Source organism: Polaribacter sp. 11A2H, from assembly GCF_011379025.1.
Classification (GTDB): domain Bacteria; phylum Bacteroidota; class Bacteroidia; order Flavobacteriales; family Flavobacteriaceae; genus Polaribacter.
Window position 1 is genome coordinate 346,030 of the sequence record NZ_WTLD01000001.1, and the last position, 57,671, is coordinate 403,700.

The 57,671-nt window shown below is 30.4% G+C and carries 47 protein-coding genes (2 of these 47 only partly in view); 26 read left to right on the plus strand and 21 right to left on the minus strand.

The genetic code is table 11. The features are described from left to right. Positions 1 to 772, plus strand: the 3' portion of a protein-coding gene (locus tag GQS58_RS01575; protein WP_166382181.1) for a DUF349 domain-containing protein. It extends 1,118 nt beyond the left edge of the window; the window shows 772 of its 1,890 coding nt (coding positions 1,119–1,890); its start codon lies beyond the left edge, outside the window; it ends in the stop codon at positions 770 to 772. Positions 773 to 1,283: 511 nt separating this feature from the next. Here the strand turns inward: GQS58_RS01575 and GQS58_RS01580 are convergent. Together GQS58_RS01580 and GQS58_RS01585 are read right to left on the minus strand one after the other, a co-directional pair. After that, positions 1,284 to 2,057: a zinc ribbon domain-containing protein gene (locus GQS58_RS01580; RefSeq protein ID WP_166382183.1), complete on the minus strand. Its 774-nt coding sequence runs from the start codon at positions 2,055 to 2,057 to the stop codon at positions 1,284 to 1,286. Between the two features lie 2 nt (positions 2,058 to 2,059). Then, positions 2,060 to 3,154, minus strand: a complete 1,095-nt coding sequence (locus GQS58_RS01585) for a Nif3-like dinuclear metal center hexameric protein (protein WP_166382185.1) — start codon at positions 3,152 to 3,154, stop codon at positions 2,060 to 2,062. Positions 3,155 to 3,377: 223 nt separating this feature from the next. Between GQS58_RS01585 and lpxK the strand changes: the two genes are divergently transcribed. Continuing rightward, positions 3,378 to 4,391 (plus strand): tetraacyldisaccharide 4'-kinase, encoded by a 1,014-nt coding sequence (gene lpxK / locus GQS58_RS01590; RefSeq protein ID WP_166382187.1) that lies wholly within the window; start codon positions 3,378 to 3,380, stop codon positions 4,389 to 4,391. A gap of 301 nt (positions 4,392 to 4,692) precedes the next feature. Here lpxK and GQS58_RS01595 read toward each other — a convergent pair whose 3' ends face one another. The 9 genes from GQS58_RS01595 to GQS58_RS01635 all read right to left on the minus strand — a co-directional run bounded on the left by GQS58_RS01595 (position 4,693) and on the right by GQS58_RS01635 (position 15,977). Next, positions 4,693 to 5,409 carry a YebC/PmpR family DNA-binding transcriptional regulator gene (locus tag GQS58_RS01595; protein WP_166382189.1) on the minus strand — a complete coding sequence of 239 codons (717 nt, stop codon included), beginning with the start codon at positions 5,407 to 5,409 and terminating at the stop codon, positions 4,693 to 4,695. A 507-nt stretch (positions 5,410 to 5,916) separates the two neighbouring features. Next, a complete protein-coding gene (locus tag GQS58_RS01600) occupies positions 5,917 to 7,101 on the minus strand; it encodes an acetate/propionate family kinase (protein WP_166382191.1) in 1,185 nt (394 codons plus the stop codon). Between the two features lies 1 nt (position 7,102). Continuing rightward, positions 7,103 to 9,196: a phosphate acetyltransferase gene (gene pta / locus GQS58_RS01605; RefSeq protein WP_166382193.1), complete on the minus strand. Its 2,094-nt coding sequence runs from the start codon at positions 9,194 to 9,196 to the stop codon at positions 7,103 to 7,105. A gap of 63 nt (positions 9,197 to 9,259) precedes the next feature. Then, complete coding sequence (locus tag GQS58_RS01610; protein ID WP_166382195.1) at positions 9,260 to 10,234, minus strand: acyltransferase family protein; 975 nt, start codon at positions 10,232 to 10,234, stop codon at positions 9,260 to 9,262. Between the two features lie 108 nt (positions 10,235 to 10,342). After that, complete coding sequence (locus tag GQS58_RS01615) at positions 10,343 to 11,542, minus strand: OmpA family protein (protein WP_166382197.1); 1,200 nt, start codon at positions 11,540 to 11,542, stop codon at positions 10,343 to 10,345. 50 nt (positions 11,543 to 11,592) lie between these two features. Further along, positions 11,593 to 13,221: an acyl-CoA carboxylase subunit beta gene (locus GQS58_RS01620; RefSeq protein WP_166382199.1), complete on the minus strand. Its 1,629-nt coding sequence runs from the start codon at positions 13,219 to 13,221 to the stop codon at positions 11,593 to 11,595. Between the two features lie 199 nt (positions 13,222 to 13,420). Continuing rightward, the gene (locus tag GQS58_RS01625; protein WP_166382201.1) at positions 13,421 to 14,266 is read right to left on the minus strand and encodes an ABC transporter permease; all 846 of its coding nucleotides are present in this window, start codon (positions 14,264 to 14,266) and stop codon (positions 13,421 to 13,423) included. A gap of 134 nt (positions 14,267 to 14,400) precedes the next feature. Next, a complete protein-coding gene (locus GQS58_RS01630) occupies positions 14,401 to 15,297 on the minus strand; it encodes an ABC transporter ATP-binding protein (protein WP_166382204.1) in 897 nt (298 codons plus the stop codon). 176 nt (positions 15,298 to 15,473) lie between these two features. After that, positions 15,474 to 15,977, minus strand: coding sequence for a plasmid pRiA4b ORF-3 family protein (locus GQS58_RS01635; RefSeq protein WP_166382206.1), 504 nt, complete (start codon positions 15,975 to 15,977; stop codon positions 15,474 to 15,476). Positions 15,978 to 16,048: 71 nt separating this feature from the next. Here GQS58_RS01635 and GQS58_RS01640 point away from each other — a divergent pair, with 71 nt between their 5' ends. Together GQS58_RS01640 and GQS58_RS01645 are read left to right on the plus strand one after the other, a co-directional pair. Continuing rightward, entirely contained in the window at positions 16,049 to 16,465 is a 417-nt protein-coding gene (locus GQS58_RS01640; protein ID WP_166382208.1) for a PaaI family thioesterase, read from the plus strand. 13 nt (positions 16,466 to 16,478) lie between these two features. Beyond that, on the plus strand, positions 16,479 to 17,528 hold the full coding sequence (locus tag GQS58_RS01645; protein ID WP_205860356.1) for a chorismate-binding protein: 1,050 nt from the start codon (positions 16,479 to 16,481) through the stop codon (positions 17,526 to 17,528). Positions 17,529 to 17,719: 191 nt separating this feature from the next. Here the strand turns inward: GQS58_RS01645 and GQS58_RS01650 are convergent, their stop codons facing one another. Continuing rightward, complete coding sequence (locus tag GQS58_RS01650; RefSeq protein ID WP_166382210.1) at positions 17,720 to 18,097, minus strand: PUR family DNA/RNA-binding protein; 378 nt, start codon at positions 18,095 to 18,097, stop codon at positions 17,720 to 17,722. Positions 18,098 to 18,178: 81 nt separating this feature from the next. Further along, positions 18,179 to 19,933 carry an ABC transporter ATP-binding protein gene (locus GQS58_RS01655; RefSeq protein ID WP_166382212.1) on the minus strand — a complete coding sequence of 585 codons (1,755 nt, stop codon included), beginning with the start codon at positions 19,931 to 19,933 and terminating at the stop codon, positions 18,179 to 18,181. Positions 19,934 to 20,128: 195 nt separating this feature from the next. Between GQS58_RS01655 and nusB the strand changes: the two genes are divergently transcribed. The 9 genes from nusB to GQS58_RS17330 all read left to right on the plus strand — a co-directional run bounded on the left by nusB (position 20,129) and on the right by GQS58_RS17330 (position 27,115). Continuing rightward, the gene (gene nusB, locus GQS58_RS01660) at positions 20,129 to 21,067 is read left to right on the plus strand and encodes a transcription antitermination factor NusB (protein WP_166382214.1); all 939 of its coding nucleotides are present in this window, start codon (positions 20,129 to 20,131) and stop codon (positions 21,065 to 21,067) included. Positions 21,068 to 21,118: 51 nt separating this feature from the next. Further along, a complete protein-coding gene (locus GQS58_RS01665) occupies positions 21,119 to 21,583 on the plus strand; it encodes a DUF1573 domain-containing protein (protein WP_166382216.1) in 465 nt (154 codons plus the stop codon). 5 nt (positions 21,584 to 21,588) lie between these two features. Then, positions 21,589 to 21,909: a preprotein translocase subunit YajC gene (gene yajC / locus GQS58_RS01670; protein ID WP_166382218.1), complete on the plus strand. Its 321-nt coding sequence runs from the start codon at positions 21,589 to 21,591 to the stop codon at positions 21,907 to 21,909. Between the two features lie 105 nt (positions 21,910 to 22,014). After that, on the plus strand, positions 22,015 to 22,953 hold the full coding sequence (locus GQS58_RS01675; RefSeq protein WP_166382219.1) for a CdaR family protein: 939 nt from the start codon (positions 22,015 to 22,017) through the stop codon (positions 22,951 to 22,953). 1 nt (position 22,954) lies between these two features. Continuing rightward, positions 22,955 to 23,551, plus strand: a complete 597-nt coding sequence (coaE, locus tag GQS58_RS01680) for a dephospho-CoA kinase (RefSeq protein ID WP_166382220.1) — start codon at positions 22,955 to 22,957, stop codon at positions 23,549 to 23,551. 103 nt (positions 23,552 to 23,654) lie between these two features. After that, entirely contained in the window at positions 23,655 to 25,223 is a 1,569-nt protein-coding gene (locus GQS58_RS01685) for a sensor histidine kinase (RefSeq protein ID WP_166382221.1), read from the plus strand. A gap of 10 nt (positions 25,224 to 25,233) precedes the next feature. After that, complete coding sequence (locus GQS58_RS01690; protein ID WP_166382222.1) at positions 25,234 to 25,935, plus strand: response regulator transcription factor; 702 nt, start codon at positions 25,234 to 25,236, stop codon at positions 25,933 to 25,935. A gap of 71 nt (positions 25,936 to 26,006) precedes the next feature. After that, positions 26,007 to 26,627: an L-threonylcarbamoyladenylate synthase gene (locus GQS58_RS01695; RefSeq protein WP_166382524.1), complete on the plus strand. Its 621-nt coding sequence runs from the start codon at positions 26,007 to 26,009 to the stop codon at positions 26,625 to 26,627. Between the two features lie 248 nt (positions 26,628 to 26,875). Beyond that, complete coding sequence (locus GQS58_RS17330; protein WP_317168358.1) at positions 26,876 to 27,115, plus strand: hypothetical protein; 240 nt, start codon at positions 26,876 to 26,878, stop codon at positions 27,113 to 27,115. On the opposite strand, the gene GQS58_RS01705 is transcribed toward GQS58_RS17330, so the two are convergent. Next, positions 27,107 to 28,105, minus strand: a complete 999-nt coding sequence (locus tag GQS58_RS01705; RefSeq protein WP_166382223.1) for a glycosyltransferase family 2 protein — start codon at positions 28,103 to 28,105, stop codon at positions 27,107 to 27,109. The two genes, GQS58_RS17330 and GQS58_RS01705, sit on opposite strands and share 9 nt — an antisense overlap. Positions 28,106 to 28,258: 153 nt before the next feature. Then, the gene (locus GQS58_RS01710) at positions 28,259 to 28,702 is read right to left on the minus strand and encodes a type I restriction enzyme HsdR N-terminal domain-containing protein (protein ID WP_166382224.1); all 444 of its coding nucleotides are present in this window, start codon (positions 28,700 to 28,702) and stop codon (positions 28,259 to 28,261) included. Between the two features lie 17 nt (positions 28,703 to 28,719). On the opposite strand from GQS58_RS01710, the gene holA reads away from it, so the two are divergent. Next, positions 28,720 to 29,721: a DNA polymerase III subunit delta gene (holA, locus tag GQS58_RS01715; protein ID WP_165730646.1), complete on the plus strand. Its 1,002-nt coding sequence runs from the start codon at positions 28,720 to 28,722 to the stop codon at positions 29,719 to 29,721. 1 nt (position 29,722) lies between these two features. After that, positions 29,723 to 30,175, plus strand: coding sequence for a DUF1569 domain-containing protein (locus GQS58_RS01720; protein WP_166382225.1), 453 nt, complete (start codon positions 29,723 to 29,725; stop codon positions 30,173 to 30,175). Between the two features lie 178 nt (positions 30,176 to 30,353). Here GQS58_RS01720 and GQS58_RS01725 read toward each other — a convergent pair whose 3' ends face one another. From GQS58_RS01725 to GQS58_RS01740, 4 genes are all read right to left on the minus strand, one after another. Next, on the minus strand, positions 30,354 to 33,119 hold the full coding sequence (locus GQS58_RS01725) for an alpha-amylase family glycosyl hydrolase (protein WP_166382226.1): 2,766 nt from the start codon (positions 33,117 to 33,119) through the stop codon (positions 30,354 to 30,356). A 67-nt stretch (positions 33,120 to 33,186) separates the two neighbouring features. After that, positions 33,187 to 34,503: a SusE domain-containing protein gene (locus GQS58_RS01730; RefSeq protein ID WP_166382227.1), complete on the minus strand. Its 1,317-nt coding sequence runs from the start codon at positions 34,501 to 34,503 to the stop codon at positions 33,187 to 33,189. Positions 34,504 to 34,514: 11 nt separating this feature from the next. After that, positions 34,515 to 36,089, minus strand: a complete 1,575-nt coding sequence (locus GQS58_RS01735; protein ID WP_166382228.1) for a RagB/SusD family nutrient uptake outer membrane protein — start codon at positions 36,087 to 36,089, stop codon at positions 34,515 to 34,517. Between the two features lie 11 nt (positions 36,090 to 36,100). Beyond that, a complete protein-coding gene (locus GQS58_RS01740) occupies positions 36,101 to 39,013 on the minus strand; it encodes a SusC/RagA family TonB-linked outer membrane protein (RefSeq protein ID WP_166382229.1) in 2,913 nt (970 codons plus the stop codon). Positions 39,014 to 39,213: 200 nt separating this feature from the next. On the opposite strand from GQS58_RS01740, the gene GQS58_RS01745 reads away from it, so the two are divergent. The 9 genes from GQS58_RS01745 to GQS58_RS01785 all read left to right on the plus strand — a co-directional run bounded on the left by GQS58_RS01745 (position 39,214) and on the right by GQS58_RS01785 (position 54,147). Further along, positions 39,214 to 40,236: a LacI family DNA-binding transcriptional regulator gene (locus tag GQS58_RS01745; protein ID WP_166382230.1), complete on the plus strand. Its 1,023-nt coding sequence runs from the start codon at positions 39,214 to 39,216 to the stop codon at positions 40,234 to 40,236. Positions 40,237 to 40,382: 146 nt separating this feature from the next. Continuing rightward, positions 40,383 to 41,753, plus strand: a complete 1,371-nt coding sequence (locus GQS58_RS01750) for an MFS transporter (RefSeq protein ID WP_166382231.1) — start codon at positions 40,383 to 40,385, stop codon at positions 41,751 to 41,753. A 73-nt stretch (positions 41,754 to 41,826) separates the two neighbouring features. After that, positions 41,827 to 42,480: a beta-phosphoglucomutase gene (gene pgmB / locus GQS58_RS01755; protein WP_166382232.1), complete on the plus strand. Its 654-nt coding sequence runs from the start codon at positions 41,827 to 41,829 to the stop codon at positions 42,478 to 42,480. A 137-nt stretch (positions 42,481 to 42,617) separates the two neighbouring features. Further along, positions 42,618 to 44,912 (plus strand): glycoside hydrolase family 65 protein, encoded by a 2,295-nt coding sequence (locus GQS58_RS01760; RefSeq protein ID WP_166382233.1) that lies wholly within the window; start codon positions 42,618 to 42,620, stop codon positions 44,910 to 44,912. A 51-nt stretch (positions 44,913 to 44,963) separates the two neighbouring features. Further along, the gene (locus tag GQS58_RS01765; RefSeq protein ID WP_166382234.1) at positions 44,964 to 46,916 is read left to right on the plus strand and encodes a glycoside hydrolase family 13 protein; all 1,953 of its coding nucleotides are present in this window, start codon (positions 44,964 to 44,966) and stop codon (positions 46,914 to 46,916) included. 40 nt (positions 46,917 to 46,956) lie between these two features. Beyond that, positions 46,957 to 49,377 carry a TIM-barrel domain-containing protein gene (locus GQS58_RS01770; RefSeq protein WP_166382235.1) on the plus strand — a complete coding sequence of 807 codons (2,421 nt, stop codon included), beginning with the start codon at positions 46,957 to 46,959 and terminating at the stop codon, positions 49,375 to 49,377. Between the two features lie 10 nt (positions 49,378 to 49,387). Beyond that, entirely contained in the window at positions 49,388 to 51,265 is a 1,878-nt protein-coding gene (locus tag GQS58_RS01775) for an alpha-amylase family glycosyl hydrolase (protein ID WP_166382236.1), read from the plus strand. Between the two features lie 77 nt (positions 51,266 to 51,342). Further along, a complete protein-coding gene (locus tag GQS58_RS01780; RefSeq protein ID WP_166382237.1) occupies positions 51,343 to 52,995 on the plus strand; it encodes an alpha-amylase family glycosyl hydrolase in 1,653 nt (550 codons plus the stop codon). Between the two features lie 615 nt (positions 52,996 to 53,610). Further along, positions 53,611 to 54,147 carry a tetratricopeptide repeat protein gene (locus GQS58_RS01785; protein WP_166382238.1) on the plus strand — a complete coding sequence of 179 codons (537 nt, stop codon included), beginning with the start codon at positions 53,611 to 53,613 and terminating at the stop codon, positions 54,145 to 54,147. 135 nt (positions 54,148 to 54,282) lie between these two features. On the opposite strand, the gene GQS58_RS01790 is transcribed toward GQS58_RS01785, so the two are convergent. Together GQS58_RS01790 and GQS58_RS01795 are read right to left on the minus strand one after the other, a co-directional pair. After that, on the minus strand, positions 54,283 to 54,933 hold the full coding sequence (locus tag GQS58_RS01790; RefSeq protein WP_166382239.1) for a peptidoglycan-binding domain-containing protein: 651 nt from the start codon (positions 54,931 to 54,933) through the stop codon (positions 54,283 to 54,285). A gap of 52 nt (positions 54,934 to 54,985) precedes the next feature. Continuing rightward, positions 54,986 to 56,014 (minus strand): LacI family DNA-binding transcriptional regulator, encoded by a 1,029-nt coding sequence (locus GQS58_RS01795; RefSeq protein WP_166382526.1) that lies wholly within the window; start codon positions 56,012 to 56,014, stop codon positions 54,986 to 54,988. A gap of 154 nt (positions 56,015 to 56,168) precedes the next feature. Here GQS58_RS01795 and GQS58_RS01800 point away from each other — a divergent pair, with 154 nt between their 5' ends. Both GQS58_RS01800 and GQS58_RS01805 read left to right on the plus strand, forming a co-directional pair. Next, a complete protein-coding gene (locus GQS58_RS01800; RefSeq protein WP_166382240.1) occupies positions 56,169 to 57,215 on the plus strand; it encodes a sugar kinase in 1,047 nt (348 codons plus the stop codon). 98 nt (positions 57,216 to 57,313) lie between these two features. After that, positions 57,314 to 57,671, plus strand: the start of a protein-coding gene (locus GQS58_RS01805) for a 6-phosphofructokinase (RefSeq protein ID WP_166382241.1). Its footprint extends 860 nt past the window's final position; only the first 358 of its 1,218 coding nucleotides appear in the window; its start codon is at positions 57,314 to 57,316; its stop codon lies beyond the right edge, outside the window.

The window sequence follows — 57,671 nt, forward strand, 5'->3', positions numbered from 1 at the left end:
AAAGTTTAAAGCGGCTACAAAGAAATTTAACAGTGCTAAAAATGTTTTTTACAAGCATGAAAAAAACGATCAGCAAGAGAATTTAAAGAAGAAAATGGAGCTAATTGAGCTTGCAGAGTCTCTAAAAGAAAGTGATGAATGGGAATCTTCTACACATACTTTAAAGAAGATACAGGCAGATTGGAAAAAAATAGGTCATGTACCACGTAAATTTTCTGATGATATTTGGAAACGTTTTAAAGCTGCTTGTAACCATTATTTTGACAGATATCACGATCAGAAAAACTCTTTAAATAAAGAGCAACAAGAAGTTGTAGATGCTAAAAAAGAATTTTTAGAAACGGTTAAAGAATTAAAGGAACCTACTAAAGAAGGTATTTTTGAAATTATAAATAACTGGAGAAATTTAGGTGCATTACCAAGAAATGCAAGACATATAGATGGTAAATTTAACAAATTAATAGATAGAGCTTTAGGTAGTTTAGATCTAGATAAAAATGAAGTTGCAATGTTAAAGTTTACACATGTTGTAGATAGCCTTGCGGCAGATAATGATGTTAGAAAGTTAGATTCTGAACAAATGTTTGTTAGAAAGAAAATTGATGAAGTTGTTAAAGAAATTCAGCAATTAGAAAACAATTTAGGTTTCTTTTCTAATGCAAAAGATGATAATCCTTTGGTTTTAAATGTGAAAAACAGAGTAGAGGAGTTTAAAGTAGATTTAGCTCTTTGGAAAGAAAAGTTAAGTTACATAAAGAAACTAGATTACTAGTTTACTTGTAAAGTATATGAAATTTAAAACTCGTAGCAATTTGCTTCGAGTTTTTTTTTTGTTATTATTACAAAAAAAGTAGTTTTAAAATACTTTTTTAATTTTTGACTATTTAATTATAAAAACGATACGTCTGTCTGAGCATTTTGCCTTTGCTGAGTAAAAGCTTTGTTCAAGACTGTGTTTTTGTTCCTGAATGCTTTTCGATAAGGCTGCCTGTGGAAGGTAACCTTACTATGACATTTAGATTTTCAATTGTTTTAGCAAAATATTAAATATCTTGTAGTGTTAAAAAATAATATGAATAAAGCGAGCTAGGTTAATAAGGTAAAACCTTGTCATGCTGAACTTGTTTCAGTATCTCAACTTATAGACGTTCGGTTTCGTTAAAATCTGAAATAAATTCAGATTGACAAAAAAACACCTTTTTAAGTAGCCACTTTTCTATATAAAACAAAAAACTCGAAGCTTTTTAAAGCTTCGAGTTTTTTATAAATTATGTGTAGAAAGATTAAGAAAAGAATTTCTCCATTTTTAATTTTTCTTCTTCAGCCAAAGCAGCATCTACTAAAATACGACCACTATGCTCATCGATAGTAATTTTCTTTCTATTTGCTATTTCTAATTGAACCTGAGGTGGAATTGTAAAGTAAGAACCTCCAGAAGCACCACGTTCTATTGCAACAACTGCTAAACCATTTTTTACTTTAGTTCTAATTCTTGTATAAGCTGCAAATAAATGAGCATCTAAAGTTTGAGAAAACTCTTCAGATTTTTGAGCTAATAACTCTTCTTCTTTTTCAGTTTCTTTTAAGATTGCATCTAATTCAGCTTTTTTATGACCTAAATGTTTTTCTTGTTTTGCTAACTTTTCGTTAGTAGCAGCAATAACTTCGTTTTTCTGAGCTATTTTTGCTTTGTATTCAATAATTCTTTTTTCAGCTAATTGAATTTCTAAATCTTGATATTCAATTTCTTTAGATAAAGAATCGAATTCTCTGTTATTTCTAACTTTCTTTTGCTGCTCATCATACTTTTTCATTAACCCATTAGACTCTTCTATCGCTAATTTTTTGTTGTTAATGTCAGTTTCTAAGTTTGCTGCGTCTTGGTTTAAGTTCGCAATTCGCGTGTTTAATCCGGCAACTTCATCTTCTAAATCTTCAACTTCTAAAGGTAGTTCACCTCTAACGTTTCTAATTTCGTCAATTCTAGAGTCGATTAATTGTAAATCGTATAAAGCTCTTAACTTTTCTTCAACCGAAATTTCTTTCTTCTTTGCCATGTTTATATATAATATATAGGATTTGTACTTTCTTCTGATAAAATGACTGCAAAATTACTAAATTTTTTCGTAAGATAGTCTACCAAAAGGTTTTTTGTAAACTGTTCACTCTCATAATGTCCAATATCTGCCAAAAGGATACTATTTTCGGCTGTAAAAAACTCATGATATTTAAAATCTGCGCTTACATACGCATCTGCACCTGCTTTTATTGCGTTAGAAATGGCAAAACTACCAGATCCGCCTAAAACAGCTACTTTTTTTATTTTTTTATTGATTAAATTAGAATGGCGCACACAATCGGTTTTCATTGTGGCTTTTAAATATAAAAGAAAGTCGGTTTCATCCATCTCCGATGAAAGTTCGCCAATCATTCCCATTCCAATATTTTGATGTATATTTTCTGTAGTGATAATTTCGTATGCTATTTCTTCGTAAGGGTGATTTGCTTTTAAAGCTTTTAAAATAGCAGCTTCATTTTTACTTTCGAAAATGATAGAAATTAAGGTTTCTTTTTCAGTGGTATTTTTTCCTTTTTCACCAACAACCGGATTCGATTTTTCGTTACCTCTAAAAGTTCCTTCTCCTAAAATATTAAAAGAACAATTATCATAATTACCTATATTTCCAGCTCCTACCGAAAATAGAGAATTTCTTAATGATTCTGCATCTTTAGTAGGAACATACGTGGTTAGTTTTTTGATAATTCCTTTCTTCGGAATTAAAACTTTAGGATTTTCTAAACCTAAAACTTCACACATTTTAGCTGAAACACCATTATTAGAATTGTCTAAAGCCGTATGCGTAGCATAAATAGCAATATCATTTTTTATCGCCTTTAAAACCACACGTTCTACATAAGAATTTCCGTTTAGTTTTTTTAAACCTCCAAAAATTATAGGATGAAAACTTATAATTAAATTACAGTTTTTAGCAATTGCTTCATCTACGGTTTTTTCTAAGGTATCAAGAGTTACTAGTACGCCAGAAACGGTTGTATTATAGTTACCCACTAATAAACCAACATTGTCAAAATCTTCAGCATAATTTAAAGGTGCTAATTCTTCTAAGTAGTTGGTAATGTCTTTTATGATCATAAATAAATATTGTGTCAAAAATCAAAGTTAACATTTTCCTTGTAAGAATCTATATAAATTACCTGCTTTTTAGGTGTGATCTCCTATAAATTTATGCAAGGAATTAATTTATTTTATAAAAAATATCGCAATTAAAATAATAGATGAATTTTACACAAGAAATATACGTGAAATTCGTGATTTTTTCTTTTTTAATGCGTGTAACCTGCTTATTTTTGAATTAATGAAACTTCTAAGATTTTTACTATTTCCATTTGCCATTATTTATGATGTGGTCACTAGCATTCGTAACTTTTTTTTTGAAGTAGGTTTTTTTAAACAGACTTCTTTTAAGGTTCCGGTAATTGTTGTTGGTAACTTAAGTGTTGGCGGAACTGGGAAAACGCCACAAATAGAGTATTTAATTCGCTTATTAAAAGACCATTTTAAGACCTCGGTTTTAAGTAGAGGATACAAGCGCAAGACTACGGGTTTTGTATTGTTAAATAATACGCATTCTGCGGAAGATGTTGGAGACGAACCTTTGCAGTATTTTAAGAAGTTTAAAAATATTAATGTTGCTGTTGATGCAAATAGAGTAGCAGGAATTTCTAAATTGATTACAGACAATGCACCCGAAGTTATTTTACTAGATGATGCTTATCAACATAGAAAAGTAAAAGGTAATTTTTACATTTTATTGACAAAGTATGATGATTTATTTACGGATGATTTTTTATTGCCGACAGGAAATTTAAGAGAAAGTAGGAGAGGAGCAAAGCGATCAGATGTTATTTTGGTAACCAAATGCCCTGTAAATTTAACGGAGTCTTCAAAAAATAAGATTGAAGAGAAGTTAAAGAAGTTCCATAAAAAGGTGTTTTTTACAACGATTTCTTATGATAATAAAACAGCTGGATCTGAGTCTATTTTGATTGATGATTTAAAAAATTACGAAGTTTTATTAATTACTGGAATTGCGAATCCAACACCACTTTTATCATTTTTAAAGGAGAAAAACGTGAGTTTTAAACATTTAAAATTCGCAGATCATCATCATTTTACAGAGAATGAAATAGATACAATTAAGAAGGAATACAACGATTTAAAGACTTCTAAAAAGCTTATTTTAACTACAGAAAAAGATTATGTGCGTTTAGAAAACAGCCTAGAAAAGCTTTCTTTTCTCGGAATACAAACTTCTTTTTTAGAGAGTGGCGAAGAATTTAATAGAATGATTAAAAATCATATACAATAAAACCAGCGTTGTTAGGACGCTGGTTTCTTTTTTGATTTTTGTTAGCAGTATATCTTTAAATATACCCCCATTTATTAGACACAATTCTTTTTGATAAGTCACATGGTGTTACTTTTTTTTTGAATTTATAAAATATAAAGACCTCAGATAGTTTTATTATCTGAGGTCTTTATATATGTATTATAAATATTTTAAAATCTAAAATCCTTTTGCGTTAGGGATAGCAGTAGAAAGCCCACAGCCCGCAAGGGCGAGGACTTGTAACGAATAGCCCGACCCTTGTGGTAACGCCCAAATAATATTACATTTCCATTGAGTGAAATACATTTTGTACATCATCATCTTCTTCTAATTTCTCCAACAATTTTTCAACATCGGCTTGTTGCTCTTCGTTTAATTTTGTGGTTGTAGTTGGAATTCTTTCAAACCCAGACGATAAAATTTCTGTATTATTTTCTTCAAAGTAAGTTTGAATAGCTCCAAATTGCTCAAAAGGTGCGTAAATGATAACTCCTTCTTCGTCATCAAATACTTCTTCAACTTCAAAATCGATTAATTCTAACTCTAATTCTTCTAAGTCGATTGTAATATCTTCTTTTTTAATAGTAAAAGTACATACGTGATCAAACATAAAAATAACAGAACCAGAAGTTCCTAAATGTCCATCGCATTTAGTAAAAGCAGATCTAACATTGGCTACTGTTCTGTTGTTGTTGTCTGTAGCAGTTTCTAAAACAAGTGCTATTCCATGCGGTGCATAACCTTCAAATAAAACTTCTTTATAGTCTGCAGTATCTTTATCGGTTGCTTTTTTTATGGCACGTTCTACATTGTCTTTAGGCATGTTTGCAGCTTTTGCATTTTGCATAACTGCTCTTAATCTAGAATTTGAATCTGGGTTTGGACCACCTTCTTTAATAGCCATAACAATATCTTTACCAATTCTAGTAAAGGTTTTTGCCATTGCAGACCAACGTTTCATTTTTCTTCCTTTTCTAAGCTCGAATGCTCTACCCATTTCTAATTATTTTTTTGTAAAAATTATAAATACAAATGTAAAAATTAGCAAGTTGATTCACAATTTTTTAACCAAGGATTTTTTAGAAATATAGCTATTTGTAGGTATTGTAGTTAATTTAGTTTTTTTGTAATTTTATGAAAACTCTAAATATTGAAAATAAAAAATAATACTTTATTTATTATTACTTTTTACAATGTCTTTTTTTGCATAAGATAAACGAACATCTAATTGGTCTTAATTTTTAATAGACTTAATTAGTGGCATAGCTAAAAGTAGTGCATGTTTATCATGGCTATAAAAATTTAATAAGATAAGTATTGTTTTATTGTGTTGGTAGTGAATTGTTTAGTGGTTATGGTAAATGACGATTCTAATCATGAATTTTATAAGTAACGAATACATACTATAATTCTGATGGTATAACTTTTGACGATTAGAAGAGCAAAAATATTTAGATTTCTAACGAATATTTATGTCAAGTTTTACATCAAGATTTTAGTATGGTTATTTTAAAAGTTTGTAAGTCTCTTTTGCTATTTCTAGTTCTTCATTAGTAGGAATCACTAAAATTTTAACCTTACCTGTTTCTTTCTGAATTTCTCTAATTTCGTTAGAGCGAATGTCATTTTTTTGTTCATCTAATTCAATACCAAAAAACTCTAAATCTTTGCAAGACATTTGTCTCATTAAAATTGAGTTTTCTCCAATACCGGCTGTAAAGATAATAGCATCTAATCCATTTAAAGCAGCAGTATAAGCACCTATAAATTTTCTAATTCTGTAACTAGCTAGATTTAAAGCAATTTTGCATTCTTCATTTCCATTACCTGCTTTTTCTTCAATTTCTCTTAAATCAGAATAACCTGTTAAACCTTTCATTCCAGATTCTTTTTGTAAAAGATCATTCACTTCATCTGCAGATTTATTAAATTTCTTCATTAAAAAGAAAATAACAGATTGATCGATATCACCAGCACGAGTTCCCATAACTAAACCGTTTGTTGGCGAAAATCCCATAGAAGTATCTATACATTTACCGTCTTTAATTGCAGCCATACTGCAACCATTACCTAAGTGAATGGTAATTATTTTTGATGATTTTTTACCTAAATATTCTATCGCTTTTTCTGAAACATATTTATGACTAGAGCCATGAAAACCGTAAGCTCTTACTTTATTTTCTTTTAAATAAATAGTAGGAATTGCATATTGGTATGCTTCCTTAGGCATTGTTTGATGAAAAGCAGTATCAAAAACGGCAGTTTGTTTTGCAGATGTAAAAATAGTTTCTGCAACCTCTATGCCCATTAAATGTGCAGGATTGTGTAATGGAGCTAAATCAAATAAATCTTTAATATTAAATTTTACTTTTTCTGTAATAAGAACAGTTCCGTTATATCTGCTTCCTCCATGCACAACTCTATGACCAATTGCTTTTATTTCATCAACCGAAGTTATAACACCTAAGTCTGGATCTAATAAAGCTTTTGCTATCTTTTTTAAACCAATTTCATGGTTTAATATTGGTGCAACTTCAGAGTGTTTTTTATCCTCTTTTTTATGAGTAAAAATGGCATCTTCCATACCTATTCTCTCTACTAAACCAATACATTTTACGGTTTGTGAAGGCATTTCTATTAATTGATATTTTAAAGATGAAGAACCTGCATTTATAACTAAAATATTCATATTATCCTTGGTGTGCTTGTATTGCTGTTAATAAAACGGTGTTAAAAATATCTTCTACAGTACAACCTCTACTTAAATCGTTTACGGGTTTGTTTAAGCCTTGTAACATTGGTCCAATTGCCAAAGCTCCTGTTTCTCTTTGTATAGCTTTGTAAGTATTGTTTCCTGTATTTAAATCTGGGAAAATTAATACAGATGCTTGTCCTGCTACTTCAGATTCAGGCATCTTTGTTTTTGCCACAGACATATCTACAGCTGCATCATATTGTATTGGACCTTCAATTTTTAATTCTGGGTGTAAGCGTCTCACTATTTCTGTAGCTTTTCTTACTTTTTCTACTTCTTCTCCTTTTCCAGAGCTTCCAGAAGAATAAGACAACATGGCAATTTTTGCTTCTATACCAAAAGCTTCTGCAGATTGAGCAGAAGAGATTGCAATTTCTGCTAATTGTTCTGCATTAGGGTTTGGGTTTACAGCACAATCTCCCATTACAGAAACTCGGTCTGATAAACACATAAAAAATACAGAAGAAACTACAGATACCCCTGGTTTTGTTTTAATTAACTGTAAAGATGGTTTTATGGTGTGCATGGTTGTATGCACAGCACCAGACACCATTCCGTCTGCCAAACCATTCATAATCATTAAGGTTCCGTAATAAGAAACATCGTTTACTAAATCTTCGGCCATGGTTTCTGTCATGCCTTTATGTTTACGAGCTTCATATAATGTTTTTATAAAAGCATTATTATGAATTGAGTCTTCTGGGTTTAGAATGTTTATTTTATCTAGATCTATTTGCAATCCTATTTGATCACATTTATACTGAATTACATTTCTATCACCTAGTAATGTTAAATCTACAATGTCTAATAATTGCAAACGAGCAGCTGCAGTAATAATTCTTTCATCATCACCCTCTGGTAAAACAATATGTTTTTTATAAGCTCTTGCTTTTTGCAGAAGATTGTATTGAAACATACTAGGTGTTAATTTTACGGAATGGTAAGAGGTAAGTGTATTTGTTAACCCTTCTGCGTTTACATACGTATCAAAAGTGTCTAGAGATAGTAATATTTTTTTGTTGTGGCTTGCGTAAATTTTAGATTTTACAGCTCCAATTTTATTAGAAATACCAAAAGTACCTCCTTCTACAGAAATAATAGGCACGGTAGATTGTACCCCTTCAATTAGCTTGGTAATTGATTCTTCTGGTAATAAAGATCCTGTTAAAACAATACCTGCAATTTTAGGATAATTAGTAGAAGCATTTGCTTGTAGAGCTCCCAATATAATATCTGCTCTGTCACCAGGAGTAACTACTAAAGCATTTTCTCTAATTCTTGTTAAATAGTTACGCAGTTGCATAGCACCAGTACTATAACTACCAATAGCATTGTCTAAAAATTGTTCTCCAAATAAAACTTTGCCTTCTAAAGCTTGTAAAACTTCTCTAACTGTTGGAAATGCTAAAAAATCTACCTTAGGAATTACGTTTATTTGTAAATTTTCTGGAAAACTTTTTTCTAATTCTTGTTGAATATAATCTACTTCATCAACTTCTATTTTATTAGCAATAATACCAATAACATCTACCTCTTTTTTGATAAAGGATTTATAGGTAAGTTGCATGGTGTTAACAAAATCTTTCTTTTTCTTGCCATTACCAGAACCCACTATTAATGCAGGAATACCTAAATTTTTGGCAATCATTAAATTTACATCTAATTCTGTAAAACCACCTTCACCAGAAAAGTCTGTACCTTCTACCAGCACATAATCATATTTAGCTTCTAGCTTTTTATATTTTTTAATTACTTTATGAATAACATCATCTGTTTTACCTTCACTTAATAGTTCTACAACTTCATTGTGTTTATAAGCATAACAGTCATCATAATCGATATCTAAATTAAAAAAGTTGATAGCAGTATTGGTGTGATCATCAAATTTACTGTCTTTTACTTCGTTGATAATAGGTCTAAAATATCCTACTTTAGATGATTTGGTTAACATCATTCTTAAAAGACCTAATGATACCAAAGATTTACCACTGTCAGATTCAATTGCGGCAATATATATAGCTTTACTCATTGTTTTTATTAATTGTTACGCAAAAATATAGTTTAGAAATATTATTATTTATGATAATAATCATTAATTAAATTTCTTAATTTTTAATAATAAATAGAGGTCTTTTCTTGAGCCTAAAAAAAGAGCTCTTGTAATAGTAAAACTCTTAAAAATAAAATAAAATAAGCATGAAATACCTGTTATTATAAATAAGGTTATAAAAGTATTTATATTCAAATCATTATTTTTTAGATAAATATATATAGGTTGATGCAAGAACATAATTATAATTGATCTTTCTCCAATGTATTTTAATGGATAAGACATGAAATTTATTTTTTGTATTCTTTTTGAGAATTCAATGATAAAAAAAATAAGACCTAAAGACAGTATAAAACTAATAAAAGGTATTCCGTAATTAGTTGATTTCATATCATAGATAACATTATTTTGAAAGTATGCAGAGATTAATGCTGCAATAAATAAAATAGAAAGAATTATTTTATTTATCGAATAGTTTAATTGTTTAAATAGATATCCTACATAAAAAAAAGGAATGGCAGCAGCAGCAACATTCGCATTCCAAGGAAGTCTAAAAGAAGGGTAAAACTCAGAGTTTATGTAGCTACTTATTAAAAATAAAAACACAATAAGTGCAATTTTTTTTTTAGAGTTTATTTTGTGAATAATTAAATTAAAAAGTTGTTGGGTTAAGAATAGGCAGGTTATAAACCAAAAGGCTATTAAACCGTTATTAAGAAGTTGGCCTCCATAAAGTGCTTTTAAAATATATTTTAAGATATTTTTACCTGCTGGATATGGATATTCTATAGGATATAGAATAAATAAAAAGACAAAATAAGGAAGAAGTAATGATATTGTTTTTTTTAGGAAAAAATCTTTTTTGTTTTGCTTTTTAAATAAGAATCCAGAGATAAAGAAGAAAAGTGGCATGTGAACCAAAAAGATTAAATCTGTAGTATAACCGCTGCTAATATGTCCTAGAACAACAAAGGTTATACCAATTCCCTTCAAAATATTAACCCATGTATATTTCATTTATTATTTTTAAAACTCACATATTAAAATTAATTAATATGTGAGCTATTAAGATGTTTCTCTATTTTAAAAAACGATTACTAATTTATTTTTTTGAAGGTCTTTTCTTTATTTCTTTACAAAAGCAACACGTCTGTTGTTTGCTTTCTCTTCAGGAGTACTATTACTATTTAAAGCTTCTGCTTTTCCTTTACCAATAACGGTTAATCTTTCTGTCTTTATTCCTTGCTCTACAATAGCTTGTTTTACTGCATTTGCTCTTTCTTTAGATAATTTTAAATTAATAGCATCTGCGCCTTCATTATCAGTATAACCAACAATATCAAAATTCCAATCAGAATTATCTTTTAAAATTGATACTATTTTGTTAATAATTCCTAAAGAAGGTTTCTTAATTTTAGCTTTTCCGCTGTCGAAGATAATTCCGTTAGTTACGTATTTTCCTTCGGTAATAATTCTCTTATACATTTCTCCACCTCCATGAGCAATTCTAACATTTTTTAAAGCAATATAGGGATGCGCTTTCTTACTTCTAGTAAGGCAAATTAGTTCTAAACCAAAAACGGTTGGTTTTACATCAAAATTTGGTAAGTTAGAAATTCTTTTAGAGTCGTAATACATTTTGTACTTTCCCTTATAATAAGATATTGAAATATGATGCCATTCATTTTGAGCGCCAATTGCAATGTTTTCAATTTTAAATTCGCTATTAGATGCCCAACCAAGTAATTTATCTGAATTTACATTAAACCTAACTTGTACGTCTTCGTACTGAAACTTAGGTGTAAAATGTATGTTTTGACTCATCCACCAAATTTTTTCTTGTCTAAAATTAGGTATTAAAAGATCATATTCTATGGTAAATTCATCACCTAGATAATCTGTACTTTTCATTAACGGAGTAATTGTGTTTCCGTCTTTAGACATTAAAATTATTACTTTTTCTCCATTTAATCTAGCTACTTCAGCGCTTCCTTTTATCAAGTCCCAACGAGCAGGGAATTCGCCAATTTCTTCTGTTTTTAAATCATCATAAAAGATAACATCTTCTCCAGGTACAAAACGAAAGTTTCTCCATAAATTAGGGGTATCATTATTTGCTATTTCATGTTCTTCATCATCATTTTCTATGCTCTGATTATCTGCAGTGGTTTCTCCGTTAATCGTTTTATCAATTTTGTCTTCTGCACCTTTTACAAGTGCATCTTCAGCTTTCTTTTTAAGTCTTTTCCATAATTGAGCTTCACTATTTTCTGTAAAAGCAAAAATCATTAGTAGTGTTAAAAATAAGTTTGTAGTTTTCTTCATAATCAATTTATAGTTGTTTTTTTTTAAATCAGTCAAAATTACACAAAAAACTACACTTGTAGAATTCCCATATTAAATTGTTTTGTAATAGGAGCGTGGTTTGCGGCTTCAATTCCCATAGAAATCCAATCTCTAGTTCTTAACGGATTAATTACAGCGTCTGTCCAGATTCTGGCAGCGGCATAATAAGGTGAAATTTGCTTGTCATAACGCGATTTTATTTTATCGAATAGCTCAGCTTCTTTTTCTGGTGTTATTTCTTCTCCACGTTTTTTAAGTGATGCCGTTTCTATTTGTAATAATACTTTAGCGGCAGAGTTACCACTCATAACAGCTAATTCTGCACTTGGCCACGCAACAATTAACCTTGGGTCGTATGCTTTACCACACATGGCATAATTACCTGCTCCGTAAGAATTACCAATAACAATTGTAAATTTTGGGACTACAGAATTACTTACTGCATTTACCATTTTGGCACCATCTTTTATAATTCCGCCATGTTCAGATTTAGAGCCCACCATAAAACCGGTAACGTCTTGTAAGAAAACCAACGGTATTTTTTTCTGATTACAGTTAGCTATAAAACGGGTAGCTTTATCTGCGGAATCGTTATAGATAACGCCTCCAAATTGCATTTCTCCTTTTTGTGTTTTTACTAATTTACGTTGATTGGCAACAATACCTACTGCCCAACCATCAATACGTGCATAACCGGTTAAAATGGTTTTTCCGTAGCCTTCTTTGTATTGTTCAAATTCAGAATTGTCTACCAAACGCTTAATGATTTCTAACATATCATATTGCGCGTTTCTTTCCTTCGGAAGGATTCCGAAAATATCATCTTCATTTTCTTTTGGCGGAAAAGCTTCAGTTTTACTAAAACCTGCTTTGTCATAATCACCAATTTTATCAATAATAAATTTTATTTTATCAAGCGCATCTTTATCGTCTTTAGCCTTGTAATCTGTAACTCCAGAAATTTCACAATGTGTAGTTGCACCGCCCAAAGTTTCATTGTCTATAGATTCGCCAATAGCAGCTTTAACAAGATAACTTCCAGCAAGAAAAATACTTGCAGTTTTATCTACTATTAAAGCTTCATCACTCATAATTGGTAAGTAAGCACCACCTGCAACACAACTTCCCATAACGGCAGAAATTTGTGTAATTCCCATACTGCTCATAATAGCGTTATTTCTAAAAATACGACCAAAATGTTCTTTGTCTGGAAAAATTTCATCTTGCAAAGGCAGATAAACACCTGCAGAATCTACTAAGTAAATAATTGGCAATCTATTTTCTATGGATATTTCTTGAGCACGTAAATTCTTTTTTCCTGTAATAGGGAACCAAGCACCTGCTTTTACAGTAGCATCGTTTGCAACAACAATACATTGTTTTCCTTTTACGTATCCCATTTTTACAACTACACCTCCAGAAGGGCACCCTCCATGTTCTGCATACATATCTTCACCAGCAAAAGCTCCAATTTCTATAGATTTAGAATTGCTATCTAAAAGATAATCAACTCTTTCTCTTGCCGTCATTTTGCCCTTTTCATGCAGTTTGTCAATTCTTTTTTGACCACCACCTAATTTTACTTTGGCAAATCTTCTTTTTAGATCTGATGCTAACAATTTATTATAATCTTCGTTTTTATTGAAGTTTAAATCCATAGAATTTTATTTCTTAATTTGTGCTAATTTAAGAAATATTCTTATGATTAAAAATGATAAAAAAAAAGGTTGTTTAAAAAGTATTAAATCATGTTATAGAACACTTGTTTCAGCAGAATAACTAACTGTAATGACAGTGTTATAAATTTATTTATCTGATAATGTTATTTTTAGTATTACCAAATATGTTTAAAAAGTATTATAAGTCTCTCTTTTTTAACAAAGCATAAGAAAGATAAATAAATATGAACGACCAGAAACAAACAATTAATATTGAAGAAAAATGGACATCGTAGCTTTTTGTGAAATTTTCTCCTATTTGGCTGGCTACAGACCTTACAGCACCTAACCTAGAAAATGGCTCTTTTATTAAGTTAGATATAGACTCTAAAGGTAAAAATTGCATAATAGCATCTACAGATTCGGTTGTTTTATCTGCACCTCTAAAAGTCCAAAATAGATAGCCTTTAAACATACTTTCTATGATAAGCCAAACTACCATGGCACCAACAGCAAAGGCAGATCGTTTTACTAAAATTCCAAAAAATAACCCCATAGAAAAGAAACCAATTAATTTTATAAAGAAAGCTAATAAGTAGATTAAATCTGTTGTAATTATTGAAAATTCATTGTAGTCTGAATAGACCAATCCTAAAATTAAAGAAACTACAAATACAAAAATGGTTGAAATTAAAGCAAATACAACTACGGTATAAAATTTAGAGAGTATAAATTCTTTTTTACTTAAACCATCAATTAAATTTTGCTTTAAGGTTTTATAACTATATTCATTAGCCATCATAGAAACAATAACTAAGAGCAAGAAAAACTTTAAAATAGAAGCCATATAGGTGTTAAAATGCCAGATGTATGGAAAATTAAAAATACCCATATCTGCTAAATGGAATTTAATTGGTCCAATATCAAATTTTATGGCAGCAATTAATGCAATAGAGGTAAGTAAACCAAAGTAAATAAGGGATAATACTTTACTGGCACTGTTGTGTTTTAATTTATGAAATTCTATAGTTAGTAGTCTTAACATTTTTTACTATGTATTTTTAGTTATAATTTTTTTTGGTTATTATTTTTTAAACGCAAAGTTCGCAATGTTTTACGCCAAGGTTACAAAGTTTATTTTTCTCCGCGAACTCTGCGCTTATCTTTGTGTCTCTGCGGTTAATTTTTAGTTAAATCTAAAAATTGTTGCTCTAAACTAGGTTTGCGTTTAACTAAATGAGATAAAAGAATTCCTTTTTTAAATAGAAATTCATTTATTTCTGTTGCTGAAATTTCGCTGTTTAAAGTAGCTATTATCGTTTCGTGATCTTTACTTATTTTACCAATTGCAGGATGTTCTTCTAAAAGAGCCATTAATTTATCTTCGTTCGTTTCTACTTTTAGTTCGAACAAACCATTAGAAGCTGTCATTTCATCTACACGACCTGCGTATAATTTTACACCATTTCTAATTACAACCACATGAGAGCATACTTTTTCTACTTCGTCTAATAAGTGAGAAGCTAATAAAATAGTAGTTCCGTTTGCGGCAATATTTTGTATAATCTGACGAATTTCATGAATTCCTTGTGGATCTAAACCATTTGTAGGTTCATCTAAAATTAAAATTTCAGGATCATTTAATAGGGCAGAAGCAATAGCCAAACGCTGCTTCATCCCTAAAGAAAACGTACTAAACTTGCTATCTCTTCTGTCGAAAAGGTTAACTGTTGTAAGTTTCTCGTTAATTTTTTCTGTTGATATTTCTTTTATCTTACAAATTAAAGCTAGGTTTTGAGTAGCCGTCATGTAAGGATAAAAATTAGGTCGCTCTATAATTGCACCTACTTTTTTTAAGGCTTGATGTGTAGTTAGTTTTCCGTTAAACCAAGAAAACTCTCCAGAAGTTCTGTTTACAACATTTAAAATAATACCTAAAGTGGTAGATTTTCCACTTCCGTTAGGACCTAAAATTCCGTAGACATTTCCTCTTTCTATATCAAAAGAAAGATTGTTTACTGCGTGAACTTTTCCGTATTTTTTATCGAGATTTTTAAGTGATAAGATAGTTTCCAAAGAAATTGATTTAGTCGATTATATTTGTAAGACGACCAAATTACAATTTTGTTACAACAAATAAGTCAGCAGTTTTAAGTTGGCTGTAATCAGTCAAGTTCAGAATGGAAATAATTGACTTAAATATAATTACTAACGACTTAAAAAAATACTGTAAATTGTTACTGAATACTAAATTAATATTCAGTAAAATCGTAATCATCATCAAAATGACCAAATTCATCATCAATATCTTCTTCGTCACCAAAACCATCATCTAATTTTTCAGCAACAAATTCTTTTTCAGGAGCTTCACTTGGTATTTCTCCAACAGTTAAAATAATTTGAGGTAAATTTTCTTTATTCTCTGCAGAAACTTCGATTACTTCAACGTAGAAAGTCCACATTTTTAAGAAATCGTACACATAAATTAGTTTATCACCTTCCTCTGGTAAAGTTTCATTTAAAATACAAGTTTTCATAGAAATACCTTCGCCAATCTCTTCCATATTAAACAACGGAATCTCTTCTCCTTGTTCCCATTCATCATCAGTTCTATAAAAAGAAGCCATTTCTCTACCTCCAAAACCAAAGGCTTTAGCAATTGTGGCATGTAAATCTTCTAAGTTTAAGTTGTTGTCAACCAAAATAGTTCTGATTACATCTTCTTTTGTGTCTAAAATTACGCGTATTTTGTACATGAAATGGATTAATTTTTCTGCTGCAAAAATACAAAATTTTATATGTACTTTTACCATATAATTAGAATGATATGGATACAGTTGCAATTTTAAAAGCGTTTAATGAGAGTTCTAAAAACACATTAATGGAAACTCTTGATATTGAATATGTTGCTCTTGGTGATGATTTTTTAACAGCAAAAATGCCTGTTAATTCTAGGGTGCATCAGCCTTACGGACAATTACATGGTGGTGCAACGGCGGCTTTAGCGGAAAGTGTTGGTAGTGCAGCTTCTAACTTTTTTATAGATAGTAAAACCCAGTTTGTAAACGGAATTCAATTATCTATAAACCATATAAAAAGCAAGCTAGAAGGCACTGTTTATGCAACAGCAACTAATATTCATAAAGGTAGAACAACGCATTTATGGGAAGTTAAAATTGTTGATGAAAATGGCGATTTAATTTCAGTTGCTAAAATGACCAACATTGTTTTAACAAAGAAATAAAAAACCCAACACATTGAATATTCTTTTTAATAAAATTGAAGAAAATTACAAAAGACATATCCCTTTTGTAGCGTATAGAAAACCGAATACAGAATCCGTAAATGGATTTTTTTTGAAGGATGATCAACTTTGTTTCACAACCAAATTTACAGAAACAGGATTTGTTTTTGCTCCTTTTAATTCTGAAGAAAAAGCTGTTTTATTTCCTTCTGAAAATGCAGATTTTATCAGTGAAAATATTTTAATGGAAGAAAATTTTTCTTTGAATGAACATTTTTCTGATGCTATTAATACTGATAAAGAAAAACATCTTCACTTGGTAGAAAAAGCGCTAGATGAAATAAATAATAACGAGCTTATTAAAGTAGTTGTTTCAAGAAAAGAAGAGGTTTTGTTAGATGAGTTTGATGTCCTTCTTACTTTTAATAAATTATTAAAAACATACACAAATGCATTTGTATATGTTTGGTTTCATCCAAAAGTTGGTTTGTGGTTTGGTGCCACCCCAGAAACACTTTTAAATATTAGCGGAAACACTTTTAAAACGATGTCTTTAGCAGGGACTCAGGTTTTTGAAGGTTCTGATGAGGTTGTTTGGAAAAATAAAGAATTAGAAGAGCAGCAGTTGGTTACTGATTTTATTGAGAGTCAATTAAAACCAATTTCTAGCAATCTTAAAGTAAATAAGAAAGAAACTGTAAAAGCAGGGAATTTGTTACATTTAAGAAGTAAGATAGAAGGGGAGTTAAATAATGGCTCTAATTTAAAAGCATTAATTAGAGGTTTGCATCCAACACCTGCTGTTTGTGGTTTGCCAAGAGAAAATGCTGAGGAATTTATTAATAGAAATGAAAACTATAAAAGAACATTTTATAGTGGTTTTTTAGGCGAATTAAACATTGCAAATAAAAGTTCATCGCTTTTTGTGAATTTAAGATGTATGAGTGTAGCAGATAAAACAGCTTCTATTTATGTTGGTGGCGGAATTACAAAAGATAGCTCTGCAAAAAAAGAGTGGGAAGAAACCGTTGCTAAAACAAAGACGATAAAGAAAGTACTTTAATTTATAAATTAAGGTTGCCTTTTAGGGATAAATACAACCAGAAAAGAAAATTTAGAGTAAAAAAATAAAAAACCGCAAATAGTAAATTTGCGGTTTTTTTGTGTAAACTTGAATTAAAATATCTTTAACATATTTTTTTGTTCCTATTTTAGTCTGCTCAATTAAGGGAATACAAAAACAGTCTGTAATTATTATATATCTTCAAAAGAAACATCTGTAAAACTCTCTGTAGATTTAACTTCATCAGTAGTTTCAGTTCCTTCTTCCTTTTTAAAATCTTTTTGGTGACGCTCACTAATTACTTCGCTACCTTTTTCATTTAAAATGTAATCGGTTGCTTTACCTAACATTTCTTGAAAATCTGTAAAATCTTCTTTATATAAGTAAATTTTGTGTTTTTGGTAATGGAAAGATCCATCATCATGTGTAAACTTTTTGCTCTCGGTAACAGTTAAGTAGTAATCATCTGCTTTTGTTGCTCTTACATCAAAAAAGTAAGTTCTTCTTCCTGCTCTTAATACTTGTGAAAAAATTTCCTCCTGTTCAACTCTCTCTGCTCTCTCTGCCATAATTCTTGTAAAATAGTAATTATAATATTTTTTTTATACTTAACAAATCTAACAAAATATTTTATGTAGCAAGGTTAAAGATTAAATTTCTTTTTCTAAAAGTTGTTGGTCATACAAATCTTTGTAGTAACCGTCTATGGTTATTAGTTGATTATGAGTTCCTTGTTGTATGATTTCTCCTTGGTCTAAAACAATAATTTTATCGGCATTTTTGGCCGAAGAGATTCTGTGACTAATTATAAAAGTGGTAATATTTTTAGATATTCTTTCTAAATTAGAAAGGATTTTTTCTTCAGTTTCTGTGTCTACAGCAGACAAACAATCATCAAAAATTAAAATTTTAGGTTTTTTAATAATTGCTCTAGCAATAGAAACACGCTGCTTTTGTCCGCCAGAAAGCGTTACACCACGTTCTCCTAAAACTGTTTTGTATCCGTTAGGGAAATCGATTATGTTTTTATGTACATCTGCATTTTTAGCTGCAGCAATAATCTCTTCCTCTGTGGCATCTTCTTTACCAAATTTAATATTGTCTTCTATACTTTCAGAAAATAAAAATGGATCTTGAGGTACAAAACCAATCTGACTTCTAACAGCATCTAAATTAGCTTCTTTTATAGGGATGTCGTCTAATAAAATAGTTCCAACTTTTGTGTCGTACAACCTAGAAATTAATTCTATAATGGTAGATTTTCCAGATCCTGTTTTACCTAAAATAGCAATTGTTTCTCCAGATTTAACAGAGATGTTAATGTTTTTTAGAGCCGTTATATTGGTGTCATCATACGTAAAAGTAACATCTTTAAACGTAACATTTCCTTTTAATTCTATTGGTAAATTGCTGCTATTTTGTATTTCTGGTACATGTTGTAAAAACTCATTAATTCTAGCTTGTGAAGCTTCTGCTTGCTGCACCATAGAAGTAACCCAGCCTACAACAGCTACTGGCCAAGTTAAAATATTTACATAGAGCATAAACTCTATAATAGTACCTATTTGTATTTCATTTGCAATATATAATTGACCTCCAACATATAATACCAATAAGTTGCTAATACCAATTAAAAAGACCATCAACGGAAAAAATAATGCATTTGCTTTTTGCAGATGTATGTTCTTTTCCTTGCTTTCATCTGCAATTTCATCGAAGTCTTTTATTATTGATGCTTCAATTCCGTAAGATTTAACCACATTAATTCCTGAGAAAAACTCTTGGTTAAAAGTGGTTAATTTTGATAAATATTGCTGAACAATTGTACTTCTTTTATGTATTACTTTACTTAAAACAAATATTGAAATCGATAATAATGGAAAAGGAATTAGAGTGTACATGGTTAGCTTCACATCAATATTCATCATCTGTGTAAAACCAACAAACAGCAAAACGATCATATTAATGGTATACATAACAGCAGGCCCTACATACATTCTTACTTTAGAAACATCTTCAGAAATACGATTCATTAAATCTCCTGTTCTGTTTTTTTTGTAGAAATTAAGTGACAACCTTTGGTATTGTTGATAAATTTCGTTTTTTAAATCGAATTCTATCAATCTAGAAGTAACAATAATAGTCTGCCTCATTAAAAAAGTAAAAAAACCAGATAATATAGCAACCCCTATAATAAGAAGTACATTTATTAATAATTGATGCTGTACGTCTTCTAAATCAGTAACGATTCCGTTTTGGTAGTCTTCAACAATATTTAAAGAATCTCCTACTATTTGAGGAATCTTTAAAGCTAAAAATTTGGCTAAAATAGTTATTAATAAACCTATTAATAATCGCCATTTATATTTAGAAAAATATTTATTTATGTGTCTTAGTTCCTTCAATGAATATTGAATTTTTAAAAAAAATAAAATTACAATTATTATAATATCGAAAAATTATTTTTTTGTTAAAAAAGTAAAAGCGCAAAGATACAAGATTAAGGATAGAATTAATTCTTAAAAAAGAATAAAAAGGTAGTCGAATAAAAGTAAAATAACACTATTTTTGCACCCAAATTTATATAAGTTCTTTAGAAAATGATTAACAGGAGACATATTCGAGTTAAAGTGATGCAATCTGTGTACGCTATGTTACATTCTTATAATGATGATATCATTAAAGAGGAAAAATTTTTAAAACATAGTATTTTAAAAATGTACGATTTGTACGTTTTAAACCTACAGTTATTGGTAGAAGTACAGAAGTTAGCAGCTAAAAAAATAGCACTTTCTAAAAAGAAAATTCTTGCTACCAAAGAAGATTTAAACCCAAATAACAAATTTTTAAACAATAAACTGATAAATACCATCGCAGAAAGCGCAAGTATAGAAGGTTATGTTGAATTAAATGATTTAACAAATTGGGAGGAAAATGATGAGTATGTGAAAATTATTTTTGAAAAATTGCAAAATAGCGATTTGTATAAAAAATATTTAAGTACAGAAGAAGATTCCTATAAAATAGACAAAGCTTTTGTAATTGATTTCTTTAAAGAAATTATTGCACCAGATGACAAATTAGGAGAATATTTTGAAGACACAATGATTTCTTGGTCAGACGATATTCCTTTTGTTAACACTTGGGTTGTAAAAACGTTAAGCAAGCAGAAAGATAATACTATTTTTGTGTTAGGTAAACTATACAAAGACAAAGATGATGAAGAGTTTGTATCTAAAATGTTTAAGAAAACAGTTTTAAATAATACAGAATACGAATCTATTATAGAAGAAAAAACACCTAACTGGGAAACAGATAGAATTGCAGACATGGATATGATTCTTATAAAAATGGCTGTTTCAGAGTTTTTAAATTTCCACTCTATACCAACCAGAGTTACTATTAATGAATATATAGAAATATCTAAAGATTATTCTACAGAAAAGAGTAGCTATTTTATTAATGGTGTCTTAGATAAAATTTCTAAGGAATTTATAGAAAGTAAAAGAATTGTTAAAATAGGTAGAGGATTACTTTAAACTATTGTTTTATATAAATTATTTATTATTTTTACTTAAAATTAAACCATAATGAAAAAAATAACAATCTTATTAGCATTTGTAGTTACAGCATCTTTCTTTACAGCTTGTAAAGATGGAGGAAATGCCGTTAAAAAAGTAAATCAAGAAAATTTAGAGAACGCTGCTTCTAGAGATATAGAAATTAAAAAAGGAACCGCTTTAATTTCATTAGATAAAACAATCTATGATTTTGGTACTGTAAATGAAGGAGACTTGGTAGAAACTACTTTTGTGGTTACCAATTCAGGTAAAACAGATTTAGTAATTACAAACGCCCAAGGTTCTTGTGGTTGTACAGTTCCTACTTGGCCAAAAGCACCAATTAAACCGGGTGAAACAGGTAACATTGATGTGAAATTTAATACAAATGGTAGACCAAATAGACAACAAAAAACAGTAACCTTAACAACAAATACAGAAGCTGGTAGGCAAGTATTAACTATTAAAGGTTCTGTAACACCAAAAGCAAAATAAAAAGTATGTATACTGTAATATTTTTACAAGAAGGAATGAGTGGTAGTTTAATGAGTATGTTGCCTTTTTTAGCAATTATTGTGGTGTTTTATTTCTTTATGATAAGACCGCAAATGAATCGTCAGAAAAAGGAAAAAGCTTTTCAAGCTGAAATTAAAAAAGGCGCTAAAGTGGTTACTTCTAGTGGTATTCATGGTAAAATAGCCGAAATTAACGAAGCAGAAGGTACTATAACAATAGAAACAGGAGCAGGGAAAATTAAGTTTGAACGTTCTGCCGTTTCTATGGAATTAACAAACAAAAAATTAACACCAGCTAAAAAATAAATACTAGTTAATTTAAAATATTAAGTGAGCTTTGTCTTTTTAGATACAGCTCACTTTTTTGTTAACAAGCTTTTGTGTAAATTGCATTAAAATTTATTTACTACCTTGATAAAGAATAGAAAAATAGCAAAAAGTTTTATTAGTTTTTTAATTGCCTCTATTTTAATGTGGTTTTTAATTACTCTATCTAGAGAGTATACTACTAGTATCACTTTTCCTGTAAATTATAAAAATATTCCTCAAGATAAATTATTACAGAATAAGCCTATAAAAGAAATAGATATTATTGTAAAATCTACTGGTTTTAATCTTATTAGATCTGGTTTTGGAGATAAAACAATTACTTTAAATGCAAACAGTTTGCATAAAAAATCTACTGGTAGCTATTATTTTTTAACAAGAAATCAGGTTAGCACAATTCAAAAACAATTGCACTCAGGACTAGAGTTGCAAGAAATTGTTTTAGATACCATATATTTAGACATTGGTACTTTAACCTCTAAAAAAGTAGCCTTAAAACCAAATTTAGAAATTAAATATCAAATTGGCTACGATATTTTAGAACCAGTAAGCGTAAAGCCAGATAGCATCTTAATTTCTGGTCCAGAAACTCAAATAAATAAAATAACATACATAGATCTAAAGTTATTAAAATTAGATAATATTCGAGAAGATTTTTCTAAAAAAATAGAAATTGTATTGCCTAAAAATTTAGGGAATATTAAGTTTACATCTAAATTTACAACCATTAGTGGTAAAGTAGAAAAGTTTACAGAAGGTACTTTAGAAGTTCCGTTTACAATAAGTAACCTTCCAAAAGGGGTAGAGTTAACAACGCTTAATAAAACTGTAGAAGTAGTTTATGTAGTAGGTCTTTCTAACTTTAATAAAATTGATAAAAACTTTTTTGAAGTAGTTTGTGATTACAATGTTTCTAAAGATAATAACCTGGGGTATTTATTACCTAAAGTAATAGGAAAACCAGATTATGTTAAAAGTTTTAAAGTGATACCTAATAAAATAGATTTTTTAATTCAGAAATAAAATGGTTGTAGGTTTAACAGGAGGTATAGGAAGCGGTAAAACGACAGTCGCTACTATTTTTGCCAAATTTAATACTGTTGCTATTTATAATGCAGATTTAGAAGCTAAAAAGTTAATGAATGCTTCTCCAATAATAAAATCTAAAATTATTGAAGAATTTGGAGTTGAATCTTACCTAGACAATCAATTAAATAGCTCTTTTATTGCCAACCTTGTTTTTAATGATAAAAGCAAATTAGCTGCGTTAAATTCTATCGTACATCCAGAGGTTAAAAAACATTTTCAAGTATTTGTAGATCAAAATGTAGACAAAGAATATGTTTTATATGAAAATGCCATTCTTTTTGAAAGTAAAAGTAATTTAAAATGCGATATTATTATTTCTGTATATGCACCTCTTAATATTAGAATAGAAAGAACAATGCAAAGAGATAACAGCTCTAAAACAGCGGTAAAAAACAGGATAAAAAACCAATGGTTAGAGGATAAAAAATTACTACAATCTAACTATGTTATTACCAATTTAAGTAAAGAAAACACTCTTTTTCAGGTTCTTAAAATCCATAATATTTTAACAAAAAAGAAGGCCTCAATTTAATTTTATTCAATAATATTGTTAAAAGACTCTTAAACTTAAAGTAAAGTTGTTAATTTAGGTTAAAAATCATAAAATCAATTTTTGAAAGCCGTAACTTTGACGTATGGGTAAGAAAATGTTTGTTCTTATTGTGGTTTTAATGAGCATTTCCTTAATAGGAATTATTGCTGTACAGGTGTTTTGGATAAACAATGCTGTAGCAAGTAAGAATGAGCAATTTAAAAATGATGTTCAAAAATCTTTGAGTAGTGTAACCCAAAGAATAAATGACAAAGAAGAAGCTTCTTTTGATAAAAAAATGGAAGGTTTCTTTGACAATGTTGGTTTGGCCAACGATGCCCAAATAAGAAATTACCTTTTTCAAGAAATAGATACCATCACTAAAGAGCGTTTTTCTATAGGAACAACTTATTTAGAAGAGAATTTTAAATTACCAACAGAATTTTTAGACAATGATTCTATCATTGTAAAGAGAGTAACGGGAAAACAAGATTTTTTTCATTCTAGATTAATTAAAGGAGTAGACAATGCTTTTTCTTCTACAGACGAAAATAGATATTCTTTTACTAAAAGATTTAAGAAAATAGAAAGTGCTTATAATTCGGCATACTTTGATGACTATAAAAAAATAACACCTCTTCATCAAAGAATAAGTAATAACGATTTAAATAATACCATTAAAGAAGAGTTAGAAAACCGAAATGTCTATTTAGATTTTAAATATGGGGTTTACAGTAAAGATGGTTTAGCTACAAAATTAAAATCAGGATATTATACAATTAACAAAAACGAAAGTTACCCATATCCACTCTTTTTTAATGCAAATGGTGAGGTAGAATATGAGTTATACGTAACTTTTCCTTCTAAAGATAAACACATACTTTCTGGGCTTTCGAGTATTTTAGTACTTTCATTGTCTTTTATTTTTATCATTATAATAGCTTTCTCTAGTTCTTTATATCAACTAATAAGACAAAAGAAAATATCAGAAATAAAAACTGATTTTATAAATAATATGACGCATGAGTTTAAAACACCAATTGCTACCATTAACCTTGCTTTAGACTCTATTAAGAACCCAAAGATTATTAATGATAACGAAAAAGTGTTACGTTATGTAAAAATGATTAGAGACGAAAATAAAAGAATGCACTCTCAAGTAGAAAACGTCTTAAGAATATCTAGGTTAGAAAAAAATCAGTTAGATATTAGTAAGGAAACTATTGATATGCACGACACAATAGAAGATGCAATTACACACGTAAGTTTGCTAATTGCAGATAGAAAAGGAACCATAAATACACATTTTGAGGCAATTATTACAGAAATTCCTGGTAACGAATTTCATTTAACAAATGTAATTGTTAACATACTAGAAAATGGTTTAAAATATTCTGAAGGAGCACCAAAAATTAATGTGTACACAGAAAGTGCTAACAAATTCTTTATCTTTAAAATAAAAGATGAAGGAATAGGAATGAGTAAAGCTGTTCAAAAACAAGTTTTTGATAAGTTTTATAGAGAACAAAAAGGAAACATACATGATGTAAAAGGCCATGGACTTGGTTTGGCGTATGTAAAAGAGATTGTAGAAAAACATCATGGTACTGTTTTTGTAGAAAGTGAAAAAGGAAAAGGAAGTACATTTACAGTAAAATTACCTTTAATTTAAAAACATAACAATGGGAAGTAAAAAAATTTTATTAGTTGAAGATGATCCAAATTTTGGAACAGTCTTAAAAGATTATTTAGCGTTAAATGATTACAATGTAACACATGCTAAGGATGGTATAGAGGGGTTAATCATGTTTAAAAACAGTGATTATGATTTGTGTATATTAGATGTAATGATGCCTCGTAAAGATGGTTTTTCTTTAGCACAAGACATTAGAACAACCAATAAAGAAGTACCAATTATTTTCTTAACAGCAAAAACGTTAAAAGAAGATGTTTTAAGAGGATATGCTGTTGGAGCAGATGATTACTTAAACAAACCATTTGATTCTGAAGTATTACTACATAAAATTAAAGCAATTTTACAGCGTAAGGATACAGATAAAACAGCCGAATCAGAACAATTCGAATTTGTAATTGGAGGCTTTTTCTTCAATTCTAAATTAAGACATTTGTCAGTTGGTGAAAATGGAGAACCTATAAAATTATCTCCAAAAGAAAGTAAATTGTTACGTATGTTGGCAATTCATAAAAACGATTTAATGCCAAGGGAATTAGCCTTAACAAAAATATGGAGAGATGACAATTACTTTACATCTAGAAGTATGGATGTGTATATTGCAAAACTTCGTAAGTATCTAAAACCAGATGAGCATGTAGAGATTTTAAACATACATGGAGAAGGATTTAGAATGGTAGATAAGTCTTAAAAAAAATAATTTTCCCATAAAAAAAACTCAACTTGATTGATAATCAAGTTGAGTTTTTGTATATTTATAGTATGTCAGAATTCATTAAAATATATAATGAGAACCCAAACCAAAAAGAAATCGATAAAGTTGTAGCGGTTTTAAAACGTGGCGGTTTGGTTATTTACCCCACAGATACGGTGTATGGTTTAGGGTGCGATATAACGAACAATAAAGCTTTAGAAAAAATTGCTCAGATTAAAGGAGTTAAATTAGAAAAAGCAAAATTTTCTTTTATTTGCAACAATTTAAGCCACTTATCGGATTATGTAAAGCAAATTGATAGCGCTACATTTAAAATACTTAAGAGAGCATTACCAGGTCCTTATACCTTTATTTTACCAGGAAGTAACAACTTACCAAAAGTATTTAAAAAGAAAAAAACCGTGGGTATCCGTATTCCAGATAACAATATTATTAGAGCCTTAGTAGAAACGTTGGGCAACCCAATTGTGTCTACCTCTATTAGAGATGAAGATGAAATCTTAGAATATACTACAGATCCAGAATTAATCTTTGAAAAATGGAGAAAGTTAGTAGATATTGTGATTGATGGTGGGTATGGAGACAATCAAGGATCTACAATTATAGATTTTACAGATGGATATCCGGAAGTAATAAGAGAAGGTAAAGGAAGTTTAGATATTCTGTAATGCCAAAAATTCACTTAGAAACCATTATTAATATTACTGATATTGATATTGTTTTCAATTTAATTAGAAGTATCGATTAACATAAAATTTCTACAAAAAACTCTAAAGAAGAAGCTATTGCTGGTAAAACTTCTGGTTTAATATCACTTAATGAAACAGTAACTTGGCGAGCTAAACATTTAGGTGTTACCCAAGAATTAACTTCTATTATAACAGATTTTAAAGCACCAACTTTTTTTGCTGATGAAATGGTTCATGGAGCTTTTAAAAGTTTTAGACATGAACATTTTCTTGAGCAGAAAGGCGATAAAGTGATTGTAAAAGATATTTTTGACTATGTTTCTCCTTTTGGTGTTCTTGGAAAAATTGCTGATTTTATTTTCCTAAAAAAATACATGCAGCATTTTTTAATTGAAAGAAATAAGGTAATAAAAGACTATGCAGAGTCCGGTAAATGGAGAGAAGTTTTAGAAAAGGAACTACTTTAGTTCGTTAAACTTTTTTCTACCCAATGCAAAATATTGCCAAACAATACTTGTGTGTAAATTGTAGTCTTGTTTTTTTTGTAAAACTCTACGTTTTTTCAAAAATTTAAAGAAGTTTTTATAAAGACTTAAATGAGCTTTAAGAATTGCTAACGTATGAACTGGTCTTAACTCTAATAGAAACTTTAAACCTGCAATTCCGTCTAAAATTAAACGAGAAAAAAGAACGAATAGAAACCATCTTTTAGGAACGTTTTTTACAATATTAAGTAAGCTATTTCTAAAATTTAAATATGTTTTATGAGGATTTGTTTCTTGTAAAGTAGCTCCGCCAACATGATATACCGTAGAAGCACCCACGTATTTTATTTTGAAACCTCTACTTTGTGCTCGCCAGCATAAATCTATTTCTTCTTGATGCGCAAAATAATCTTCATCTAAACCACCTAGTTGATTAAATACTTTAGCGCGAATAAATAAACATGCACCAGAAGCCCAAAAAATAGTAGCTTCATCATTAAATTGCCCGTTGTCTTTTTCTAATTGATTAAATAGACGTCCTCTACAATAAGGATAGCCATATAAATCTATAAAACCACCGGCAGCACCTGCATATTCAAACTTCGTTTTGTCTTTAAAATCTAATAATTTTGGTTGAATAATCGCCGTGTTTTCTTCATTTCTAAAAACAGTTTTAATCGGTTCTAACCAATTTTCTGTAACCTCAACATCAGAATTTAAAAGACAGTAAATATCGGCATCAATAGATTGCAATGCATCGTTATATCCTTTTGCATATCCACCATTTATAGTATTTTCTATTACTTTAACACTAGGGAATTTTTCTTTTACATAGGTAACTGAAGAATCTGTAGAGGCATTGTCTGCTATATAAATAGCAGCTTCTTTAGAACTAAAATTTATAACGGATGGCAAGAACTGTTCTAACAGTTTTTGACCATTCCAATTTAATATGACGATTGCTATTTTCAAGAATGCGAATTTACTATTTATAAGTTAGTTTTTTTATATAATTTGTCTTAATAAAAGTATAAAATAAGTCCTCTTATATGGTTTTTCGTTTTCTTAAAAGTAAAGGCGTTTTTTGATGTAGTTCTATATTTTTAATTTCTAAACAAAGACAATTTATTTGTAATCAGGAATCTCTTTTAGAAAAATATAAGTTTCCTTTTCAAAATCCATTTTACAATAAAAATGATCTAATCCGTTGGTAACAATTAAGTAATTGGCTTTTAACTTTAAATTATAACGTGCAATTTGATCGAAAGTATCTTGAGTTATTTTAATAGAAGGTGCTTTGCATTCTACAATAATTTCATGATTTCCTTCTTTATTAAAAACTAAAATATCTGTTCTTTTTTTACGATTATTAATGGTCAATTGTTTTTCTAAAGCAATTAAAGAAACCGGATATTTTTTTTCTTCAATTAAAAAAGAAACATAATGTTGACGCACCCATTCTTCTGGAGTTAAAACCATATATTTTTTTCTCAATTTATCAAAAATAAGCGTCTTATTTTCGCTACTTTTGAGTTTGAAATTATAAGAAGGTAGGTTAAGTTTTTGCATCAGTCAAAAGTAAGTAAATGAACGAAATAAAAGACATTGTTTCAGATATAAAGAAAGGAATTATAAAGCCAATTTATTTTTTAATGGGTGATGAGCCTTATTATATTGATAAAATTTCTGACTATATAGAAGAACATATTTTAGAGGAAGCCGAAAAAGGGTTTAATCAGCAGGTAATGTATGGTAGAGATGCAAGCATAGAAGATATTGTTTCTGCTGCAAAACGTTACCCAATGATGGCGGAAAGACAGGTGATAATTGTTAAAGAAGCACAAGATTTAAGTAGAAATATAGAAAAGTTAGTTGCGTATGCAGAGAATCCACAACCAACCACTGTCTTAGTTTTTAACTATAAATATAAAAAACTTGATAAACGTAAAAAACTGCACAAAGCAATTGCTAAAACAGGTTTAATTTATGAAAGTAAAAAACTGTATGAGAATCAGGTTTCAGATTGGATTCGTAGAGTTTTAAGTGGTAAAAAATATAAAATAGAACCCAAAGCATCTCAGATGTTAGTAGAGTTTTTAGGAACAGATTTAAGTAAGATTTCTAACGAGTTAGATAAATTAATGCTAATTCTGCCTAAAGAATCTATTATTAGTGATAAGCATATAGAAGACAATATTGGTATTTCTAAAGATTTTAATAATTTTGAATTGCGAAAAGCAGTAGGAGAGAAGGATATTGTAAAAGCTAATAGAATTATAAATTACTTTGCAGAAAACCCAAAGAATAATCCTTTGGTGATGACCATTTCTTTACTGAACGGGTATTTTACACAACTCCTTTCTTTTCATGGTTTAAAAGACAAATCTAAAAGTTCTGTAGCAAAAACATTAGGTGTTAATCCTTATTTTGTAGATGAATATTTTTTAGCTGCTAGAAATTATCCAATGCGTAAAGTGGCACAAATAATTGCTTTTTTAAGAGATGCAGACGTAAAAAGTAAAGGTGTTGGCGCAAGTCAATCTCAAAAAGATATATTAAAAGAATTATTGTTTAAAATATTACATTAAAATGAAAAATATTTTCGAAAAAGAAATTACAAACGACGTAATTAATAGAATCAATAATTTATCGGCAACATCAAAACCAACTTGGGGTAAAATGTCTGTATCACAAATGTTAGCACACTGTGTTGTTACGTATGAGATGGTTTTTACAGATAAGTTTCCAAAACCAAATGCTTTTACCAGATGGATTTTAAAAATGATTGTTAAAAACATTGTAGTGTCGGAAAAACCGTTTGCTAAAAATGGAAAAACGGCATCACAATTTGTTATTTCCGATGCTAGAGAATTTGAAGCTGAAAAGAAAACTTTAGTAAATTATGTTATTAAAACCCAAGAATTAGGAGAAACTTATTTCGAGGGTAAAGACTCTAATTCTTTTGGTAAACTAACTGCGGTAGAATGGAATAACTCTTTTTACAAGCATTTAGATCATCACTTAACTCAGTTTGGAGTTTAGAATATATTAAAGTTTAAAAATAATAAGAAGCTGCCTAAAAAGTAATAAACCTTGTCATGCTGAACTTGTTTCAGTATCTTAACTTTCTGAAATTCAGGCTTCAAAAGAATCTGAAATAAATTCAGATTGACAAAAATTCACTTTTTTTAGACAACTTCTTGTTTATTAAAATCAAAAATTAATTTACAATCAGTTTTTTAGTTGTAGTTTCATTTTTGGCATCCTTAATTCTAATATAATAAACACCTTTTTTAAACATTGATATTTCAAAATAATTGGTGTTTATCACTTCTTTAGAAAACGATTTTACTTGTTTTCCGGTAATATCATAAATGGTAACTTCATTTGTTTTATCAGAAAGAACAAAGTGTGTTTTAGTCGGATTTGGATACAGTTTTATAGAACTTTTATCGTCTATCGTAAAATCATCCGTAGCAAGAGATGCTGGTTTATTTGCATACACTTTAAATTCACCTGGAGCTAACGAAATGCTAGCAGTTGTATTTGTAACTGTTATTGTAGTGTTATCTTCTAATAAATTATACCAAGTACCTGTTTGTTGAAAAGCAGGAGAAATACTCTGTGTAGTTACTCCAAAATTACCGATAATAGTAATGTTTTGTATACCCGACGCTGATGCATCTGATAAATGAATGGTGTTTAATCCGTTAGCATTACCAACATTTAAAGTGAAATTTGAAGTTTCAAAAATTTCATATTTCAGTTTTAATTGAATTAATTTAGACCAAGTTTCTTTTAAATTCTTTCTATTAACATTGTCTAAGTAATTCCATAAAATTGGTTTATTTCCTGTTCTACCATTCTCTTCTATAGAAATATCATATCCTAATTCTCCGAATTGCCAAATCATTTTTGGTCCAGGAACTGTAAAATAAAAAGCGCCCGCTAATGCTTCTCTAGCTAATGCTGTATTTAAGTCTTTAACATTGTAGCTTCCGCGAGCGTTACCATACTGTAGGTTTTTATACATTAAACGCTCTTCGTCATGGCTTTCCATATAGCTTACGTTTGCTGGCACAGACCAACCTCTGTTTTTGTAAGAAATCCAAGAGAAATCGGCTTCGGTTCCAAACCCCATGGTAGCTTGGTTATATTGATGGTTGTGGTTACCCCAAACCATAATTCCTTTTCCTTCAGCTAGTCTATAACTTACCCATTCTGTTTCTTCTTTATTGGTGCCTAAATGCTCGAAAATAATATAAAAATTTGGATCAATTTGCCATTGATCGTCAGCATATTCTTTTAAAACATCAACTCTATCTTGTTGGTATGCGTTTGTACAAGCATCTCCAGAAGCACAATTTTGTGTAAATCCTTTTGTTAAATCCCAACGGAAACCATCAATTTTATATTCGTCAATCCAATATTGAGAAACTCTTTTAACATAATCTTTTACGGCTTGTTTAGAGTGATTAAAATCGTTAAAAACACTGTAAGAATGTGTTGCCGTTGGATTGAAAAAAGGGCTATCTGAATTTGCTTGTCCGCTATAACCACCATTATCTGTATTGTACATTCTGTAATACGGATTTTGACCAGAAGCATGATTAAAAGCAACATCTATAATTACTGCAATTCCTCTTTTATGGCATTCGTCTATAAATTGTTTAAAAGAAGTAGTGTTTCCATAATACTTATCTAAAGCCATGTGAAAAGAAGGGTTGTAACCCCAAGATTCGTTACCATCAAATTCCATAACAGGTAAAAACTCGATGGCATTGATACCTAATTCTTCTAAATAATCTAATCTTGCTTTTACAGCATCATAAGAATGTAAGGCATCAAAATCTCTTATTAAAAGTTCGTAAATAACCAAGTCTGTTTTAGCCGGTTTCGTAAAGTTAGTAGTTTGCCATACATAATCTGCATCACCAGTTCTTAACAAAGTAACTGCGTGGTTGGTTTTTCCTGTAGGGTAACTTGGTAAATTAGGATAGGTAGTTGCGTTTATATATTGATCGTTATATTCATCTAAAATTACAGTAGAGTATGGGTCTGCAACTCTTAAATCTGCATTAATAATATATTGATACGTGTAATCTGTTTGCGGAGTTAAACCTTTTAGTTCAATCCAAAAACGATCTGTAGCACTGTCTTTTTTTAGTAAGTAAGCATCATTTATTTGCCAATTGTTAAAGCTACCAATTAGATGAACAAACTCTTTATTAGGTGCATAAAACACTAAAGTAGCTTTTGTATTGTCTGATGGGGTTAAATTAATTCCGTCTTTCATGCCTGCAGGTACAGCTGCTTCTGAAACCGTTGGTTTTACAATTACTTTAAATGTTGTGCTTTTAATTTCTCCGTTATTTGTAGCTTCTAGAAGAAAGGTGGTGTTTTCTGTAACAGTAGGAGTGTAGTTGTATGTTGATGTGCTATTTTGTTGATTAATAACAGCTCCATTTGCTTTTAAGGTATAGTTTGATGATAATGAAGTTGTTGCAGCAATTGGTAATGTTTCTCTGGAATTTAGAATGGTTGTAGTGGTTGTTGGGGCATTTAAAGTTAATTGATAAGCGCCAACTTCAAAGTATTGGTCTTGAGTTTTTTTATCTCCAGAGCCATCCTTAGCTTTTACTAGCATTCCAATACGTCCTAAACCAGTTCTGTTATAAAAAGTTGATGGTTTAAAAGTTATTGAATAGCTACCATTGCTATTGTTTGTTAGTTTTTGAGCTTCGTTAGAGTTCGTCCAACTTCCATTTGTTGGAGAATCCATAGAGTTGCTATCATCAGTATCATAAGACCAAGTCCATAAATAGATATCTGAAACTCCCCAAGAAGCAGTTGTAATTCCTGAGATTGTAATGGTTATATCATCACTTTCGTTAAAAGTAGCAGGAGAAACAGAAAAAGTTACATTTTGTACCTGGCTATAGCTTAAAGTAGTTATTAATATTAAAAGTAGTGTAATTTTTTTCATAAGTAATCGTGTTAAAAAACAAAGACTACCGCTTTTAGGGGTAGTCTTTGTAAAGTTTTAAAAAAAATTAATTTATGGTATACGTTGGGTTTTCTGGATCTGTAAAGTTTAATACAAAAGAATATGTACCTGCAGTAGCAGGTATGTTTGCGCCATCGTCTAAAGTTCCGTCTAAACCGTCGTCACCATAATTTAGTGTCCAAGCCTCATTTGATCTAATTTTATATTCACCGTCTATAAGTGTTACGTTATTCAGAATCCAAATATCATCATTTGGTTGAGACCAATCTCTAGAGAACAAGGCATCTGGAGTATCTCCCCAATTATTATAAGCAGAACCAACAAGTCCCCAAATATGTTCTATTGGTTCTAAAGAATAAGATAAATCATTTAGGTTTACGGTAACAATATATCTACCAGCTGTAGTAGCAATATTACCACCAGCTGCATCTAAGAATCCTGCAGCACCTTCTCCGTAAGCGGTACTCCAATCATTATTCATTCTAAACTTCATTTCACCATCTAATAATTTTACAATTCCTCTAAATTGATCTGAGTAAGAATCGTAAGTAAGAGCAAAATCTGGAGTGTCTCCCCAATTATTATAAGAAGAACCCACAATGCCTAAAGAGAAATCTTCTATTTTATAGGTATTGCTATTTAAGTTCATGGTAATTTTATAAGCACCAGCCTCAACAGCAATGTTACTTCCACCAGTATCTAAAGTTCCGTCTGCACCGTTATCTCCAAAATCATTGGTCCATTCATTGTTTTCTCTAAATTTAATTTCTCCATCAATTAAAGTAACGTATGCTACTAAAACACCAGCTGTACTTGTTGTAAAGAATGGTAAATCTGGAGTTGCACCCCAATCATTAGCAGCAGAACCAATAATTCCCCATGTAGTAGATAAATCTAAAATACTAGAGTATGGAGTTATATTGATTGTTTGTAAATTAGTATTAATTAACAATTGATTGCCAATAAAGCCTTGTAATTTGATAGATAAATCTGAAGCAACATCTGCTTCTGCACCTAAAGCTAATGCAATAGAATTTAACTCTAAAGTTGTAAATGATTTCTCTAATTTATCACCAATTTCTAAGGTTTCTGCACTACTAAAATCTCCTGTAGCTAAATCTATCAGAATTTTATACGTTGGCACTGCATCAAAACCAAAATCTGGAGCTTTCCAATTTGTATTTAAAGCAATTTCAGCCTGATTTTCCTCTAAAAGTACAATAGGTGCTGTTTCTTGAATAATCAAATCCGTTGTAGCTGCTACATCTGGGTTTATGATTACTCTGTCATTAATATCTTCACAACTGGTAAAACCAATTGATACAATAATAAGAGCGAATAATGAATTTATTATTTTTTTCATGTCTTTAGTTATTAGTATCCTGGATTTTGAGTTAAATTAGGATTCGTTGTTATAATATTGTTAGGCAAAGGAAAAAGGTTTCTATAATCTTGAACTCCAGATCCGTTTTTAGAATTACCTTTAAAAGGCCATAAATATGTATCAGAAGTAAAGTAATTATATCTAATTAAATCTGTTCTTCTTTGTCCTTCCCAATACAACTCACGAGATCTTTCGTCTAAAACAAACTCTAAAGTTAAGTCTGCTGTACTAATGTTTCCACTTGCATTTCCGAAAGCTCTTTCTCTTAATTCGTTAATTTTAGTTACAGCCAATCCTAAATCTCCTCCGCCACCTCTAAGAGATGCTTCTGCGTAGTTTAAATAGATTTCGGCTAATCTTATTAACGGTAAATCTGTATCTACAAAATCTCCTGCGGCATCAGATCCTTGGTTTCCATTAGAATCGATGTTTTTAAATTTAGTTACAGCATATCCATTTTCAAAAGTAGGAATCTCATCGATTTCTAAAGTTTGACCATCTGAATGAAACATTCCTCTTTTATCGTTTGCATCAAATTTATTAACCAAGTTTTTGGTAGTTCTTAAGCCTCCCCAGCCACCGTTTACACCAAACTCTGTAGCATTCATGTTTCCTCCAATTGCAGCATGTACTAAAAATGTAGTACCTCCATAAGTTTGAGATCTAAGACCATCAAAATTTAAGGCGAAAATAAATTCATTTTGTGCTCCGTTTGTGTTGTTGTCTGCTAAGAAAAGTTCGTCATAAGCACTTCCGTTTCCATTAACATCTGTAGTGTTTATAGAGTAACTAGAAGTCATTACTTTGTTAGAATAAGTTACTGCTTCTGCATATTTTGCTGTACCTGTAAAAACTTCAGCATTTAAATATAATTTAGACAATAATGCCCAAGCAGCAGCTTGATCTACTCTACCATACTCGCTAGATCCACTTACTTTTAATTCATCTTGAATTTCTAATAATTCAGCTTCAATAAAATTGAATATTTCTGTTCTTGATGCTTGCATTGGCAACTCAGTAGAAACTGAAGTTACTAAAGGTACGTTACCGTATATATCCATTAAGTTATAGTAAGCAAATGCTCTTAAAAAACGAGCTTCTGAAATATAACTAGCAACTTCCGTATCTGTTAAAACAGCTGCATTGTTTATAAATGAGTTACAAAAAGATACTTCTTGTGCTAACCTATAGTACAATGCTTCAGAAAAATCGTTACTACCAGACCAATACATACCATGTAAATCTGGTAAACCTGCATCTCCCCAACCAACTACAGCGTGGTCTGTTGTTAATTCATTTAAGTTGAACAACATTCTAGAATATTGAGAAAAACCTTCATCAATATCTTGTATGTCTGCCTCACCTGAAGGTCCTTTTTGCCCTGTTAAAGCTAAACTAGCATATAATTTAGCAAGTGCTCCTTGTGCTTCTGTTGCATTAGAAAACACATCTTGTTCTGTAAAACTATCTGGATCAATAGGTAATTGATTCAAATCTTCGTGACATGATATAACTCCTAAAGAGAATAACATGATTACAATTAAATATTTTAATTTTTGTTTCATTTTTCTTTTTATTAAAAGTTAACGTTTACGCCTAATACAAAAGATCTAGGTCTTGGGTAAAAATCATTATCGATTCCTAAGTTAATTTCTGGATCTAAACCATCATAATCGGTTATTGTTAAAACATTTTGTAATGATCCATAAAAACGAAACGTTGTGTTTTCTATCTTATCTAAAGTATAACCAAGTGAAATGTTATCAATTTTAAAGAAAGAAGCGTCTTGTACAAAATGATCACTTAAAGCCGTTCTATCATTAATAACTGTAAAACCACTATTGTAGTAATCTGCATGTAAGTTAGATAGTATACTGTTGTTTGTAGCGTTTTTTTCTACACCTTTATTCGCAGCAACATCATTATACATATAGTTACCAAAACTAGCTCTAGTTTGTATAGATACATCCCAGTTTTTATAACTAGCACCTGTGTTAAAGCCCATTAAAACATCTCCAAAAGGATCTTCATTAATGTATTTATCATCATCATTAATCATATTGTCGTTATTTCTATCAACAAAAACCCCTTCTAAAGGTTTTCCGGAAGTATCATACACTTGTTGAAAAACCAAGAAACTATTTGCTGTTTCTCCTTCTCTATGTACCTGCACATTATTACCAACACCTGTAGAGATTCCTCCTTGTGGTTGGTCTGCAGATAATTTGGTAATTTTATTATCATTTAATGAAATGTTGTAATCTACAGTCCATTCAAAATTATCTGTTCTAATAGGGGTTGTGTTTAAGTTAAACTCTAAACCTCTATTTTCCATATTACCAATGTTGGCGTTAATTCTGTTTCCAAAATTTGTAAAAGGATCTACAATAGAACTCGCAATAAGGTCGTTGGTTTCTTTAACGTAAGCATTTACAGAACCTGTAACTCTTCTATCAAGAAAAGCAAAATCTACACCAAGATTTAAAGTTCTTCCAACTTCCCAACGTAAATCTGTATTAATTGGTTCTGGTCTAAATGTTTGGTAAAAAGAGTTTCCGAATTGATAGTTAGCAGTATCTGTACTACCTTGATACCTAGTTAAAAACTGATAATCACCTAAACCATTAATATTACCTATTTCACCGTAACCAACTCTTAATTTTAATTCATTAAAGAAAGAATCTTCCATAAAATCTTCTTTATGAATACTCCAAGCTGCTGCAAATGATGGGAAGAATCCCCAACGATCATCTGGGTTTAATTTAGACGAAGCATCTGCTCTTACCGTTGCTGTTAAATAGTATTTCCCTTCATAATCGTAATTAGCACGACTGAAATATGATAATAACACATTTTTAGATTTATCTATAAATTCATAGGTATTACCATCTTCTTCTTTTTCACTATCATAACTATAGTTATCATATTCAAAAGATTGATATGCATAACCAGCAACTGCTGTGAAGTTATGCTTTTCATTAAAAGTTTTAGAGTACGTTAAGTAAGCGTCTAAAACTTTGTTGTCTGAATTTTGAGTATATCTAGTTAAAGAACCATTAAAAGTTGCATCTGAAGTTGGAATAAATTCTGAAGTAACTTTTCTACCATGACTGTTAGAAGTATCATATCCTAAGTTAACTGTTGCAGTTATATCTTCTAAACCATGTATTTTATAATCAAACTTTACATTACCCACAAAACGTCTAATTTCTGCAGTATTATCTATTAAATCTAATAAAGCTAAAGGGTTTGTTGGTGCTAAGTTGTTTTGGTTTCCGGTACCAGCATCTAACCAAGCAAAGTAACCACCGTATTGAGAATTTGAATCAAATACAGATTGTGTAGGGTCAAAAGACACTGCACCACCAATTGCACCTCTATCTGCAAATTCATTTTCTGTGTACATTCCTTTTACATTAAAATCTATCTTTAAATGCTCATCAAATAGAGTAGGAGATAAGTTCATAGAAGCTGTAGTACGTTGTAAGTTATCTCCTTTTAAGATTCCTTCATGTTCAGAATATCCTAAAGAAGCTCTCATTGGTATTCCATAAATTTTACCTAATGCACTAAAGTTATGATCTTGCCCAATAGCAGTTGTATAGATTTCTTCTTGCCAATCTGTATCTGCAGCACCTAATAAAGCAACTTGTGCAGGAGTACCAATATCATTTATTAAGCTTCTAAATTTATTTGCAGATAAAACATCTACTTTATCTCTTAAAGTATAAACAGTTGTTTGAGAGCTTGCATTAAACTTAAACTCACTGTCTTTCCCTTTTTTAGTAGTAATTAAAATTACCCCGTTTGCAGCTCTAGATCCATAAATAGCAGTAGAAGACGCATCTTTTAAAACTACAAATGTTTCTATGTCATTAGGGTTTATAAAGTTTAATGGATTTCTAGATCCTCCAACACCACCATTGTCTAATGGGATACCATCTATAACATATAATGGTTGGCTATTTAAAGATAAAGAACCAGTACCACGAATGTTAATGGTTTGTCCGTCTCCAGGAGCACCAGAACCAGCAATTACATTTACACCTGCAACTTTACCACTAATAAGTGATTGTGCAGATACAATAGGTCCTTTGTTAAAATCTTTACTTGTTAGTAAATCTGTTGTACCCGTTAAGTCTTCTTTTCTTACCGAACCATAACCAACTACAACTATTTCATCTAGAGATTCTAAAGATTCTTCTAGTACTACAGAAAGGTTAAAATCTGTACCAATGGTAACTTCTTTGTCAGCAAAACCTAAATATCTAAAGACAAGTACGTTTCCTGTTTGTACCTTATCTAGAGTAAAGATTCCGTCAAAATCGGTTTGCATACCTCTAATAGTTCCTTTAATAACTACACTAACACCAGGCAAAGGATTGCCGGATGTTTTATCTTTTACAACACCTTTAACAGTTTGTTGCGCAAACATGCTAAATGATGATGTTAAAAGAATTCCAATTAACAATAATTTAAATTTTTCCATGTATAATTTGTTAAATAATAACTTTAAATTTGACTTTTTTGATTACAATAAACTTACATTCCACATTGTAAATATATAGATTAGTAGCATGTTTACAATATGATAAAAATCACGAAAACGTTTTCGTGTTAACAACTTTTTATGAATTATTGTTGCTAGATTAACAGAATTTAACTCTAATATTTTATTTTTGATAAATAATGAAGCAAAAAATTACCATAAAAACAATTGCTAAGGAATTAGGAGTCTCTACGTCTACCGTTTCAAAAGCTTTAAAGGACAGTCACGAAATAAGTAAAGAGACTAAAGAAAGAATACAAGCCTATGCAGATTATTATAATTACAAACCTAATAGTTTAGCACTGCAACTTCGCAATCAAAAAACAAAAGTAATTGGGGTTATTTTACCTAAAATAGTACATCATTTTTTCTCTACAGTAATTATGGGGATAGAAGAAGGTGCTATTGAAAAAGGGTATCATATTATGGTTTGCTTCTCTAATGAATCTTATAAAAAAGAGGTAGAAACTTTAAAAGTGTTATCAAACGGAAGCGTAGATGGCTTAATTGTTTCGATAGCAAATGAAACCCTCGAAAATAAAGATTTTAGGCATTTTATAGATTTGGTATCAGAAGAAATTCCGTTAGTACTAATAGATAGAGTGGTCGATGAAATTTTGTGCGATAAAGTAGTGGTAGATGATGTTGGTGCAGGTTACAAAGCGACGAAGCATTTATTAGAAAATGGTAGAAAAAAAATTGCCCTATTAACAACACCAAAACATGTAAATGTAGGTTCTTTAAGAAGGCAAGGTTATGAAAAAGCGTTGATAGAGGCCTATATTAAAACAGATTCTAATTTAATTGTGGAAATTGATGAAGAAGGAGATATCTGTGCACAGATAGAAAAAGTATTTGAACAAGACATTGACGCTGTATTTGCTGTAAATGAAATTTATGCAGCTAAGGCTATGAGAATAGCAAAACAAAAAGGATATAAAATACCAGAAGATTTTTCTATAATAGGTTTTACAGATGGTTTAATCTCTAGATATTCGTCACCTTCTATAACAACAATTGCACAACATGGTTTTGTAATGGGTAAACAAGCAGTAGAACTTTTAATAGAACGAATAGAAAAAGAATCTGAAGTATTTAAACCTAAAAAAATCGTGATTTCTAGCGATTTAAAACTACGAGAATCTACGAAACCGTCGTCGTAGATTTTTACTTTCCTTTTCTTCACATATATAAAAAACACATATCTTTGTTAGATATTTACGATTTATCAATAAATTACATTCCACAAAATTTATAAATTGATAAGTCTAAACGCTTATCGTAATATTAACTTAATAGCATACGATAAATGGAAAAGCGTAAATTAAGTTTTTGGCAAATCTGGAACATGAGTTTTGGATTTCTAGGAATACAATTTGGATTTGCCTTACAAGGTGGATTTATGTCGAGAATTTTTCAAACACTAGGGGCAGGAAAAGAAGATATTCCTTTGCTTTGGATAGCAGCACCTTTAACAGGTTTACTTGTGCAACCAATTATTGGTTATATGAGTGATAGAACTTGGAGTGTAAAATGGGGGAGAAGAAAGCCTTACTTTTTGGTAGGTGCAATTTTAAGCTCATTAGCACTATTTTTTGTTCCCCAATCTCCTACATTATGGGTCGCAGCTGGTTTTTTATGGATTTTAGATGCTTCCATAAATATTTCTATGGAACCTTTTAGAGCATTGGTAGCAGATAAATTACCACAATCTCAAAGATCTTATGGTTTTGTTGTACAAACTTTAATTATTGGAATAGGAACTTGGGTAGCAAGTAACTTACCATGGATGGTTTCTCAATTTGGTGTTAGTAATGAAGCAGCATCTGGAGTTGTACCAATGTCTGTAAAAGTTGCTTTTGCAATAGGTGCAGTTGTTTTTATGGCAAGTATTCTTTTTACCGTTTTTACAACGGATGAATATCCGCCAGAAGACATGGAAGAGTTTGAAAAAGAAAAAGCAAAAAAGAATAATTTTATTCCTGATATATTAGAGAATATTGGTAGCATGCCAACTACAATGAAAAAGTTGGGAGTGATTCAGTTTTTCTCATGGTTTGCATTTTTTACCATGTGGTCTATGGCAAACCCTGCATTAACGGAACATGTATTTCATACACCCGCTCCAATAGAGGCTGCTTTTAATATGGCAGACACTGTGCAAGCAGAAGCATTTAGAATCGCCAATACAAAATTTCAAGAATCTTCTAATTCAGTAGGTTCTGCAATGGGTATTTACGGGTTGTCTTCTATGGCATTTGCCTTGCTACTAACCTTATATACATCTAAAAGAAACATCAACAGAAAATATGTACACCTTTTTTCTTTGATTATTGGTGGTATTGGTTTTTTAACAATGAGTTATGCATCACCAGAAAATTTAAAATATTGTTTTGTATTAATTGGTTTTGCTTGGGGTAGTATTTTATCTATGCCGTATGCCATGTTATCTAGTTCTGTAGATCCAAAGAAAATGGGCGTTATTATGGGAATATTTAATATGTTTATAGTAATTCCGCAAATTATTGCCGCATTAGGAGGGATTAATTATGTTTCTAATTTATTAGGAGAAGATGCTATTAATGCTATGACAGTGGCAGGAATTAGTTTAATAATTGCAGGTTTATGTAATTTATTAATTACCAATAAAAACGCAATTAGTTATCAAGAAGAGATTTAAAAAAAATAAAGACTTTAGATAAAATTAATACATGCTAAAATTAATTTTATTTAAAAATAAAGAAGAAAAGTAGATGAAAAAAGGATTTATATTCGATTTAGACGGAGTTATTGTAGACACAGCGAAATATCATTATTTAGCGTGGAAAAAATTAGCAAACCACTTAGGTTTCGAATTTACCAAAGAGCAAAACGAATTATTTAAAGGCGTAAGTAGAAAACGTTGTTTAGAAATTTTGTTACAAATTGGTAACAGAACAGCAACACAAGAAGAATTTGACACTTGGATGATCGAAAAAAATGTAGATTATTTAAAGTATATAGAAAATATGGATGCTTCAGAAATTTTACCTGATGTACCTAAAGTTTTAGCTTTTTTAAAAAAACAAAATATTCCGATTGCCTTAGGTTCTGCGAGTAAAAATGCGCAACCTATTTTAGAAAAAGTTGGACTGTTACACTATTTTGATACTATTGTAGACGGTAATAATGTTACCAAAGCAAAACCAGATCCAGAAGTTTTTCTTTTGGCAGCAAAACAATTAGGTGTAAATGCAGCGGATTGTGTGGTTTTTGAAGATGCAGTTGCAGGTGTAGAAGCAGCAAATGCAGCAAAAATGATTAGTATTGGTATTGGTGATAAAAGCATACTTTCTGAAGCACAATTTAATTACAATGATTTTACAGAAATTAGTGTTGAATTTATACAAGAATTGATTAATAAATAAATTCACTAAATCCTGTAAGGTTTTTAGAACCTTGTAGGTATAGATTATAAACAAATTAAAGTTTTAGTTGTTTTATTAAAATTTAAGATAATATACCTACAAGGTCTCAAAGACCTTGCAGGAAAAAAGAAAACAAAATGAATCAAGATTACATCATACCAAACGAATGGTCTATTATAGAAGAAGGCTTTAATTCAGAAAAAGTAAAATCATCAGAAAGTTTGTTCAGTATTGGTAATGGCGCCATGGGACAAAGAGCTAATTTTGAAGAAAATTATTCAGGAGAAACTTTTCAAGGAAGTTATATTGGTGGTGTTTATTACCCAGATAAAACACGTGTTGGATGGTGGAAAAATGGGTATCCAGAATATTTTGCAAAAGTATTAAATGCACCAAATTGGATTGGTATAAACGTATTAATCAATGAAGAGAAATTAGATTTAAACACTTGTAAAGAGGTTTCTAAATTTAAGAGAGAACTAAACATGCAAGAAGGTTGGTTGTCTAGAGATTTTGAAGCTGTTTTACAAAACGGAATCAAAATTAAAGTAGCAGCAAAGCGTTTTTTAAGTTTAGAGTTAGATGAAATTGGTGCGATTAGTTATACAATAACTCCGTTAAATTCAGATGCTAAAATTACGTATATTCCTTATATAGATGCAGGCATTACCAATGAAGATACCAACTGGGACGATCAATTTTGGGATGTTTTAAAAGTTTCTCAAAATAACCAACAATCTTATATTGAGGCAAGAACCATGAAAACACATTTTTACACGTGTACTTTTATGGAATCTCGTTTGTTTGTAGACAATAAAGAAGTTGAGGTACCTTGTAAAAGCGAGCAAACTTCAAATTTAATTTCTTCGGAATATCAGCAAGATATTAAAGAAAATGAAGCATTTACCATCCATAAATTTGGTGGTTATGTGGTGGATAGAGATTATGATAAAGACGCATTAGTTGCTGCAGCAAAAGTTGCTTTAGATAAAGCCGTTAGTTTTGGTTTTGATGTTTTATTAGAGAAACAAAAGGAATCTTGGGCACAAATATGGAGCATGAGCGACATTACCATAGAAGGAGATGTAAAAGCGCAACAAGGAATTCGTTTTAATATTTTTCAATTAAATCAGACGTATTTAGGTACAGATGCTAGTTTAAATATTGGTCCGAAAGGATTTACAGGAGAAAAATATGGAGGAAGTACCTATTGGGATACCGAAGCATATTGTATTCCTTTTTATATGGCAACCAAAGACCATTCTGTTGCAAGAACATTGTTAGAATATAGATACAATCATTTAGATAAAGCGATTGAAAATGCAGGGAAGTTAGGTTTTACAAACGGAGCTGCGTTGTACCCAATGGTTACCATGAATGGTGAAGAATGCCATAACGAATGGGAAATTACTTTTGAAGAAATTCATAGAAATGGTGCCATCGCTTTTGCAATTTATAACTATCACCGTTTTACAGACGATTATTCTTACATTCCAGAAAAAGGATTGGAAGTTTTAATTGCCATTGCACGTTTTTGGCAACAAAGAGCCACTTTTTCTTCGGATAAAAACAAATTCATGATTTTGGGTGTTACAGGTCCGAATGAATATGAGAATAACATCAACAATAATTTTTATACCAATTATATTGCTAAATGGTGTATTAATTATGCGTTAGAAAATATCGAAATTGTAAAAACAGATCATATTTCAGATTACATCAGAATTAAAGAAAAAGTAAATTTCTCTGATGAAGAATTGGCAAAATGGAAAAGTGTTGCAGACGGAATGTATTTTCCATATTCAGAAAAACATAAGGTGTATTTGCAACAAGATGGTTTCTTAGATAAAGAATTAATTACGGTTGCCAATTTAGACAAAAGCCAAAGACCAATCAATCAAAAATGGAGTTGGGACAGAATTTTACGTTCTCCGTACATAAAACAAGCAGATACTTTACAAGGTTTTTATATGTTCGAAGATGATTTTTCTAGGGAAGAATTAGAGCGTCATTTCGATTTTTACGAACCATTTACAGTGCATGAAAGTTCTCTTTCTCCTTGTGTGCACAGTATTCAGGCTGCAAAGTTAGACAGAATGGACCAGGCGTATACGTTCTATTTACGTACTTCTCGTTTAGATCTAGACGATTATAATCACGAAGTAGAAGAAGGATTACATATTACTTCTATGGCAGGAACTTGGATGAGTATTGTAGAAGGTTTTGGAGGAATGAGAGTGCAAAATAACACCCTTTCTTTTTCGCCAAAAATACCTAAAGGATGGAAAGCCTATTCATTTAAAGTGAATTTTAGACATCAAGTAATTACCGTAAATGTTTCTCAAGCAGGAACAGAATTTACACTAGAAGGAAAAGAAGCTATTGATATTTTGGTTGATGGAGAGAAAGTAACCGTTACTCCAAATAAATAAAAATACCAACCTCAAAGGTTTTAAAAACCTTTGAGGTTTAAATTAGGGAAAATGAAACTATTAAAATACAGCCATTTAAATGTTCTTCTAATTTCGGTTATTGTATTTTTGTTTTCATGCCAAAAAAGAGAACAAAATAAAATGGAGGTTACTAACGAAATTACAGCAGTAATAAACGAAATTGAAAGAGTAGAGCCACCAAATTGGTTTGTAGGTTTTAAGGATACTTCGTTGCAATTATTAGTAAAAGAAAATAATATTGGTGATGCAATACCTTCTATTTCTTATGAAGGAGTTACTATCGAAAAAGTACACAAAGCTAGAAGTAATAATTATTTATTTATCGATTTAAAAATTGATGCGTCTACAGAATCAGGGAAATTTAATATCGATTTTACTTTTGCAGATGGTACAAAAAAAACACATACATACGAGTTAAAATCAAGAGATAAAAAGTCGGATGATTTTATTGGTTTTAACAGTTCTGATGCTATTTATTTAATTACTCCAGATCGTTTTGCAAACGGAGATGATTCTAATAATATCAATACAGCATTAAAAGAAACAGATATAGACCGTTCTGACAATTACAAGCGTCATGGTGGCGACATACAAGGAATTATAAATCACATAGATTATATTTCAGACCTTGGTTTTACAACTGTTTGGCCAACGCCAGTTCTTTTAAATGATATGGCAGAAAGTTCGTATCATGGCTATGCAATTACAGATTATTATAAAGTAGATTCTCGTTTCGGAAATTTATCAGAATATAAAGAGTTAGCTGATAAATTAAGAGAAAAAGACATGAAATTAATCATGGACCAAGTTGCAAATCATTGTGGAATTGGGCATTGGTGGATGGAAGATTTACCTTTTGGTGATTGGTTAAACAATCAAAAAAATTATGAGGATAATATAGATAATTGGAACAATGAAACCAATATTGGGTCTAACCATAGAAGAACTACAAATCAAGATATATACGTATCAAAAGCAGATTTAAAAGGAAATAATGAAGGATGGTTTACACCTGCAATGCCAGATTTAAATCAGCGAAATCCGTTTTTAGCAAAATACATTATTCAAAATAGTATCTGGTGGATAGAAACCTTGGGCTTAGGAGGTATTAGACAAGACACATACCCATATCCAGACAAAAACTTTATGAGTGATTGGGCAGGAGCTATTATGTCTGAATATCCTAATTTTTCTATTGTTGGAGAAGAGTGGAGTTACAATCCGTTAATTGTTGGTTATTGGCAAAGAGGCGCAAATAACAGAGACGGTTATGAATCTAACTTAAAATCTCCTATGGATTTTCCAATGCAAAAAGCCATTGTAGAAGGCATCAATGAAGATGAGTCTTGGGACAAAGGTTTGATAAAACTATATGAAGGTTTAGCCAATGATTTTCATTATGCATCGCCAAAAGATGTGTTTATATTTTTAGACAATCATGATAAAACAAGAGTTTTTACAGAGCTTTGGGAAGATATCTCAAAAGTAAAAATGGGGTTGAGCTATATGTTAACTTTACCTAGAATTCCTCAAATTTATTACGGAACAGAAATTTTAATGAATGATTCTGCAAACCCCGGAGATCATGGTTTAATACGAAGTGATTTTCCAGGAGGTTTTAAAGATGATGCTGTAAATGCTTTTACTGGTGAAGGATTAAATGAATACCAAAAAGACATGCAATCTTTTATTACAAAGGTCTTGAATTATAGAAAAGATAGTAAAGCTATTCATGATGGTAAAACCATTCATTTTGCTCCTTTTATGGGGACTTATTTCTTGTTTAGAACAAAGGGTGATGAAACGGTTGTAAATATTATCAATAAAAATGTCGAACCGATTACAATAGATTTAAAACGATTTATAGAGGTTGGGTTAGATGGCAGAACCCTAAAAAACATTATTACGGGCGATACTTTTATTTGGGGAAATGAAATTCATTTAACTGAAAAAGGGAGTGTTCTTTTAACAACAAAAATATAAATAGTACGGTCAAAATCTTTAAGGTTTATAAACATAAAATATGAAGAATTATAAAATATTTTTTTTATTACTTTTTATAACAACTTTTTCGTTTTCACAGAATACAGATAGAGTTTTTAAAAGCATAAAACAAACAGCTAATGGTTTTAATATTAATGTAAATGATGGTTTGTACATTGTTAGATTTCTAAATACAAAAATTGTAGAAACTAGCTTTATTCCTGCTGGTGAGCAGCAAGTTAAAGAATCTCATGCGGTAGTTTTAAAACCATCAGAAATCGATATTACTCCTGTAATTAGTGCAAACGAAAGTAATTTCTTTTCAGAAGGAATTTCGGTACTTGTAAAACACAAACCTTTTCAAATTATTTATACCTATAATGATGAGGTTGTTACGTCAGAAAAAGCGGGTTATTTCAAATCAGAACATCAACCAATGGATTTGGTTAAAGGCAATATTGTTGCCGATAAAACAGAAAAAATTGAATTCAATTTAACTGCTGATGAGGTTTTATTTGGTGCTGGATCAAGAGCATTGGGCATGAATAGAAGAGGCAACAGATTGCCACTTTATAACAGAGCACAGTATGGTTATGAAACGCATGCCGAGTTAATGAACTTTACGATTCCTTTAGTCATTTCTTCAAAAAAATACATGCTTCATTTTGATAATGCACCTATTGGTTATTTAGATTTAGACAGTAAAAAAGATAATTCTTTAACGTATGAAACCATTTCTGGTAGAAAAACGTATCAAGTTATTGTTGGTGATTCTTGGATAGATTTGGTAAACAATTACACCAATTTAACAGGGAAACAACCATTACCAGCTCGTTGGACTTTAGGAAATTTTTCGAGTAGATTTGGTTATCATTCACAAAAAGAAACAGAAGCGACTATTGCTAAATTTAAAGAAGAAAAAATACCTGTAGATGCTGTAATTTTAGACTTGTATTGGTTTGGAAAAGAGTTACAAGGCACCATGGGGAATTTGGAGGTTTACAAAGATTCTTTTCCTGATATGAAAGGAATGATTTCTGGACTTAAAGACAAAGGTGTAAAAACAGTTTTAATTACAGAACCCTTTATTTTATCCACTTCTAAAAAGTGGGATGAAGCTGCAGCAAAAAAAGTTTTAGCAACAGATTCCATCGGAAATCCTGCAAAATATGATTTCTATTTTGGAAATACAGGTATTGTAGATATTTACAAAAAGGAAGGGAAAGAATGGTTCTGGAACATTTATAAAGAACTAATAGAATTAGGAGCAAAAGGACTTTGGGGAGATTTAGGAGAGCCAGAAGTTTTGCCTTCTTGGGTGAATTTTCAGAACAAAACAGCAGATGAAATTCATAATATTTACGGGCATGATTGGGCTCGTTTAATTTTTGAAGGATATCAAAAAGAATTTTCAAATGAAAGACCTTTTATTTTAATGCGTGCAGGCTATTCTGGTTCGCAACGTTTCGGGATGATTCCTTGGTCTGGCGATGTAAACAGAACTTGGGGAGGATTGCAATCTCAACCAGAAATTGCCTTACAAATGGGAATGCAAGGTTTGGGATATATGCATTCTGATTTAGGCGGTTTTGCAGGCGCCAATTTAGATGATAATTTATATATCCGTTGGTTGCAATACGGTGTTTTTCAACCTATATTTAGACCTCATGCTCAAGAAGATGTTGCTAGTGAACCTGTTTTTAGAAGTGAAAGAGCGAAGAGATTAACAAAAAAAGCCATTGAATTACGCTATAAATTATTGCCATATAATTACAATGTAGCATTTGAGAACAATCAAAAAGGAACGCCATTAATGCGACCTATTTTCTTTGAAGAAGATGATGAAAAATTGATGACTAATTCATCGACCTATTTATGGGGAAATGATTTTTTAATCACACCGATTTTAAAAGATTCGGTAGCAACCAAAGAAGTTTATTTTCCAAATACAGCCAATTGGTTTAATTTTTATACAGATGAAAAAGTTGAGGGGGGACAAACAAAATCCGTTGAATTGGATGAAGCAACAATTCCTACGTATGTAAGAGGAGGTGCTTTTATACCAATGGCAAAATTAGTACAAACTACAGATGCTTATAAAGGAGATGTTTTAGAAGTTCATTATTTTTTTGATGCTTCGGTTAAAGAAAGTAAAAGAACGTTTTATAATGACAACGGTTTGCTTTCTAATGCTTTTGAAAAAGGAGCTTTTGAAATTCTAGAATTTGAATCTGAATTAACCAAACGTTGCTTAGAGTTCGAAATTAAAGCAGCATTTGGTAAAAATTGGAATCCAGCGCAAAAAGAAATTACGTTGGTACTACATAATATCAACTGGAATCCTAAAAAGATAAAAGTTGATGGAAAAAGAAAACGAATTTCATCAGAAAAAAATATGCTTACAATTCCATTAAAATGGAATCCGAATAAAGAATTAAAAGTAAAAATATCATTAAAATAAGAAATCAATTATGAAAAAAATATACAGCGTTATATCCGTTTCTGTTTTAGCAATAATAATTGGTTGTTCAACAGAAAAAACACCAAAAATTAAAAAGATGAATACAAATCAAGAGAAAAAAACAGTGGTTTATCAGGTATTTACACGTTTATTCGGGAATACAAATACCACTAATAAACCTTGGGGAACTATTGAAGAAAATGGTGTGGGTAAATTCAACGATTTTACAGATAAAGCCTTATCTGAAATTAAAGAATTAGGAGTTACACATATTTGGTATACTGGTGTTCCGCATCATGATGTAATTAGAGATTATACCGAGTTTGGTATTTCAAATGACGATCCAGATATTGTAAAAGGTAGAGCAGGATCTCCGTATGCAGTTAAGGATTATTACAATGTAAATCCAGATTTAGCAGTAAATGTAGAAAACAGATTAGAAGAATTTGAGGCTTTAATAGCACGTTCTCATAAAAACGGATTAAAGGTAATTATAGATATTGTTCCAAATCACGTTGCTAGAAATTACCAAAGTTTATCCAATCCGGCAGGCACAAAAGATTTTGGTGCAGATGATGATAAAACAGTGGAGTATGATGTAGATAATAATTTTTATTATGTGCCTAATGAAGCTTTTCAAGTGCCAGACTTTTTAAATGGATATGCCCCTTTAGGTGGAGAAAAAAATCCGTTATCAGATAATAAATTTGTGGAAAACCCTGCAAAATGGACAGGTAATGGTTCACGAGCAGCAAAACCTCATTTTAACGATTGGTATGAAACGGTAAAAGTAAATTATGGTGTTTCTCCAGACGGAAGAAAAGATTTTGACGAATTTCCAGAAGGTTTTGATAATGAAGATTACAAAAAACACTTTGAGTTTTGGCAAGATAAAAAAGTACCTAGTTCTTGGATTAAATTTAGGGATATTGCATTGTATTGGACTGCAAAAGGAGTAGACGGATTTAGATATGACATGGCAGAAATGGTGCCTGTTGAATTCTGGAGTTTTATGAATTCTGCTATTAAAATGAAAAATGAAGATGCTTTTCTATTGGCAGAAGTGTACAACCCAAATGAGTATAGAAATTACATCCGAAAAGGTAAAATGGATTATTTGTATGACAAAGTGCAGTTGTATGATACCTTAAAAAATATTATGCAAGGTCATGGAATTACAGATCATATTGCGCCAATACAAGAAGATTTAAGAGATATAGAGCACAATATGTTGCACTTTTTAGAAAACCATGATGAGCAAAGAATTGCAAGTCCGGAGTTTGCAGGAGATGCTTTAAAAGGGAAACCAGCAATGGTGGTTTCTGCAACAATTTCTACGGCACCAACAATGGTGTATTTCGGACAAGAATTTGGAGAATCAGGAGCAGAAAATGCAGGATTTGGAACAGAGTCTAGAACTTCAATTTTCGATTATATTGGTGTGCCAACTTTACAACGTTGGGTAAACGGTAAAGAATATGATGGCGGCCAATCTACGGATAAAGAAAAAGCATTAAGAGATTTTTACAAACGTTTATTAAACTTTACTATTAAAAGTGATGCCTTAATGGGGGAATACCAAGATATTCATCATTTTAACCGTCAGCATACAGAATGGTATAATGAAAGAGTTTTGTCTTTTGTACGTTGGAGCGATCATGAAAAATTAATTGTTGTTTCTAACTTTAATGCAAATGACACCTATGGATTTGAGTTAGGTTTACCTCAAGATATTATTGAAAAATGGAACTTAAAAGACGACGAATATCAAGTAGAAGATCAATTGTATAAAGAATATTCATCGATTTTAAAAGTAGAAAATGGTGAAGCTAGGGTTAGAATAGATCTAAAACCATTAGAATCATTTATCTTAAATGTGAAAGAATAATTATAAAAGATTACAATATCAATCTAATATCCTGCAAGGTTTTAAAAACCTTGTAGGTCTAAATACATAAAATACTCATGAAAAAAATACTCTTCCTTTTCATATTAGCAACTATTTTTAGTTGTAAAGAAAACTCATCAACACAGAAAGTAACAGCACAAACTAAACAAAAGGAGTTTGTTTGGGAAGGCGCCAATATTTATTTTTTATTGACAGACCGTTTCAATAACGGAGATACCACCAATGATATCAATTTTGAAAGAACTAAAGAAACAGGAAAGTTACGTGGTTTTAAAGGTGGAGATATCAAAGGAATTACTCAGAAAATAAAAGAAGGTTATTTTACAAAATTAGGAATCAATGCCATTTGGATGACGCCAATTGTAGAACAAATCCATGGTGGTACCGATGAAGGAACTGGTTTGTCTTATGGTTTTCATGGCTATTGGACCAAAGATTGGACAAGTATAGACCCGAATTTTGGAACTAAAGAAGACTTGAAAGAATTGGTGGCTATTGCGCATAAAAACGGAATTCGTATTTTATTAGATGCCGTTATCAATCACACAGGTCCGGTTACAGAAAAAGATCCGGTTTGGCCTTCAGATTGGGTAAGAACGGGGCCAGCTTGTACGTATGATTCTTATGAGCATACGGTTTCTTGTACGTTGGTAGAAAATTTACCAGACATTAAAACAGAAAGTAATGAGGCTGTAGAATTGCCTATTCAGTTGATAGAAAAATGGAAAGCAGAAGGACGTTATGAGCAAGAAGTAAAAGAATTAGATGCTTTTTTTGCAAGAACAGGTCACCCAAGAGCACCACGTTTTTACATTATGAAATGGCTAACAGATTATATTACAGAATTCGGAATTGATGGCTACAGAGTAGATACGGTAAAACATACAGAAGAATTTGTATGGCAAGAATTTAAGCAGGAATGTGATGCCGCTTTTGCTATTTACAAAAAAAATAATCCTGAGAAAGTTTTAGATGAAAACAATTTTTATTTAGTAGGCGAGGTGTATAATTACACTATTTCAGATGGAAAAGCATTTGATTTAGGTGGAGAAAAAATTAATTATTATGACAATGCTTTTAATAGTTTAATCAATTTTGAGTTAAAATGGAATGTAAAACAAATGGCAGAAACTGCTGTTTTTCAAAAATACGATTCACTTTTACATACAGATCTTAAAGGATACGGAATTTTAAACTATTTAACGTCGCATGATGATGGTCAGCCTTTTGATAAAGAAAGAGAGCAGCCATATAAAACGGCCACCATGTTACTATTAACACCCGGAACAGCACAAGTATATTATGGAGATGAATCTGCAAGAGATTTAACCATAGAAGGCACTGTGGGCGATGCTACTTTGCGTTCTTTTATGAATTGGGAAGACATTCAATCTAAAGAAGAAACTCAGAGAGTTTTAAAACATTGGCAAAAATTAGGTCAGTTTAGAGCCAATCATCCTGCGGTAGGAGCAGGGAAACATACTCTTATTTCTGCCGAAAATGGAATTGTTTTTTCTAGAGTTAGAAAAGAGGATAAAATTATTGCAGGTATCAATTTACAGAAAGGAAATAAAGAAATACATGTTTCATCAATATTTAAAGACGGAGACAAATTGAATGATTTTTACTCTAATCAGCTGGTAGAAGTTAAAGAAGGAAAAGTTGTTGTAAATTCAGAATTTGATATTGTTTTGTTAGAAAAGAAATAACTTTTAATTATAAAACTATTAATACAAGCGTTCAGAATTAATTTTTGGACGTTTTTTTATGTACATTAATTTATTCTAGGGGCGTTACCTAAAGGTCGGGCTTTACACTATATCTTTTTGTAAAAAACAAAAAGGATGCCGTTTCAATCCCTAACGCAAGCTAGTTTGCTAACAAAAGAGCCAAATAAAATAATGAATAGTATTTTAATAAACATAGAAAGAAGTACGTTTTTAGTCTGTATGCAATCTCTTTTTTTCTATTTATTAAAAAAAAGAAAAGGCAATTAAAAAAAGAATACAAATATCCGCAAGAATAGCACAAACAGAACGTACTTTTGTACTTGCTAAAAAACAGCATATTTAAAAGGAAATTAACGAGCAATTATTCATAAAAAAAAAGCTAATTAGAAAATGGCATAATTGATGAATAGATAAATAAAGTAAGTGTTGTTGTTAAGATATTACAAAAAAAAGTTGTAAATTATAATATCGAACATACAGAATGATACACCAAAATAAAAATCGTTTACGTTGATTATTATCAACTTAAAACAATTTTAGTAAAAAAATAGAATAAAAGAGTCATTTTTTTAGAATGACAAATAAAGAAATAAAATGGGAACATTGGTAAATAATTATATTTTTAAAGCATTAGAAAGTTACCCTTTCGATTTAGAAGAGGTAATGGAAGCTTTAAATTTTGCGTTGTCTTATGATGATAAAAATACAATGGCATTAACTTTAATGGGGAGAGTTTATGCGGAAAAGTTGTATAAATATGAAGAAGCAATTGTGTATTTTAAACAAGCTTTAGCAGAAAATATTCATGCTTTTGAGGTATACACACCTTATATAAATACACTTCTATGGAATGAAGATTATAAAGAGGTAGAAGATTTTATAGATTTTGCCTTAACAGTTAAAGGTTCTGATAAAGCACTTTTATACCTTAAGAAAGCTATTTTACATGAGCAATTAAAAGAATATAAAACAGCTATTACTTTTATTAAGCTAGCTAAAGAGCATACTTTTAATTCAGAATTTATGGCAGATATTGTTATCGAAAAAGAGAGAATAAAAGGGAAAATGCCTAAGAAAAAGAAAGCAAAAGCAGTAAAGAAACCCGGTAAGACTCCTAAAAACAAGAAATAAGTTTAAAGACTGTCTAAAAAAAGATGAAATCTTGATATACTGAACTTGTTTCTGTAGATCAACTTACTGAAGTTTAATCTTCTTAAGAATCTGAAATAAATTTGGATTGACAATAAACTTTTTTAGACAGTTTTTTTATTCAAATAAAGCATCTAGAGTTAAAACATCTAAAACACCATCTACAAAAAGGTTGTTTTTTTCTTCAAAACCTTTAATAGCATTTAAAGTTTCAAGCTTATAAACCCCATCTAATTTTATCTCGAAACCCTTTAGATTTAATTGTTTCTGAATTTCAAATATTAAAGCACTTTTATTCCCATAATCCAATTTTTTATCAGCATTAAACATGCTTTTTATTTTGTTGACTGCAATTAATTTTTGGTGAGATTTTAAGTCAATTCCTGAATTTTCTAAAAATAGAATTTCTTCATTAGACAAACCTTTCTTTTTTAATACGGCAGATTTTTCTAATTTTCTTTCATAATATTTAATGGTTGCAACTTTATCTGCATAGTTTTTAACGGCTAATTTAGTTTCTTCTGTATCCTCCTCTGGAGATCTAACATCAATATTATTAGCTGTCCATTGCATTTTTACAAAACTATTTAAATCTTCAATAGCTTTATAATAATTAATTACAGCTTCTTGGTTATAATAGGCAACATCTATTTCTTTTGCTGTTTTATAATCAACATTAGGAGAATTGAATCTTTGATATTGAGAATACTGTCCGTATCCAATAAAAAAGGCAATAATCAATAAAAGTAAAATAATTAATTGTTTCATAAAGTGTTCTTATTGTCTATTAAGTACTAACAAAAATAAGCAAAAGAAAAGGTTAGATGCCTTTTCTATTTGATGAATCTCTAATAAGTAATTCTACGTCTAAAATCTTTTTGGTGAGTGTTTGTTTTACAACGTCATTTTTAACATGTTTTAAAAAAGAAAGCGCAGCTTGTTTGCCAATTTCGTCACTATGTTGCTCTATACTTGTAATAGAAGGTGTAACCATAGAACTAAAAGGTTCATTACCAAAACCAACCAAGGCTATTTCATTAGGAATATTAATTTTTTCTTCATTTAGCACTTGTAAAGCACCAAGAGCAGCATAATCTCCAGCTACATAAACAGCATCTGGTCTGTGTTTTAAAGCTAGTAATTGATGCATTTTTTCTCTACCATCTTCAATTGTTAAATCGCTTTCTAATAATAGCTCATCTATGAGAGGTAAGTTGTGTTTCTTTAACGCATCTATATAACCTTTAATTCTGTTGTTAAAAATTCTAGTACGTTTAAAACCACCAATATGTGCAATTCTTTTACAACCTTGGGCCGCAAGATGAGCTACTATTAAATGGCTGCTATTAAAATCATCAATACCAATATAATCTACATTTAAATCATTTTCTCCACGATCAAATGTTATCAAAGGAATGCCTGCTTTTTTTACTTTTTCAAAATAACTTAAATCTACAGTTTCATTGGCCATAGAAGCAATAATACCATCTACTTGTGTAAATAATAAGGTATCAATACTAGCACATTCTTTTTTAAATGACTCGTTAGATTGGGTAATAATAATATTGTAGCCTTCCTTATTTAGTACTTCTTCTATATTCTGTATTACAGATGAAAAAAAGTTACTATTTGTTCTAGGCACTATTACGCCAACTAGTTTACTTTTTCCACTTCTAAGAGCACTTGCTAAGTGATTGGGGTGATAATTTAAATTTTCAGCAACCTGTCTAACGGCTTTTTTAGTTTTTTCGCTTATTCTAGAATCGTTGTGTAATGCTTTAGAAACAGCAGCTGCAGAGATGTTTAAAACACTTGCAATATCTTTTATGGTAGTTTTCTTTTTGATAATACTTTTTTTTATATATTTGCTTAATCGATTAAGCAAATATAATTCGATATTTAATATAATCAAAATGATAGTTCAATTCTTTCATTTTGATTTTATTTTGAAAAATTGCTTAAACGTTTAACTAATTAACTATAATTTTTAAAAAATAATTAAAATGGCAAAAGTAGTAACATTTGGAGAGATCATGTTAAGATTAGCTCCTCAAGGATTTTTAAGATTTTCACAAGCAAATAATTTTGATGTTGTTTATGGTGGTGGAGAATCTAATGTAGCAGTATCATTAGCAAACTACGGAATTGATGTAGATTTTGTAACCCGTTTACCAAAAAATGATATTGGTGAGTGTGCAATGATGGAGATGCGTAAAAGAGGTGTTGGTGTAGATAAGATTGTTTATGGTGGAGACCGTTTAGGAATTTATTTCTTAGAAACTGGTGCTGTATCTAGAGGTTCTAAAGTGGTTTATGATAGAGCGCATTCTGCTATTGCAGAAGTAGAATCTGGAATGATCGATTGGGATGCCGTTTTTGAAGGATGTGAATGGTTTCATTGGACAGGTATTATCCCAGCAATTTCTCAAGGTGCTGCAGATGTAACTTTAGAAGCTTTAAAAGTAGCTAGTGCAAAAGGAATTACTATTTCTACAGATTTAAACTACCGTGCAAAATTATGGAATTTTTGTGATGATGCTCATAGAGAGTCTATAATGACAGAATTAACTTCTTACTGTGATGTAGTTTTAGGAAATGAAGAAGATGCAGAAATGCATTTCGGAATTAAGCCTGATGGAGCTGCAGTTCAAACAGCAGGACATGACGTAAAAGCAGAAGCTTTCTTATCTGTTTGTAAGCAAATGATGGAGAAATTTCCAAGAGCTAAAAAGGTAATTACTACTTTAAGAGGTTCTATTTCTGCGTCTCACAATACATGGGCTGGAGTTTTATATGATGGAAATGAAATGTTACAAACACGTCAATACCAAATTACAGATATTGTAGATAGAGTAGGTGGTGGAGATTCTTTTATGGGAGGTTTAATCTACGGATTATTAACATACCCAGATAACGATCAAAATGCATTAGACTTTGCAGTTGCTGCGTCTTGTTTAAAGCACACTATTAAAGGTGATGCAAACTTAGTTACAGTTGCAGAAGTAAATAAATTGATGGGTGGTGATGCATCTGGAAGAGTAGCTAGATAAATCTAGATTTTTGTTTAACTGTTAAGTAGTTTAGGCTATTTAACAGTTAAATAAATTTATAACTGTACACATACTAATTTTAAAATCAACAATAAAATATGAAGAAATCTGTAGCTATAATGTGTGGAGGCGGTCCTGCACCAGGAATTAATACAGTAATTAGTACTGTTGCTAAAACCTTTATGAAAGATGGTTATGAGGTAATTGGTGTCCATCATGGATATCAAGGATTGCTTTCAGAAAATCCTGAATTGGAGATTTTTGATTTTCATCGTGCAGATCGTATTTTTAGTAGAGGTGGTTCTAGTCTTATAATGAGTAGATTTAAACCTAAAGACAGTGATTTTAAAGTAGATTTTTTTAAGAAAAATAATGTAAAATTATTGGTTACTATTGGTGGAGATGACACAGCTTCTACAGCAAATAGATTAACTAAATATTTAAAGGAGCAAGAAT

Excerpts from the sequence above, each read along its gene's own strand:
- GQS58_RS01695 (WP_166382524.1), top strand. The coding sequence starts at position 26,007 with ATGTCAGAATTCATTAAAATATATAATGAGAACCCAAACCAAAAAGAA.
- GQS58_RS01775 (WP_166382236.1), top strand. The coding sequence starts at position 49,388 with ATGAAAAAAATATACAGCGTTATATCCGTTTCTGTTTTAGCAATAATA.
- GQS58_RS01735 (WP_166382228.1), bottom strand. The coding sequence starts at position 36,089 with ATGAAACAAAAATTAAAATATTTAATTGTAATCATGTTATTCTCTTTA.
- GQS58_RS01685 (WP_166382221.1), top strand. The coding sequence starts at position 23,655 with ATGGGTAAGAAAATGTTTGTTCTTATTGTGGTTTTAATGAGCATTTCC.
- pgmB (WP_166382232.1), top strand. The coding sequence starts at position 41,827 with ATGAAAAAAGGATTTATATTCGATTTAGACGGAGTTATTGTAGACACA.
- GQS58_RS01800 (WP_166382240.1), top strand. The coding sequence starts at position 56,169 with ATGGCAAAAGTAGTAACATTTGGAGAGATCATGTTAAGATTAGCTCCT.
- GQS58_RS01580 (WP_166382183.1), bottom strand. The coding sequence starts at position 2,057 with ATGGCAAAGAAGAAAGAAATTTCGGTTGAAGAAAAGTTAAGAGCTTTA.
- GQS58_RS01635 (WP_166382206.1), bottom strand. The coding sequence starts at position 15,977 with ATGTACAAAATACGCGTAATTTTAGACACAAAAGAAGATGTAATCAGA.
- GQS58_RS01765 (WP_166382234.1), top strand. The coding sequence starts at position 44,964 with ATGAAACTATTAAAATACAGCCATTTAAATGTTCTTCTAATTTCGGTT.
- GQS58_RS01620 (WP_166382199.1), bottom strand. The coding sequence starts at position 13,221 with ATGGATTTAAACTTCAATAAAAACGAAGATTATAATAAATTGTTAGCA.
- GQS58_RS01785 (WP_166382238.1), top strand. The coding sequence starts at position 53,611 with ATGGGAACATTGGTAAATAATTATATTTTTAAAGCATTAGAAAGTTAC.
- GQS58_RS01790 (WP_166382239.1), bottom strand. The coding sequence starts at position 54,933 with ATGAAACAATTAATTATTTTACTTTTATTGATTATTGCCTTTTTTATT.
- lpxK (WP_166382187.1), top strand. The coding sequence starts at position 3,378 with ATGAAACTTCTAAGATTTTTACTATTTCCATTTGCCATTATTTATGAT.
- GQS58_RS01610 (WP_166382195.1), bottom strand. The coding sequence starts at position 10,234 with ATGAAATATACATGGGTTAATATTTTGAAGGGAATTGGTATAACCTTT.
- coaE (WP_166382220.1), top strand. The coding sequence starts at position 22,955 with ATGGTTGTAGGTTTAACAGGAGGTATAGGAAGCGGTAAAACGACAGTC.
- GQS58_RS01710 (WP_166382224.1), bottom strand. The coding sequence starts at position 28,702 with ATGCAAAAACTTAACCTACCTTCTTATAATTTCAAACTCAAAAGTAGC.
- GQS58_RS01745 (WP_166382230.1), top strand. The coding sequence starts at position 39,214 with ATGAAGCAAAAAATTACCATAAAAACAATTGCTAAGGAATTAGGAGTC.
- GQS58_RS01640 (WP_166382208.1), top strand. The coding sequence starts at position 16,049 with ATGGATACAGTTGCAATTTTAAAAGCGTTTAATGAGAGTTCTAAAAAC.
- GQS58_RS01615 (WP_166382197.1), bottom strand. The coding sequence starts at position 11,542 with ATGAAGAAAACTACAAACTTATTTTTAACACTACTAATGATTTTTGCT.
- holA (WP_165730646.1), top strand. The coding sequence starts at position 28,720 with ATGAACGAAATAAAAGACATTGTTTCAGATATAAAGAAAGGAATTATA.
- GQS58_RS01780 (WP_166382237.1), top strand. The coding sequence starts at position 51,343 with ATGAAAAAAATACTCTTCCTTTTCATATTAGCAACTATTTTTAGTTGT.
- GQS58_RS01585 (WP_166382185.1), bottom strand. The coding sequence starts at position 3,154 with ATGATCATAAAAGACATTACCAACTACTTAGAAGAATTAGCACCTTTA.
- GQS58_RS01595 (WP_166382189.1), bottom strand. The coding sequence starts at position 5,409 with ATGGGTAGAGCATTCGAGCTTAGAAAAGGAAGAAAAATGAAACGTTGG.
- yajC (WP_166382218.1), top strand. The coding sequence starts at position 21,589 with ATGTATACTGTAATATTTTTACAAGAAGGAATGAGTGGTAGTTTAATG.
- GQS58_RS17330 (WP_317168358.1), top strand. The coding sequence starts at position 26,876 with ATGGTTCATGGAGCTTTTAAAAGTTTTAGACATGAACATTTTCTTGAG.
- GQS58_RS01650 (WP_166382210.1), bottom strand. The coding sequence starts at position 18,097 with ATGGCAGAGAGAGCAGAGAGAGTTGAACAGGAGGAAATTTTTTCACAA.
- GQS58_RS01770 (WP_166382235.1), top strand. The coding sequence starts at position 46,957 with ATGAAGAATTATAAAATATTTTTTTTATTACTTTTTATAACAACTTTT.
- GQS58_RS01625 (WP_166382201.1), bottom strand. The coding sequence starts at position 14,266 with ATGTTAAGACTACTAACTATAGAATTTCATAAATTAAAACACAACAGT.
- GQS58_RS01725 (WP_166382226.1), bottom strand. The coding sequence starts at position 33,119 with ATGAAAAAAATTACACTACTTTTAATATTAATAACTACTTTAAGCTAT.
- GQS58_RS01720 (WP_166382225.1), top strand. The coding sequence starts at position 29,723 with ATGAAAAATATTTTCGAAAAAGAAATTACAAACGACGTAATTAATAGA.
- GQS58_RS01690 (WP_166382222.1), top strand. The coding sequence starts at position 25,234 with ATGGGAAGTAAAAAAATTTTATTAGTTGAAGATGATCCAAATTTTGGA.
- pta (WP_166382193.1), bottom strand. The coding sequence starts at position 9,196 with ATGAGTAAAGCTATATATATTGCCGCAATTGAATCTGACAGTGGTAAA.
- GQS58_RS01750 (WP_166382231.1), top strand. The coding sequence starts at position 40,383 with ATGGAAAAGCGTAAATTAAGTTTTTGGCAAATCTGGAACATGAGTTTT.
- GQS58_RS01760 (WP_166382233.1), top strand. The coding sequence starts at position 42,618 with ATGAATCAAGATTACATCATACCAAACGAATGGTCTATTATAGAAGAA.
- GQS58_RS01600 (WP_166382191.1), bottom strand. The coding sequence starts at position 7,101 with ATGAATATTTTAGTTATAAATGCAGGTTCTTCATCTTTAAAATATCAA.
- GQS58_RS01665 (WP_166382216.1), top strand. The coding sequence starts at position 21,119 with ATGAAAAAAATAACAATCTTATTAGCATTTGTAGTTACAGCATCTTTC.
- GQS58_RS01740 (WP_166382229.1), bottom strand. The coding sequence starts at position 39,013 with ATGGAAAAATTTAAATTATTGTTAATTGGAATTCTTTTAACATCATCA.
- GQS58_RS01730 (WP_166382227.1), bottom strand. The coding sequence starts at position 34,503 with ATGAAAAAAATAATAAATTCATTATTCGCTCTTATTATTGTATCAATT.
- nusB (WP_166382214.1), top strand. The coding sequence starts at position 20,129 with ATGATTAACAGGAGACATATTCGAGTTAAAGTGATGCAATCTGTGTAC.